Annotated in this window: 60 protein-coding genes, 4 tRNA genes and 1 pseudogene (1 of these 65 cut by a window edge); 43 read left to right on the plus strand and 22 right to left on the minus strand. The window is 62.9% G+C overall.

Annotated features, from left to right (window positions below; genetic code table 11):
- Positions 1-110 precede the first annotated feature (110 nt).
- The 7 genes from I6N89_RS18845 to I6N89_RS18875 form a co-directional block, all read right to left on the minus strand.
- A complete protein-coding gene (locus I6N89_RS18845; RefSeq protein ID WP_236016724.1) occupies positions 111-815 on the minus strand; it encodes an ArdC family protein in 705 nt (234 codons plus the stop codon).
- A gap of 390 nt (positions 816-1,205) precedes the next feature.
- The gene (locus I6N89_RS18850) at positions 1,206-2,495 is read right to left on the minus strand and encodes a 5-methylcytosine restriction system specificity protein McrC (RefSeq protein ID WP_207020060.1); all 1,290 of its coding nucleotides are present in this window, start codon (positions 2,493-2,495) and stop codon (positions 1,206-1,208) included.
- Between the two features lie 5 nt (positions 2,496-2,500).
- Positions 2,501-3,619, minus strand: coding sequence for an AAA family ATPase (locus I6N89_RS18855; protein WP_207020061.1), 1,119 nt, complete (start codon positions 3,617-3,619; stop codon positions 2,501-2,503).
- On the minus strand, positions 3,612-4,157 hold the full coding sequence (locus I6N89_RS18860; protein WP_207020062.1) for a hypothetical protein: 546 nt from the start codon (positions 4,155-4,157) through the stop codon (positions 3,612-3,614). Before I6N89_RS18860 ends, I6N89_RS18855 begins: the two co-directional genes overlap by 8 nt.
- On the minus strand, positions 4,154-6,376 hold the full coding sequence (locus tag I6N89_RS18865; protein ID WP_207020063.1) for an N-6 DNA methylase: 2,223 nt from the start codon (positions 6,374-6,376) through the stop codon (positions 4,154-4,156). The genes I6N89_RS18860 and I6N89_RS18865 overlap by 4 nt, the downstream gene beginning before the upstream one ends.
- Complete coding sequence (locus I6N89_RS18870) at positions 6,373-7,416, minus strand: DNA adenine methylase (protein ID WP_207020064.1); 1,044 nt, start codon at positions 7,414-7,416, stop codon at positions 6,373-6,375. The genes I6N89_RS18865 and I6N89_RS18870 overlap by 4 nt, the downstream gene beginning before the upstream one ends.
- Positions 7,417-8,371: 955 nt before the next feature.
- Positions 8,372-8,623, minus strand: coding sequence for a hypothetical protein (locus I6N89_RS18875; RefSeq protein ID WP_207020065.1), 252 nt, complete (start codon positions 8,621-8,623; stop codon positions 8,372-8,374).
- 93 nt (positions 8,624-8,716) lie between these two features.
- Between I6N89_RS18875 and I6N89_RS18880 the strand changes: the two genes are divergently transcribed.
- From I6N89_RS18880 to I6N89_RS18915, 8 genes are all read left to right on the plus strand, one after another.
- A complete protein-coding gene (locus tag I6N89_RS18880; RefSeq protein ID WP_207020066.1) occupies positions 8,717-10,999 on the plus strand; it encodes a LamG domain-containing protein in 2,283 nt (760 codons plus the stop codon).
- A gap of 148 nt (positions 11,000-11,147) precedes the next feature.
- Positions 11,148-11,426, plus strand: coding sequence for a hypothetical protein (locus I6N89_RS18885; RefSeq protein WP_207020067.1), 279 nt, complete (start codon positions 11,148-11,150; stop codon positions 11,424-11,426).
- A 96-nt stretch (positions 11,427-11,522) separates the two neighbouring features.
- Positions 11,523-12,269, plus strand: a complete 747-nt coding sequence (locus I6N89_RS18890) for a DUF1566 domain-containing protein (RefSeq protein ID WP_207020068.1) — start codon at positions 11,523-11,525, stop codon at positions 12,267-12,269.
- Between the two features lie 267 nt (positions 12,270-12,536).
- Complete coding sequence (locus tag I6N89_RS18895; protein WP_207020069.1) at positions 12,537-13,148, plus strand: hypothetical protein; 612 nt, start codon at positions 12,537-12,539, stop codon at positions 13,146-13,148.
- A 3-nt stretch (positions 13,149-13,151) separates the two neighbouring features.
- Positions 13,152-13,844, plus strand: coding sequence for a hypothetical protein (locus I6N89_RS18900; protein WP_207020070.1), 693 nt, complete (start codon positions 13,152-13,154; stop codon positions 13,842-13,844).
- 3 nt (positions 13,845-13,847) lie between these two features.
- Complete coding sequence (locus I6N89_RS18905; RefSeq protein WP_207020071.1) at positions 13,848-15,026, plus strand: VWA domain-containing protein; 1,179 nt, start codon at positions 13,848-13,850, stop codon at positions 15,024-15,026.
- A complete protein-coding gene (locus I6N89_RS18910) occupies positions 15,023-16,573 on the plus strand; it encodes a type IV secretory system conjugative DNA transfer family protein (RefSeq protein WP_207020072.1) in 1,551 nt (516 codons plus the stop codon). The genes I6N89_RS18905 and I6N89_RS18910 overlap by 4 nt, the downstream gene beginning before the upstream one ends.
- 3 nt (positions 16,574-16,576) lie before the next feature.
- Positions 16,577-16,999 (plus strand): hypothetical protein, encoded by a 423-nt coding sequence (locus I6N89_RS18915; protein ID WP_207020073.1) that lies wholly within the window; start codon positions 16,577-16,579, stop codon positions 16,997-16,999.
- Positions 17,000-17,071: 72 nt separating this feature from the next.
- On the opposite strand, the gene I6N89_RS18920 is transcribed toward I6N89_RS18915, so the two are convergent.
- Positions 17,072-17,461, minus strand: coding sequence for a hypothetical protein (locus I6N89_RS18920; RefSeq protein WP_207020074.1), 390 nt, complete (start codon positions 17,459-17,461; stop codon positions 17,072-17,074).
- 214 nt (positions 17,462-17,675) lie between these two features.
- Here I6N89_RS18920 and I6N89_RS18925 point away from each other — a divergent pair, with 214 nt between their 5' ends.
- From I6N89_RS18925 to I6N89_RS25535, 3 genes and pseudogenes are all read left to right on the plus strand, one after another.
- A complete protein-coding gene (locus I6N89_RS18925) occupies positions 17,676-18,290 on the plus strand; it encodes a hypothetical protein (RefSeq protein ID WP_207020075.1) in 615 nt (204 codons plus the stop codon).
- Between the two features lie 123 nt (positions 18,291-18,413).
- Positions 18,414-18,995 carry a hypothetical protein gene (locus I6N89_RS18930; protein ID WP_207020076.1) on the plus strand — a complete coding sequence of 194 codons (582 nt, stop codon included), beginning with the start codon at positions 18,414-18,416 and terminating at the stop codon, positions 18,993-18,995.
- 23 nt (positions 18,996-19,018) lie between these two features.
- Positions 19,019-19,996 (plus strand): annotated as a pseudogene (locus I6N89_RS25535) (recombinase family protein); the annotation flags it as partial.
- Between the two features lie 559 nt (positions 19,997-20,555).
- Here I6N89_RS25535 and I6N89_RS18940 read toward each other — a convergent pair.
- A tRNA-Tyr gene (locus I6N89_RS18940) sits at positions 20,556-20,639 on the minus strand.
- Between the two features lie 129 nt (positions 20,640-20,768).
- Here I6N89_RS18940 and rlmB point away from each other — a divergent pair.
- The 7 genes from rlmB to I6N89_RS18975 all read left to right on the plus strand — a co-directional run bounded on the left by rlmB (position 20,769) and on the right by I6N89_RS18975 (position 25,571).
- Positions 20,769-21,548: a 23S rRNA (guanosine(2251)-2'-O)-methyltransferase RlmB gene (gene rlmB, locus I6N89_RS18945; protein ID WP_207020077.1), complete on the plus strand. Its 780-nt coding sequence runs from the start codon at positions 20,769-20,771 to the stop codon at positions 21,546-21,548.
- A 90-nt stretch (positions 21,549-21,638) separates the two neighbouring features.
- Entirely contained in the window at positions 21,639-21,935 is a 297-nt protein-coding gene (locus I6N89_RS18950) for a hypothetical protein (RefSeq protein ID WP_207020078.1), read from the plus strand.
- A 135-nt stretch (positions 21,936-22,070) separates the two neighbouring features.
- Positions 22,071-23,195, plus strand: a complete 1,125-nt coding sequence (gene ribB, locus I6N89_RS18955) for a 3,4-dihydroxy-2-butanone-4-phosphate synthase (protein ID WP_207020079.1) — start codon at positions 22,071-22,073, stop codon at positions 23,193-23,195.
- Positions 23,195-23,746: a 6,7-dimethyl-8-ribityllumazine synthase gene (locus I6N89_RS18960; RefSeq protein WP_207020080.1), complete on the plus strand. Its 552-nt coding sequence runs from the start codon at positions 23,195-23,197 to the stop codon at positions 23,744-23,746. Before ribB ends, I6N89_RS18960 begins: the two co-directional genes overlap by 1 nt.
- Positions 23,743-24,234: a transcription antitermination factor NusB gene (gene nusB / locus I6N89_RS18965; protein ID WP_207020081.1), complete on the plus strand. Its 492-nt coding sequence runs from the start codon at positions 23,743-23,745 to the stop codon at positions 24,232-24,234. Before I6N89_RS18960 ends, nusB begins: the two co-directional genes overlap by 4 nt.
- Positions 24,235-24,426: 192 nt before the next feature.
- On the plus strand, positions 24,427-24,756 hold the full coding sequence (locus I6N89_RS18970; protein ID WP_207020082.1) for a hypothetical protein: 330 nt from the start codon (positions 24,427-24,429) through the stop codon (positions 24,754-24,756).
- A 350-nt stretch (positions 24,757-25,106) separates the two neighbouring features.
- A complete protein-coding gene (locus tag I6N89_RS18975) occupies positions 25,107-25,571 on the plus strand; it encodes an MmcB family DNA repair protein (protein WP_076695726.1) in 465 nt (154 codons plus the stop codon).
- A gap of 70 nt (positions 25,572-25,641) precedes the next feature.
- Here the strand turns inward: I6N89_RS18975 and I6N89_RS18980 are convergent, their stop codons facing one another.
- Complete coding sequence (locus I6N89_RS18980) at positions 25,642-25,836, minus strand: DUF6324 family protein (protein WP_076695728.1); 195 nt, start codon at positions 25,834-25,836, stop codon at positions 25,642-25,644.
- A gap of 98 nt (positions 25,837-25,934) precedes the next feature.
- Here I6N89_RS18980 and I6N89_RS18985 point away from each other — a divergent pair, with 98 nt between their 5' ends.
- Together I6N89_RS18985 and I6N89_RS18990 are read left to right on the plus strand one after the other, a co-directional pair.
- Entirely contained in the window at positions 25,935-26,417 is a 483-nt protein-coding gene (locus tag I6N89_RS18985) for a GNAT family N-acetyltransferase (protein ID WP_207020083.1), read from the plus strand.
- 53 nt (positions 26,418-26,470) lie between these two features.
- A tRNA-His gene (locus tag I6N89_RS18990) sits at positions 26,471-26,547 on the plus strand.
- Between the two features lie 51 nt (positions 26,548-26,598).
- Here I6N89_RS18990 and I6N89_RS18995 read toward each other — a convergent pair.
- Genes I6N89_RS18995 through I6N89_RS19005 form a run of 3 tightly spaced genes read right to left on the minus strand, consistent with a single transcriptional unit; the run spans position 26,599 to position 28,632 of the window.
- Positions 26,599-27,387: a metal ABC transporter permease gene (locus I6N89_RS18995; RefSeq protein ID WP_207020084.1), complete on the minus strand. Its 789-nt coding sequence runs from the start codon at positions 27,385-27,387 to the stop codon at positions 26,599-26,601.
- A gap of 1 nt (position 27,388) precedes the next feature.
- The gene (locus I6N89_RS19000; protein WP_207020085.1) at positions 27,389-28,156 is read right to left on the minus strand and encodes a metal ABC transporter ATP-binding protein; all 768 of its coding nucleotides are present in this window, start codon (positions 28,154-28,156) and stop codon (positions 27,389-27,391) included.
- Positions 28,153-28,632: a transcriptional repressor gene (locus tag I6N89_RS19005; protein WP_207020086.1), complete on the minus strand. Its 480-nt coding sequence runs from the start codon at positions 28,630-28,632 to the stop codon at positions 28,153-28,155. The genes I6N89_RS19000 and I6N89_RS19005 overlap by 4 nt, the downstream gene beginning before the upstream one ends.
- Before the next feature lie 89 nt (positions 28,633-28,721).
- Here I6N89_RS19005 and I6N89_RS19010 point away from each other — a divergent pair, with 89 nt between their 5' ends.
- The gene (locus I6N89_RS19010; protein ID WP_207020087.1) at positions 28,722-29,741 is read left to right on the plus strand and encodes a zinc ABC transporter substrate-binding protein; all 1,020 of its coding nucleotides are present in this window, start codon (positions 28,722-28,724) and stop codon (positions 29,739-29,741) included.
- 116 nt (positions 29,742-29,857) lie between these two features.
- On the opposite strand, the gene I6N89_RS19015 is transcribed toward I6N89_RS19010, so the two are convergent.
- The 3 genes from I6N89_RS19015 to I6N89_RS19025 are packed head-to-tail and all read right to left on the minus strand — an operon-like array spanning position 29,858 to position 32,387.
- A complete protein-coding gene (locus tag I6N89_RS19015) occupies positions 29,858-30,625 on the minus strand; it encodes a LamB/YcsF family protein (RefSeq protein WP_207020088.1) in 768 nt (255 codons plus the stop codon).
- 11 nt (positions 30,626-30,636) lie between these two features.
- Positions 30,637-31,650 carry a biotin-dependent carboxyltransferase family protein gene (locus tag I6N89_RS19020; protein WP_207020089.1) on the minus strand — a complete coding sequence of 338 codons (1,014 nt, stop codon included), beginning with the start codon at positions 31,648-31,650 and terminating at the stop codon, positions 30,637-30,639.
- Positions 31,647-32,387 (minus strand): 5-oxoprolinase subunit B family protein, encoded by a 741-nt coding sequence (locus I6N89_RS19025; RefSeq protein ID WP_207020090.1) that lies wholly within the window; start codon positions 32,385-32,387, stop codon positions 31,647-31,649. Before I6N89_RS19025 ends, I6N89_RS19020 begins: the two co-directional genes overlap by 4 nt.
- Positions 32,388-32,554: 167 nt before the next feature.
- Here I6N89_RS19025 and I6N89_RS19030 point away from each other — a divergent pair, with 167 nt between their 5' ends.
- Positions 32,555-32,956 (plus strand): rhodanese-like domain-containing protein, encoded by a 402-nt coding sequence (locus I6N89_RS19030; RefSeq protein WP_207020091.1) that lies wholly within the window; start codon positions 32,555-32,557, stop codon positions 32,954-32,956.
- Between the two features lie 8 nt (positions 32,957-32,964).
- On the opposite strand, the gene I6N89_RS19035 is transcribed toward I6N89_RS19030, so the two are convergent.
- On the minus strand, positions 32,965-33,462 hold the full coding sequence (locus tag I6N89_RS19035; RefSeq protein WP_207020092.1) for a DUF4405 domain-containing protein: 498 nt from the start codon (positions 33,460-33,462) through the stop codon (positions 32,965-32,967).
- Between the two features lie 174 nt (positions 33,463-33,636).
- Here I6N89_RS19035 and I6N89_RS19040 point away from each other — a divergent pair.
- The 7 genes from I6N89_RS19040 (at position 33,637) to I6N89_RS19070 (ending at position 37,036) form a co-directional block, all read left to right on the plus strand.
- Positions 33,637-33,711, plus strand: a tRNA-Gly gene (locus I6N89_RS19040).
- Between the two features lie 37 nt (positions 33,712-33,748).
- A tRNA-Gly gene (locus I6N89_RS19045) sits at positions 33,749-33,823 on the plus strand.
- A 323-nt stretch (positions 33,824-34,146) separates the two neighbouring features.
- Positions 34,147-34,593: a hypothetical protein gene (locus I6N89_RS19050; RefSeq protein WP_328805903.1), complete on the plus strand. Its 447-nt coding sequence runs from the start codon at positions 34,147-34,149 to the stop codon at positions 34,591-34,593.
- The gene (locus tag I6N89_RS19055; RefSeq protein WP_207020093.1) at positions 34,590-35,264 is read left to right on the plus strand and encodes a MotA/TolQ/ExbB proton channel family protein; all 675 of its coding nucleotides are present in this window, start codon (positions 34,590-34,592) and stop codon (positions 35,262-35,264) included. Before I6N89_RS19050 ends, I6N89_RS19055 begins: the two co-directional genes overlap by 4 nt.
- Positions 35,257-35,643, plus strand: a complete 387-nt coding sequence (locus tag I6N89_RS19060; protein ID WP_236016725.1) for a biopolymer transporter ExbD — start codon at positions 35,257-35,259, stop codon at positions 35,641-35,643. The genes I6N89_RS19055 and I6N89_RS19060 overlap by 8 nt, the downstream gene beginning before the upstream one ends.
- Entirely contained in the window at positions 35,643-36,032 is a 390-nt protein-coding gene (locus I6N89_RS19065) for an ExbD/TolR family protein (RefSeq protein WP_207020094.1), read from the plus strand. Before I6N89_RS19060 ends, I6N89_RS19065 begins: the two co-directional genes overlap by 1 nt.
- A complete protein-coding gene (locus I6N89_RS19070; protein ID WP_207020095.1) occupies positions 36,029-37,036 on the plus strand; it encodes an energy transducer TonB family protein in 1,008 nt (335 codons plus the stop codon). Before I6N89_RS19065 ends, I6N89_RS19070 begins: the two co-directional genes overlap by 4 nt.
- Positions 37,037-37,246: 210 nt before the next feature.
- Here the strand turns inward: I6N89_RS19070 and I6N89_RS19075 are convergent, their stop codons facing one another.
- Positions 37,247-39,289 (minus strand): TonB-dependent receptor plug domain-containing protein, encoded by a 2,043-nt coding sequence (locus I6N89_RS19075; protein WP_207020096.1) that lies wholly within the window; start codon positions 39,287-39,289, stop codon positions 37,247-37,249.
- A 226-nt stretch (positions 39,290-39,515) separates the two neighbouring features.
- Between I6N89_RS19075 and I6N89_RS19080 the strand changes: the two genes are divergently transcribed.
- The 5 genes from I6N89_RS19080 to I6N89_RS19100 are packed head-to-tail and all read left to right on the plus strand — an operon-like array spanning position 39,516 to position 43,680.
- Complete coding sequence (locus I6N89_RS19080) at positions 39,516-40,583, plus strand: hemin-degrading factor (protein ID WP_207020097.1); 1,068 nt, start codon at positions 39,516-39,518, stop codon at positions 40,581-40,583.
- Positions 40,580-41,458, plus strand: a complete 879-nt coding sequence (locus I6N89_RS19085) for a heme/hemin ABC transporter substrate-binding protein (RefSeq protein ID WP_207020098.1) — start codon at positions 40,580-40,582, stop codon at positions 41,456-41,458. The genes I6N89_RS19080 and I6N89_RS19085 overlap by 4 nt, the downstream gene beginning before the upstream one ends.
- Positions 41,459-41,461: 3 nt before the next feature.
- The gene (locus tag I6N89_RS19090; protein WP_207020099.1) at positions 41,462-42,547 is read left to right on the plus strand and encodes a FecCD family ABC transporter permease; all 1,086 of its coding nucleotides are present in this window, start codon (positions 41,462-41,464) and stop codon (positions 42,545-42,547) included.
- Position 42,548: 1 nt separating this feature from the next.
- Positions 42,549-43,337, plus strand: a complete 789-nt coding sequence (locus tag I6N89_RS19095) for a heme ABC transporter ATP-binding protein (RefSeq protein ID WP_207020100.1) — start codon at positions 42,549-42,551, stop codon at positions 43,335-43,337.
- A 22-nt stretch (positions 43,338-43,359) separates the two neighbouring features.
- Positions 43,360-43,680 carry an antibiotic biosynthesis monooxygenase family protein gene (locus I6N89_RS19100; RefSeq protein ID WP_076696446.1) on the plus strand — a complete coding sequence of 107 codons (321 nt, stop codon included), beginning with the start codon at positions 43,360-43,362 and terminating at the stop codon, positions 43,678-43,680.
- 173 nt (positions 43,681-43,853) lie between these two features.
- Here the strand turns inward: I6N89_RS19100 and I6N89_RS19105 are convergent, their stop codons facing one another.
- The 4 genes from I6N89_RS19105 to I6N89_RS19120 all read right to left on the minus strand — a co-directional run bounded on the left by I6N89_RS19105 (position 43,854) and on the right by I6N89_RS19120 (position 46,944).
- The gene (locus tag I6N89_RS19105) at positions 43,854-44,813 is read right to left on the minus strand and encodes a glutathione S-transferase family protein (protein WP_207020101.1); all 960 of its coding nucleotides are present in this window, start codon (positions 44,811-44,813) and stop codon (positions 43,854-43,856) included.
- Positions 44,814-44,824: 11 nt separating this feature from the next.
- Positions 44,825-45,646 (minus strand): 4,5-DOPA dioxygenase extradiol, encoded by an 822-nt coding sequence (gene ygiD, locus I6N89_RS19110; protein WP_207020102.1) that lies wholly within the window; start codon positions 45,644-45,646, stop codon positions 44,825-44,827.
- A 78-nt stretch (positions 45,647-45,724) separates the two neighbouring features.
- Positions 45,725-46,129, minus strand: a complete 405-nt coding sequence (locus tag I6N89_RS19115) for a DoxX family protein (RefSeq protein WP_207020103.1) — start codon at positions 46,127-46,129, stop codon at positions 45,725-45,727.
- 29 nt (positions 46,130-46,158) lie between these two features.
- Positions 46,159-46,944 (minus strand): NADPH-dependent F420 reductase, encoded by a 786-nt coding sequence (locus tag I6N89_RS19120; protein WP_328805904.1) that lies wholly within the window; start codon positions 46,942-46,944, stop codon positions 46,159-46,161.
- Here I6N89_RS19120 and I6N89_RS19125 point away from each other — a divergent pair.
- From I6N89_RS19125 to I6N89_RS19165, 9 genes are all read left to right on the plus strand, one after another.
- The gene (locus I6N89_RS19125; protein ID WP_207020105.1) at positions 46,939-47,835 is read left to right on the plus strand and encodes a LysR family transcriptional regulator; all 897 of its coding nucleotides are present in this window, start codon (positions 46,939-46,941) and stop codon (positions 47,833-47,835) included. The genes I6N89_RS19120 and I6N89_RS19125 overlap by 6 nt on opposite strands.
- 161 nt (positions 47,836-47,996) lie before the next feature.
- On the plus strand, positions 47,997-48,782 hold the full coding sequence (locus I6N89_RS19130; RefSeq protein ID WP_207020106.1) for a 23S rRNA (adenine(2030)-N(6))-methyltransferase RlmJ: 786 nt from the start codon (positions 47,997-47,999) through the stop codon (positions 48,780-48,782).
- Between the two features lie 33 nt (positions 48,783-48,815).
- Positions 48,816-49,487 carry a hypothetical protein gene (locus I6N89_RS19135; RefSeq protein ID WP_207020107.1) on the plus strand — a complete coding sequence of 224 codons (672 nt, stop codon included), beginning with the start codon at positions 48,816-48,818 and terminating at the stop codon, positions 49,485-49,487.
- Positions 49,484-50,170, plus strand: a complete 687-nt coding sequence (locus I6N89_RS19140) for a hypothetical protein (protein ID WP_207020108.1) — start codon at positions 49,484-49,486, stop codon at positions 50,168-50,170. The genes I6N89_RS19135 and I6N89_RS19140 overlap by 4 nt, the downstream gene beginning before the upstream one ends.
- Before the next feature lie 67 nt (positions 50,171-50,237).
- Positions 50,238-50,663 (plus strand): TerB family tellurite resistance protein, encoded by a 426-nt coding sequence (locus tag I6N89_RS19145; protein WP_207020109.1) that lies wholly within the window; start codon positions 50,238-50,240, stop codon positions 50,661-50,663.
- Positions 50,664-50,743: 80 nt separating this feature from the next.
- Entirely contained in the window at positions 50,744-51,187 is a 444-nt protein-coding gene (locus I6N89_RS19150; RefSeq protein WP_207020110.1) for a TerB family tellurite resistance protein, read from the plus strand.
- Between the two features lie 62 nt (positions 51,188-51,249).
- Positions 51,250-51,693, plus strand: a complete 444-nt coding sequence (locus I6N89_RS19155) for a TerB family tellurite resistance protein (RefSeq protein ID WP_207020111.1) — start codon at positions 51,250-51,252, stop codon at positions 51,691-51,693.
- A 262-nt stretch (positions 51,694-51,955) separates the two neighbouring features.
- On the plus strand, positions 51,956-52,732 hold the full coding sequence (locus I6N89_RS19160) for an ABC transporter ATP-binding protein (RefSeq protein ID WP_207020112.1): 777 nt from the start codon (positions 51,956-51,958) through the stop codon (positions 52,730-52,732).
- Positions 52,733-52,767: 35 nt separating this feature from the next.
- Positions 52,768-53,443 carry the 5' portion of a transporter substrate-binding domain-containing protein gene (locus I6N89_RS19165; RefSeq protein WP_207020113.1) on the plus strand. It continues 50 nt past the right edge of the window, so only the first 676 of its 726 coding nucleotides appear in the window; the start codon lies at positions 52,768-52,770; its stop codon lies beyond the right edge, outside the window.

Raw genomic sequence — 53,443 nt, forward strand, 5'->3', positions numbered from 1 at the left:
TCAGGCTGGCCGCCGCCAGCTCTTTGGTAAGCGCGGCGGCCAGCCTGAAAACTGCCTACCGTCAACGCCTGTCACCCATCCTACGGCAAGGTGGCATGCGGTGCAGACTGTCAAGATAAGGCAACAAGCTCTTCGCGGGCGTAGCCTTCATCGCCCCAACGCTTCCGGCCAAAGTCACGGTCAAGGCGGGTTTTGTGCTTCGTCCAGTGGGTCAGCTCATGGGCAAGCGTGGCGTAATAGCTCTCAGGGCTGCGGAAGGTCTCGAATGCTGGCATCTGTACATGGTCGCTGCCGTTCGCATAGTGGGCGCTGTTCCCGCCGTGGCGGATGTCCGCGCCAGTGTTTCCGAAAAATCTTTCTGCGTGCTCGATCCGCAAGGCTGGGTCAATGATCGGCTCGGGCTTCAAATAGTAGTGCTCGGGCAAGCCTTCGATCTGCTCGACGTTGAAAACGCTGTAACCCTTCATGAACGGAATTTTCCGCTCTTCCTCGCTGCCGTCGTCCTGTTCTTCGGTTTTGGTGATGGTGTTGGCATAGACCACCAGATTTCCGCGCTCGCCCTTGCGCACATGTGCGCCCAGCTCTTTCGCCTGTTTGAACGTCATCCAATACGGCGAGAGATAACCCGCCTCGACGCTCGCGCCCCAAAGCATCAGCACATTGATTCCGTTATACGGCATGCCGTTGTGCCGTAGCGGCTTGGTGATCTTCCCCTCTAAATTGCCAGCGTTCCAAGGTTGCAGCCAAGACAGCTCGCCCCTTTCCAGATCGGCAATAATCTTGTCGGTTACTTTCTGATATACATCTGTTTTCATGTCCTTTTTCCTCCATTGGATAGTCGGTTGCGCATGCAACCGAACTAGGCCCGCGCCAATGAGCGGGGGGAGGCCGTCAAGATCGAAAGGATCGGAAAGTGGTGCGGGCGCAGTCCCGCCGTAGCCGCAGGCGAAGGAGGACGAGCCACGGCTCCGATCCTTTCTCCCGCAGCCCAGGCAAGGGACTTGGGTCTTGACGGAGGATGGGGCTGGAAGCCCCCCTGAAACGAAGGAGAAACGCGCGGCTGCTATACAGCCGCGCTCAGCCAGAGGGGTGCATCAAGCGCCCCGACACTTGCGCAAGGGATTGATGCCCGAAGGGCCGAGACTACAGGCTCGGCACGCGAAAGCCCGGCCCTGCCCATGCGGGGTGCGCCCAAAGAATAAATATTAAAGGCTTTTCGCAAGAGCATCGGCGAAGCGCTTCAACCCACGCCGACCTGAAATCCCGCAAACACTTAGTTCAATTGCCCTGATATGAACCCCGTCGGCTATGGCAGTTGCAAATTCTGCCGCATGTCCAACTTCGTCACTTGGAGACACAGACCCTTCCACCGGCCTTGGATAGACAAGCGCCACTTCGAAGATTCCGGTGGCGCGTGCAAATGCAAGCGATTCATAGATGTCGGCATTTGAAATTGATGTGGAAGAACGATCTACATGCCCCTTATATTTTGCATCAACGATAATACGGCGTGTGCCTGCCGCACCTGGAATACCAACGATTGCATCTGGAACCACGTTGAGAGTCCTGATTGCGCCATCTTGCGTTCTGGTCCCGAGTTTATTTGGCGACTGGAGCTGGACGTTCTTGGGAGAAAAGGCACTACGCAGCGATAGCGAGATAAGCTGTTCCCATACTTGCCATGTCTGCATGACGTAGCCTGGGGCAAGCGCGTTTTTGGGATCATAAGCGCCTCCGAGACCACGGAGGATATCGAGCGATAGATCGAATGTTGGTTGCCAAGCCCGCGAGCGGCTTGGAAGTCTCCGATCCTGTAGGCGCAAGGGCCTTGGCTGTTGCGGGAGATGCTGCGCAAGTCGCTCAAGGCGCACGCGGGTTTCAACGTCAGGGACAATCGGTGCCAGACCCGCTGCGGCGGCTCTGATAACTGCGTTGTAAGGGTTTTCTCGGGTGAACGATGTGACGGATTGCGGAAACCCCTCTTCGGAGGGCACAGACAAATCTTCTGGGTCGAAATCCCCTTCGATGGCAAATTCACTTTGGTGTAGGCGTCGATACGTGCGCAAAGGTCTGCGCTGGTTTTTCCAGTACATCTCGATAAGGGACCGACCGATCAATGTCGCAAGATCGGAGGTCGCCCGTGAAGATGACTTGAGGCCTTCATTGTCTAGCAAGCGGCCGTGGTGCGAAAGCATAGCCAGCAAAAAGAAATCTTCACGCCATCCGGGTGCGGAACCGAGGAATTTTGGTGCAATTTCAAGCTCCAGCCCGGACGCCAGAACGAGCAAGCCTGCCACGTTCTGAAACTGGAAGCGGTCGGCATTGATCGATAGCGGAACGCTCTCAAGGCCGAGGATACCGCGTACACGGTCCCCGGCGCGGAGCAATAGCTCCCGAGCGTTCGAAGCGCTAACGTCGCTACGCCGGGCAATCTCTTCATGCAGCGCGGATGGCTTTGCGTATTCGATAGCTGTAAAGCGCTGCCACGGGCGCATGACGATCAGACGGCCTTCTGTGATAGAGCGAGGAAAAGCTCATACAGCTGCGAGGCGTCAACGCTGACAGGGCCATTTATCATGGCGCGGGGCGCATCCCCGAAGGATGTTTCTTCAAGAACGTATGGGTTTCCTGCAATACCACGGTCCGCATTCAAGATGATGGCTGTGCCGCGAACATCGCCGAAGAAGGCCTCGTCAATATGGTTTTTGATCGTTCGCCATGCTGTTGCGAAATGCGCAAGTGCGTCTGTAACGCTTGAAGGCTTGGCGTTGTTCGCCATCAGTACCCCGTGACCGATCCTAAATTCAGGCCCCCGGCCAAGCGCAATTCTGCCATTTACGGCATCAAAGGCTTGGATAGCGGCTTCTATCACGTCGGCTGCTGAGCTTGGTGTCGGTGGCAGCGTCGATGCCGGAGTCGTGGCAACGCCGAAATGTGCGCGAAGGACTGAGGACTTGGGCTCCAGGTTGAAGGGAGCCCAGCGGCGCAAGAAAGCTACATCCAGCGGCTCGACTGAGACATCGGCCTGGTTCATGGCCGCGAGGATATAGAGCCTCGGCGGAAATGCGTACTCGATCAGATCACCCGTCGCAGGGTCGATAAGATCAAAGAACTGCGTCGCGGGTGTCGGCTTGCCGTCTGCTGCAAGGCGTTTGTCAGCCTCGATGGCCACGATCGCGCCGCCAAACACTTGAACGGTTGGACCACGGTTGATTTCATCAATAATAAGCAGTGCCGCGCTGTCGGCCTGCTTGGCGTATTCGCTGGCCCTGTAGAGGATACCTTCGGTGATCCTGAACGATCCCGGTGGCTTGCCGCTTCGGACATCAGGCATCATGCCGGTGAGGAAATCCCGATACTTGCTAGATTGATGAAGGACACATCGAAAGACTTTTCGGTTGGAGGACTTACCGATTGCCCCTGGAAGGGTCGTGGTCGGTGTCGGCGGGATGGGCACCGCTGCTCCGCGCTTGTGAACGGGCGTGCTAGCGTGCCCCTTGTTCTCAAACAGAGTTGCTACTTCGCTAAGGAGCATAGACTTTCCAGTACCCGGCGGCCCCGCAAGCAGAACATTGCGGCTGTTTTCTAAAAGATCCAGAATTTCACTAGCGTCAGCCATGGGGGTATTGCTCTTTAGTTACCAAGTCGAGAAATGCTGATTTGCAGCCATCTGCGAACCAATCTCGTGCTAGTTTTTCGATCTTAGGGTCCCAAGTGTTAGGAGAAAGAAGGCTTGTCTCTGTTGTGAAGTACAACCAGACAGCACCATCTGCCTGTTGAAGAATCATAATAACGGAGTGCCCGCCATTAGGGTCCGGCTTTATAAGGTTGTCGACATGTAGACTGGATACCCGCCCGATCTTGCACTCGAATGGGCGAGATGGATATGGCGGCCATACCTCTAGCTCAGCGACTTTGTCAGACGCGCCATCATTCCAATTTAAGTCTCCAAAGTAGATAGTTTTTTTCCGTTTGGTTCTACGCCCGGTAAAAATCTTCCCCAGAAATGGGAAAAATTCATCCTGCGGGTTAAATCTCAGGTCTCTCGCGCCGCCGCCACTCGCTGCATCATTTGACTCTGCTCTGGCTTTTCTTTTGTCGCCTTCATCTACTCGTTGAAGGATTACTCGAACAACCGCTGCTCCATTCCCGCTCATATGCTTCTCTTTCTTTTTATACACTTAAGGCCACTGGCGAACTCGGAGCTAACGTAGGGAACCGCGCCGAGCTTGCGCATGGCCTCTACGCGCTGCGCATATTGCGTGATTTCCCCGCTTGTTTTTTTCAGCCAAGTCAAAAGCAGGAAGTCTTGGGTCACGGTGGACGACATCTCGCCGGGCAATGGTGGTTGGCCACGATCCAACAGTGGAAAGTCGCGGAGCATGAGCCGTACATCATCCTCCGAACACCCATAGGCTCTGGCAACAAGTACGTCCGCTTCACAGCGCAGTTCAGCTATACGCCAAACGTGGTCGAGGCCCGAGTTTTCTGCCTGATCGAGGTCATGCAATTTTTTGGCGATCCCAATGAGGCGCTGCGCAGGAAGTGAGGCAATATCAAGACCTGGCAGGCGTAGCGACAGAAGGACAAAGTAGTTCACGGTGGTTGTCACGACGCGTCGAAGCAGCCAGTCAAAAGGTAGTGAGTTGACCACTGCTAGCCATAGGAACAGCCGGTCCTCTGATGGATCATTGGGGAAGGAGACGGTCGGAACCTTGTTTCCGCAGATGACATCCGGGGGGATCACGGAGGCCATCATGGACCGCTCATTGGTTTGCCCTGTGATATCGCAAAAACCGGCGCGTAGCCGTTGTGAGCGCCGCGTGGCTTCTGCGGATGCCACGCTCATTGGTAGCCAGAATTGTGGGGCGATCCGGCTTTCGCCTGGCGAGAGATTGCGCCAGACGGCGCTTCTTCCTTCACCCGAGACGTAAGACTTACAACCCAAGCGATGCGGTTGCACCATGCGTCCTTCGATAACAGGCAAACAGCCGTCCTTTGGCTGCTTGACGAAGTGGCGACGCCCATGGGTCATATCGATTTCGCGGCAAAACTCAGGATACCAGGGAGAATCCTCAGTAGATGGAAGCACACCGCCGATCTGCATCTTCTTAAATAGTCGCCATTCCTCTGCTGAGCGTATCTCGGGCAGAGTGAGATCGGGGCGTAGCTTTTCGAGGTCCTTGAGCGGCAGCCGGACTGACGGGACGGCGGTGACGCTTTCATTGTCAGCGGAGGCATGGCTAATCTTTATAGACGCAAGCGGTTTGCCGGAATCTGTTTTGCGGCGATAATTCACGACGAGAAATTTGAAGCGCGTATCGATGGCAAAATGCCGGGCGCGGTTCTCCAAAACCGTGAAGGTGAGATCATCGGTGCCGTTTGCCAGTGCGCGCCGCAGGGGTTCTGTATTCAGAGAGCGGATTAGACCTGCCGGAACCAGTAGAGCACCGTGCCCGCCTGCACGTGTGAGCTTATAGAGTAGTTCGGTGAAAGCGACGTAGAGATCAGGTTCACCTTTTGCAAGCAACGGGTATCGCTCAATAAGCGTACCGGCCATAGCAGCCCGTTCGGTCTTGGCCTCTTGATATCCGGCGAGTGATTGCAGGCGGTAGCTGGTTCCGTAATCGCGGGTTTCCCCGCTCGCCTTGATATACTCGTGCCTTGTGAGTTTGACCTTCTCCCAAGGAGGGTTCGCAATCACGATGTCAAAGCCATCGCGGCTCATATCAAGCCACGCAGAATCTGAGGCAAGAAGGCTATCCTGGGCACGCCAACGAGAGTGCATGGTGGCGATAGCGCCCAAGTCATCTGTGAGAGATGCAAGGGAGAGCCGAGTCCCGCGCAAAGCCATGGGCGAAAGATCGGCGGCATAGACCGAATTCCGCAGCCAGTCACTGGCGAGAATTCGATCCGGCCCGCAAGCCACAATGGAAACGGCTGTAAGCAATATTCCAGCGCCGCAGGCTGGATCAATGACCTTGGCACCTTCCTTGAGTTGCTTCTCCACACTGTGAGCCAAATGCAGAGCAAGGCGAAAGTCTGTGTGATACGCACCGCTGCTGCGTTGTTGGCTGTGATCCAATGCTTCGCGGGCAAGTGCACTCAAACAAAGGGAAGGATGGATACCTGTATCGTCCAATAGCTGAACAAGCGTTCTGGCATCATCCAAGAAGCGCTCGGGCGCGGCCAAAGGCTTAATCCCGAATTGCCCACAAAATTCAGCAAAATCGAAGCCGCCTAGACGGGCAGATGCCGCTTCCAATAGCTGAAAGCGCAGCTCATCACTATTCCCATGATGACGCGCAAGGCATTGCGCTATGTAGGCATCGGCCTTCGCCAGACGCTTTCCTTCGACGGTGCTAGACGGTTTCATGCGGCAACGCGCTTTGCTTCCTTCGTTTTTTCAATACAGAAAAGCAGCTCTCCCACATCGGAGGCAGCTTCGCTGGCGGCTCTATTTGGGCGGTAGCGACCGATATTTTGGAGCGAATGGACACTTAGCTGCCCAATCCCTGCAAGAGTATCGGAGAGCGATGTGATCGGCACATGTCCCTCGGTGCTATAGGAAAGAAAGATGCGCCGTGCAGGAAGGCTGGCGACCAGGCGTTCAATAGCCTTGGCGGCTCTTACCTTGTAGCAAAAATCGGATGCCTTTTCCCGCCATGGCCGAATGCCGCAAACCCCTTCGACTTCGGGTTCGTCGCCTAGCGCAATAGTTTCTAGAATGTGATAATAGGCGGCGTATTGGCGTTTCGTGTACGGTGGATCGAGATAGACAGTATCTTCGGGCTTGCATGATACTTGATGCACATCCTGCGTGCCCATAGTCGCGTGCGGAACGCTATTGGGAAAACTGGATCGCTCAACGAACAATGTATCGAGGGATTGCCTCTGCCATTTGGAAAGGAAGCATCCATAGGTTCCGGCGGTGTTTGCAACGCGGTTCGCGGCCCGCATCAAATCAGCGATAAGGACCCGTTCTTCTTGTGTCGTGACAAGCTCACGCTCTCGCCAATCACGAATCTGCCGTCGCATCCCGTCGATTTTTTTGGCGTTCTCTTCGGTAAAATACATCCGAGAGACGGCACCGTGGTCAGAGGAAGCCGGGCTATATTCCCGCCAAATAAAGCCGGGAATGGGTTTCACCTCGTTCAGAGCTGCAACAGCGTTGTCATAGCTGGAAAGCCCCCTGAAAGGTATGTCGGCACTGGACAAGACGCGCGCATAGGACATAATTGCTGATGACAAGAGGTGATCGTTAACATGTACCCTCCAGCCGGCGCGGGACGCAGCTTGAGCAACTGCGCCCGTGCCGGAAAAGGCATCCACGAAAACACCTCCATCAGGTTCACCAATATGATCGATGATAGCCTCCACGATGCGCGCCTTGGAGCCAATGTACCGGAATGACATGTGTGCGGGTCTCCCTGCCTTACTTGCTTTTTGTTGTCATGCCGGTGGTGAGCGGAAGTGGCATGGGTGGTTTCTTAGCCCATACAAACTGCTCGGGCGTTAAGGTCTGGCGCAATGTTTGATCGAATTCAGTGGTGTAGGCCTCTCGGAGGGGTGATCGACTCTTCTGCCAACATGGCACAAGCTACCGGGGGCTAGCAATATCTTGTGGGCAGATGAGGCCGGAATGCTGCTTCTGGTGCCGCCTGAGCGACAACAGGACGGTGTTTGGTTCTGTGCAGGTGGAAAAGTCACACTCTCCAAGCCCTGCGAGCTGGGTTCAGGGGGGCGGCGATAGGCCTCATGATCGGGTTCAGCGCCGACGCGCTGGCGGCATCCAAACCGCGCAGGGTTGGTCAGGGGTCCACGGGGGCAGGAACGCCCCATGGTCGATGGGATGGTTCCAAGGAAGGGCTGCTATGAAATGCTCTTTTCCTGGTCTCGATGAAATCGTCTCCATGAAATGGCGCACATCCAAACTGCGGAAGGTTGGTCTCCATGAAATGGTCATGGGGGTATCGGTGGGAGCAGGAACGCTCCCCTGATTGGTGATGCAACGGCCAAAGGTTGCGAGTGGTTTCAAGGGGCGCGATAGCCCTTTGATCCATGGTTCGGTGCAGGTGGAGAGGGACTTCTCCAAGCCCTGCGAGTGGTTGATCGGCGATACGATCTATGGCTCTGGAATGGGTTCAATGCCCAGGAAGAGCCACTGGCCGGGGGGATGCAACGGGGGCGCGCAGCGGGACCCCTTGCCAAGCTGTTTTGTACTACAAAACACAGCTTGCGGTCCGACTTATCTCAGCCGTCCCTCATCCGGGGCGGGCTTGTAGTACAAGGCTCTAAGCTGCCCTCGGATACCAAAACGGACTCTATCGAACCGCTGACCACGATGCGCTGCAATATCGATGATCTATACTCAGGTCTCTTTCAAGGGGGCTTCGATGATGGCACGGGCGTTGGCGTAGACCTCGCGCAGTTCTTCGTCCGCCACCTTCGCTGCTTCTTCTTCCAGCGACAGTAGCGCCGCGTCGTAGATATCGCGGGTGTCATCATCGGAGATTACGCCCCGTTCGGCCAGATTCCCGATAAGGGCAGAAATCAGAGCCGAACTTACAAAATCCGACGCCGTGACATTGTTAACCCGCTCTCTCAATTCTTCAATGTCCATATTCTGAAATTAACCTCCGCTAAAAAAATATACCGTCAAAACTTTCTTGCTTCTTAATAACTCATAAGCAATTATTATGATACAATTGTTTTCATGGGGACTATGAGATTTTTAGCCTTTGCACTTTTGACATTATATCTTTCGGCGGGTTCTTCCCAGGCGCAGACGGCGCTTGATCTCTCTGGCGCAAATGGTGGTTCTGTGAAGCTAGGATATGATTACCGCAGCTGTGAAGCGGGAGTTGAAGGCGCGATGCGATGCAGTGGGTATATTCCGAATGCGACGAATTGGGACGGCACCACAACCTACCTGTCATCATCCAGCATTTCCGGCCTGAGCGATGGTAAAAAAGGAACATTTAGCGTCTGGTTCAAAACAGATGATTACACAACCGACCACTATGTTTTCGAAGCACAATCTTCACGCTTTTATATCAACTTTAACGACAACAACGGCCGTATGCACTTCGCTGGACGTGACTCCACAGGCACATCAATGCTCTATGCCATGACCGACGACAACTCGATCGTACAAGGCCAGTGGCATCACCTCATGGCTTCATGGGATACAAGCGAAGGCGCAGATGCCAGCACATGCACAACATGCCACATATATCTGGATGGCGTTGATCAAACCGGCAATGGCTTTGTTACATATTCTGATGCCGCCGACATAAATTACGTACGCGCAGCCTACAGAGTCGGCGCACAAGTCTCCGGCGCTAATTTATGGCAAGGCGGCATCGCTGATCTCTGGATCGATTTTGACACAAATATAGACCTCTCTGTTGCATCAAACCGTGAAAAATTCATCGATGCCAGTGGGAACCCGGTTTATCTGGGGCTTGATGGCTCCCTCCCAACCGGAAGCGCACCTGACATTTTCCTCTCCGGCGCGACTGATGACTGGCACACCAATAAGGGCGCAGGCGGTGGCTTCACCGAAAACGGAGCGCTCACCACTGCTGGCTATCCACCAGGTGATGACGGGCACAATAAGAACGGCCTTATCGGATGGTGGAGACTAGACGAAACCAGCGGAACAACGGCAGAAGATAGCAGCGGCTATGGGAATGATGGCGCGATGAGTGGCGGCCTAAGCGGTGCCCAATCCGAAACAGCAAAGGTTGGCACAGGTTTAAGTCTTTCCGGCGGCAATTATGAAATCGAAATTCCGAACAGTACCAGCTTACAGCCAGCGAGCGAAGTCACACTCTCCGTTTGGGCCAAGTCTGATTGGTCCACAGGCGGGCAAGTACTCATCGCCAAGCAGGTCGGTACAGGCAGTACAGATTGGCGCAACAGCTATACGCTTCTGGTGTCTTCCCCTAATCTCCAAGGATATGCAGGTCATGGTGGAAACATGCAGGGCATTTCCTACGATTTTTCACCGGAAACGGATCGTTGGTATCACTTTGCCTATACTTATAGCGATTCAGCCAATACGCATAAGCTTTTCATTGATGGTGTTGAGGTTAACTCAGGAAGCAATAGCGCCTCTCTCGGTTACAATACATCGCCCGTCACATTGGGATTTGATTATGAAGATGAAGCTCTGACCCAGAATCTTTACCATTTTGGCGGCGTGATGGATGATGTTCGCATCTACAACCGCGCCCTGAGCCCAACTGAGATTGCTGAACTCTACAGCGGCGGATGTCCAGGCGGCAGCCCGAAATACATTCAGGCGTGTACTTCTGACGATACATTGACAAACGGGCTTATAAGCCATTGGAAATTCGACGAAGAAACAGGCAGCGCCACAGCATACGATTCAATGACCGGTATTACCGGAACTGTCGAACCCTCAACAACACTAACATCCGCCACGGGCGTTATTCGCGGCGCTGTTGATGTTCAGGATCTATACTACATCGATGCCGGTAGTGACGACGTTTACAGCCTTGATGAAAGCTGGAGCCTATCCGTTTGGGCAAAAACAACAAATGTCGGTGACGGTCAACAAATCGTCATGAAGAACTCCTTCCCCAATCGTACCTATCATCTCTTGTTCGAGACCGCCGGCACGATCATGTTCGGATATGATGCCCCTAGTGGCTTTGCAGGCCGAAGGACAACTGGCACTTTTGATAATGATCAATGGCACCACATCATTGCGACTTTTGACGATACAACAAATTCACTGGCTATCTATGTTGATGGCGTCGCCGTGGCACAATCCTCCTTCGGCGCGGGTTCCGGTGAGGAGCCAAACACACTCTCCGGCGGCACTCTACGCTTATTGGCACATGCCGGCGCAGGCGACGGGTTTTACGGTCTTGTCGATGACTTCCGCATCTATAACCGCGTCATAACTGCCGAAGAAGCCCTGCGGCACTACCAAGGTGCATATTCTTGGAAAAACTGGGGCGAGTAGAATTGGATTGAATGCATCTGTGTCGAAAAAAGTGATCCGCGCGGATTCAGAGTTTTATGGCGCTTGTGCTGGAATTCAATCTTGCCTATTAACCAATTTTAAGAGAAAATAGGTTATTATAGTAAAATGATGAATTTCGGGGTATTGGATGATGAAATTTTTTATTTTTGTATTATTTCTGGCGATTGCGCCACTTCACGCCAATGCGCAAGAGAGCGCAGAGACTCCACCGGCGGATACGCGGATCGAAGTCGATGAGGATAATGATGTTATTCGGTTCTTCATCGACGGCGAGGAAGCGGCCTATCTGTCTAAGGAAGGCTTCATGGTGCGGGACAGCGTTGCCTATGGTGGGACGATTCGCGACCACAACGGAAAGGTTTTTGAATCTAATACCGCTGAGACGCCGCAGGAAGAAGTCGAATAGTGCGCGTTAAGTTGCGCACCTTTCGTGTCCGCTTGTGGGCATTGATTACCGAAGGGCGTGAGGTTAATTGGGGGGATTAAAGTAAGGTAGGTTTTAATGTTTAGAGTTTCTTTATGGATATTCATTCTATCGCTTTTTGTGATTCCCAATGCCGCGCAGGCACAAACTTCGGCAGACTTCTCTGGTGTCGGGGGCGGCTCCATAAGAGTTGGTGCGGATACTGATACTTGCGACAGCAGCAAGGAAGGCGCTATTCGCTACAACAGCTCTTCAAGTTGTGCGGAATATTGTGATGGCAACGACTGGACTTGTCCTAGCAGCGGTGGCTGTGTTGCACCTACATTGTGCCCGAACGTCGGTGATGTTTGTGATGACAGCGATGCCGGGACAACCAATGATCCGATTTTTGCTGGATTTATTTTGTATGGCACATCATGTGAAGCGCTTTATGTGACAGATGACAACCAAAGCGCGGGAACAGAGTGGCGAACCCCGAATCCGGGCCTGGATGATATAGCAACAGACTCCTATACAGATGGGAGAGCCAGTAGTGACCAGATTGCAAATTCTACGACCTTCCCTGCGTTTAAATTATGCAAGGATTTGACGGATGGTGGTTATTCCGATTGGTATCTGCCGTCTATTGACGAAATGTGGCTTCTTGCAAAGAATAGCTCTGACATTGATGTCAATGCGTCAGGCAGTTTCACTTCAAATTCTTACTGGATCTCAAATGAAGCGGGCATTTACAATGCCTTCCAGTTGGATATGTCGGTTCCATATTTCAACAACTTTGCCCCTAAGGACGCAACTCTTGAAGTGCGCTGTGTTCGTCGGGATTAAAAATTGACGTCGAGCTTATTGGTCTCTCGACTGTTTCCAACCTGTTTCTTGCGAAATTATCTTTGGCTCCCATGCACGGCGATCTATGGATTCTTGAAATTCCGCCGGTGGGTCATTCTCGGAATTTAACGTCTCCGATTTCCGGTCCGTTTCAGGTGGGCTTCTGATCCACTGAGTGTCGGCATCCAGTAGCCCAGCCTTTCCATCCTCAAATGCGAGGGGTGCCAAACAGGCACTCAACGCAACTTGATGAGAAAGGCCTACGTTTTGAAACCCGATAAACCCAATCTGCTCTCCCCCGAGGCGTATCTGCCTGGCGGCGGCGTACCCAACTTCAAAGCCGTCGCTGGCTTTGTCCTCGCGGTTCTTCTGGAACTCTCGATGCTGATCCTGCTGGCCTCGACCTATACCGAGACCATGGGGCTGGCTTCGAACCAGTACCTCTGTGATCTGCCCGGCGCGGGCGGTCTGTTCTGCATCATTGATGAGGACATGACCGTTTCGCATCTGCTGGCCTACCTGCTGGCCGTGTTTTCGATTTCGGTGCCGATCATGATTTGGTCGGCGGTGCTGGATGAAGACATCCACGAAGACCCGAGAAGCTGGCTTGCCAGCCCCATGAACCGCGTCAAAGCGGGCGTGGCAGGGCTGGTCTATGCCGCTGTAGTCGCCTTGGAGGCCACCAACCTCTACACGCTGATCGCTCAGCAAAGCGCGCCCGGCCCATGGGCTAAGCCGCAAGACGCCTCGCCAATGATGGATTTCCTAGCCCAAAACCAAGGTTTGGGAATTTTCGTCGCTCTTCTGATCGTCCTCGTGAACGCCGTGCTCGCGCTCTTGACCGTGCGCGCCACCCGTTCCCTGACAAAGAAAGACTGATCCATGCTTGCTAGATTCCTGACAACGACAGTCCTCGCCGGGGTGCTCACCCTTCAATCGTGCATTCCTGTCCATGCGAGGGGAGAGGACGAAGGTCCGACCTTCTTCGTCGTCTTCGAAAACGGCGGGGTCGTCACTGACCCCGAAGTACAGATCGAAACCGCCCGCAGCACTTTGGGTGAACTGGCGGAGCTGCGCCGCAGGCGCGCGATGCGTGATGCTGTGATCCACATCATCACCTCGGCCAACCCGACTGAAATCACCTGGTCGGGCACGCCGGATCAGCTCTACGAGCAAGGGACGGTGGTGATGGAAGCCTTGGCCATCCGTCCGACCTGTTCGGATTTGACGCTGGCCTGGGGTGAGGTGCGCAACAATTTGCGCATCAACCGGCCTGATGATCTGCGCCTGATCGGGATCGGCCCCTTCATTCACGCTGGATATCCTTGCGATGAAGGGGACGGGCTCATCACGCTTCCCCAGGAAGTGCCCGACGAGGTGCAGCTTGGAGCCATGGCCGCAGATGCCAGCTTCGTTCGGCTGCTCAATGTCCATGCCGATCAGGACGAGATGGTGCTGGAGCATCTGGAGGCCGCTGGCGTGCTGGCCCGCGTGACCTCCGGTGAACTCGATTTCGACCTTATGGACAAGGCGCGCACACGCTCCAATCTCGGCAACATTCTGGGGAGGGACTAAGCCATGTTTGCCCGTTCCTTCCTTCTATCCTCGGCGCTTGCCATCATCGGCAGCGCGGCTCTAGCAGAGAACCCTGTGCGCATTGATGATGCGCGCGGCGGCGGCCTGCCTGCCAGCATCGGCATCAAAGAACAGAGTGGAGGCGGCGAAGTTCGCCTCCAACTCGCCCCGCGCGTCGATACATCTGCCACCACCGATCTCAGCCTCCAACGCTGGCAGGATTTCAAAGGTGAAGTGCTGCTCAGCGTGCGCACCGATCCGGCGCTCGTGCCAAGCGCGCGCGTGCTGGAAATGGTCGCCTCCATCCAGATGGTGGATGATTTCGGGGCGGTGATCGCCAGCGGATTTGACATCAATGTCGAGCATGATGTCGTGTTGGCGGTCTCGGGCGGCAAGGCAGAAATCACGCACATCACAAATGATGAGCGCGGCCTCGTCATCACGGCTCTTGTCCGTGATGAGGCCGGAAACGTGATTGATCCGCCCCAAGGCGCTCTGGCGCTCTACCGCACTGGCGGCGAGCGTCTTTGCTTCGAAGAACAGATCGTGCAGGTGAAAAGCGCTTCGTCCGTTCCGCTAACGGCGTCAACTGCTGCCGTGCCAGGTGAGCGTCTTCCCATGAACTTCGTCATCCTGCTGGATCGCTCCGGCTCGATGAAGTCCGTCATGGAGGACGTAAAATCGGCGGCGCGCAGCTTCGTGCATGATCTGCCCGACAATGCCACATGCGCGGTCGGGGCATTCGCAGATAAGGGCGGCAGCTTCGAGCCATCCGAAGGGCTGGGCATAGGCCAATGCATTGCCTCCAACTTCCCGATGGACGGCGTAGTGGCAGGCGGCGGCACCGATCTCTTTCAACCGCTCAAAGTCACCTATGAGTGGCTGGCCGAAGAAAAGGCAGGCCAGCAAAGCGCCGTCATCATCATCACCGATGGTGCGCTCAACAAGCAAACCGATCTGCTGCACGTGGTCCGAGACCTCAAGGGAAGCGCGCTTACCTTCGTCTACTTCCTGGGTGGGCGCGAAGAGCGCTATCTGCGCTCTTTGGCGGATAGCTACCTCACCCATGAAGGCGATCTGGCCGACCAGCTCCCTCGCTACTTCCAAGTGCTGAGCGAGACCTATTCGAGCCAAACGGTGCTGCGTCAGGTCGCCTGCTCGGCAGAAGGCACGCAGCCATGAGGCGTTTCGACTTTCGAGAGAAGGAGGAAGCCCAACGGCGGCTCTGGAGTTATGATCCAGACAGCCACGGCTCAGCCAAATGGGCGGATTCCTTTCATTTGGCCGCGCGGGGCTACGGCCCCGCTGGCCTTCATACGGTTGGCTACTTGCCCGTAAATGATCCCCGGCAAGGCGCGGTGCGGGTGTCTTATGGCGGCGACCGCCATGAGCTGATTGTCGCCCCGACGCGCGGCGGCAAAGGCGTCTCGGGTTCGATCCCGCGACTGCTTGAACATCAGGGCAGCGCCATCGTTCTGGACATCAAAGATGGGGAGTTGGCGTTCATCACCGCAAGGTATCGCCGCGATGTCTTGGGGCAGAATGTTATCCTGATCGATCCCTTTGATGTAGCGGCCACCGAGCTTGGGTTTCCGCGCTCGTCCTTCAATCCATGCGCCCGCATCGAGCCTTTCGGCGACGATGCGTTCGATGATGCCATGCTGGCCGCCGATAGCCTCGTCATCCCCGATGGCGGCTCGGAAAGCCACTGGTCGGGCGAAGCGGCCAGCATGATTGCGGGGGTTTTGCTGCATACTGCCGAGCAAGGGACGGCCAGCTTAAAAGCCATGCGCAAAGCCTTGAACGCCAGCCGCGATGAGTTTCGGGCCATGATCGATCAAATGCTGGACTCGCCCTTTGATCTGGTCAAAGCCGCTGGCGGTCGGATCGACAATAAGGAAGAGCGCGAGCTTTCCAGCGTGATTTCAACCGCGCAGCGCAACACGCATTTTCTTGAAAGCCCGAGGCTGGCGGATGCGCTGAATAGCTCCGACTTTGACCCGGCCACGATTGGTGAAGATACCAGTATCTACATCATTCTGCCCGCCAGAAGGATCGGCACAGCGAGGCGCTTCTTGCGCGTGCTGATCGGGGCGCTGATCTCCAGCATCACCACGCTGCCGGAAAAGCCCTCCATCCCCGTGATGTTTCTCCTGGAAGAGATGGCCACGCTGGAGCGCATGGCGATCATTGAGCAAGCTGTGGGCCTCATGGCGGGGTTCGGCATGCAGTTCGTCATGGTGGTGCAGGACTTCACGCAGCTCAAAGACCTTTATCAGAACCGCTGGGAATCCTTCCTTGCCAATAGCGCGCTGATCCAGTGCTTTGGCACCAATGACCGCTTCACGGCGGATTACCTCTCGGCGCTTTGCGGCCAAACCAGCCTGCACCAGCTCAGCCTTGATAGCGCTATGGAGCGCGGGAAAATTCTGGGCGATCCAAACTTCCGCTCATTCTCGGATTCTAGCCAGGGGCGTGCGCTTATCACCTCTACTGAGCTGATGAGCCTGCATCCATCGGTGCAGGTGGCAGCGCTCGCCGCCGCGCGCCCTGTCATTGGCTACCGGCCTGTCTACTTCCTGGAGAAGCGATTTCGGGACCGCCGGGGCATGCCGCTCTACGATATTCATCCATCCCGCGCTGGCCAGCCCATCAGCCGTGCCGTGGATTTTTCTGCTCCCGGCCTCGCGCTCGGCGCGATGCTTGGCGATTACTTGAGCGTGGGGTGAGCCATGAGAAAATTCATCCTCCTGGCCGCTGCCAACATCATCTTTGGCTATGCCGCGCTCGCCATCTTGCTGAGCGGGATCATCAACCTGCCGCTCTTTCATCCATACTATGCGCAAGGCATCGGGATTGCCGGGCCAATCCCGCTTTTAATCTCTGCGCTTTGGAGCGCCATCCTGCTCTGGCAGGTGCGCCAAGTTTCGAACCTGCGAACGGTCGATCTGCCTGATGTCTCGGACGCGCTGGCGCGGGGCGATCATGATCCGGTGAGAACTCTCAACCACGGCCCCGCCGCGCCGGAATTGCTGGCGCGCGGCCTTGTATGGCTGTCGATCTTTGCCTTTCCGGTCTGGCTCGGCTGGCCGCTGTCGCTTCTATGGCCGGGGATGCTCTACGGCCTCTGGGCGCTGCTGCGCGCCAGTCTTTAAAACTTTCCAAAATAGAAAACCCCGAAGCGCGGGCGCTCGCGCTTCGGGGCGTTTTTTTTTCTTCGGGCGGTGTCAGGCGGCGATGCCGTCATTCGCTCCGTAGATACGGCAATACAGCTCGATCACGCGAACGCGGTCATAGGTGAGCGGGCTGGCATAGCGTTTGGGGAGGGTGCCGCAGGGCGCGGTCTCTAGGAAGAGCCCCATCCAGCGGTTCGAGACATCGGAGAACATCTCGTAGATTTCGTTGTGGCGGAACGGGCGCTGATTGGGGAAGTAGAGCCGACCGTCATAGTCTTCGATTTCGACCAGAACCCTTCGCCATGCGGCGTAGGAGCCGACTTCCTCGTGCATGGCGCGTGCAGGCTTCCAGATGTGTTCGCGGTAGAGACGGCGGTTGGCGATTTGGTGATCGGCCAGGACGGCGATCTTTTCGTCCTTTGTGCAAGATGTGGCAAACATGGCATTCTTTCTTTTCTCTATGGAATCATGGGGTTGCGTCCTTAGGATGTGCTATCGACATTCTAGTTCATCGGTCCTCTTTCACTGGCACGCTTTGTCGTGCTCCGGGGGATATGGGAACAGCGAAAGAACTCGCCAAGCGAATCAGGCGTGCGATCCTCTGAGCTGTGGTAGTTTAGCGTACCGCCTGATTCGTTTGCCTTGGGAGACGCCCGTGCCTCGAAAGGAATGGCTCCCAGCAAACCGCTACTGCCGGAATGCGCGGGTTGATGAAGAACAGTTTGCGTTGCTCGTCTGGTTCTGGCTTGGCGGATACTCGTCGCGCGCAGCCCGTAGCGGTATCATGGAGCTTGAACTGCAGGCTGCTCCCAGCGTCAAAACTATTGCCAATTACTTCTGCCGGTTTGGTTACGTCCTCTCGGAGATGACGATTGAGCGCCAGTTCCTGAGCGATTTTCCTTACTTGAAAAATGTGCGGCTGAATGACCTTGAGCTCTACATCGAAATTGTCGAGCACGTGGCGGAAGAAACAATCCAGCACGCCTTGGATGCCTATGGCTATACCGTCTACCGCGCGCTCTACGGTGACAAGCCCTACATCCAAACCACAACGGCGCTTGAGCTGGAGGTCCGTCACATCAGCGCGCTGCGCAAAGGTATAAAGCCTCCGTACAGAGGTGATCTGGCCTTGGCGGCATACAGGCTGATGACCAAAGAAGCCGTGGGGGAGGATGCGAGCGATGAATACTTCCATCGCGTCATGGCTGAGAATTTTCTGGCTGAGCTAGAAGAGAGGCCGATGGACATCAGCAAGTATCGCTGGCGGTAAAGCGCAGCCACGTTTCTCATCCGTTTCCGGCTCAGTGCTGGGTGAGCACCCCCCGAGCGTCAAACGCATAAGGAGGCAATCGCCAGATTTTCATCATCGAAAACAAGATGATGGAAACCTCTCATGCCCCGCCCAAGGAAGAACCGCAAGGCAAACGCCAGCCCTGCTTTTTGCGAGAGCCGCATAAATTATGCTAAACTGAAAGAGGATGGAGGAAGCAGCACTTCCAACACGGCACCGGAGCCGCATGAAGCTCCGGGCCACCATCAAACCCTCAAGGCCAGCGACAACGGACATCAAGGGCACCGATTAACCGGCGCTCTTGCGCCCCACAGCGCAAAAACGCGCGGATGGGCAGGTGTTTTGATGAGTGAAGATGGTATTGATGACATGCCGGGTCTTGGCGGCACCCTCGGCTTTTCCATCGAAGATGGACCGAGGCCAACCGCCAAGTTGGATTTCCGGAAATACGAGCCCTTCTTTGAGGGTTCAGGTGTCAGCGATGAGCAGAAGCGCCAGATTCTCGAAGGCCTGTTTCTGATCGGCATGGAGTTCTACGACAAGGGGTTTGGTCTGGATTTGACCGACCAAGCCTGTGGAAAACTTGGATTTAGTGAGGATGACTCTGCCCCCGAGTCCCGAGATATGGTAAGCTCTGAGGCAGTATCCTTAAGCGAAAAATTCAACTACTGCGCGGCTGTTTAGCAGCCGCAGGACAAGGAGGAGTCATGCAGCATGCACTAGCAAATACGGAAGGCGCGAACGCCGCGCTCATCTACTGCCGTGTCTCGGACAAGAAGCAGAAGACGCAAGGCCACGGCCTTGAGAGCCAGGAGCACCGCTGCCGTAAATACGCGGAAGAGCGCGGCTTTGATGTCGAGATGGTCTTCACCGATGATATCACCGGTGGCGGCGACTTCATGAAACGCCCCGCCATGCGCGCCTTGCTGGCGTTCTTGGCGTCTGAGCCAGGTCAAAACTACACAGTCATCTTCGATGATTTGAAGCGTTTCGCCCGCGATACTCGCTTCCATTGGGACTTGCGCGAGAAGCTCGCCTCGTTTGGAGCGCGCGTCGAATGCCTGAATTTCCGTTTTGATGATTCCCCCGAAGGCCGGTTTGTCGAAACGATGTTTGCGGCCTCCGGCCAGCTGGAGCGTGAACAAAATGGCCGTCAGGTCGTCCAGAAGATGACCGCCCGCGTTGAGAAAGGCTACTACGTCTTTTTCCGCCCGGTCGGCTACCGCTACGAGAAAGACAAAGTGCACGGCAAGATTCTGGTTCGGGACGAGCCTGTCGCTTCCATCATCGCCGAAGCTCTCGAAGGCTTCGCCAGCGGTCGCTTCCGCTCACAAGCCGAGGTGAAGCGCTTCCTTGAAGCCCAGCCGGATTTCCCGAAAAGCGGCAAGAGCGGCTATGTCCACCCGACGAAGGTGCGCGACATGTTGGAGCGCGCGGTCTACGCAGGCTGCATTGAAGCCCCGAAATGGGGCGTTTCCTTGCGCAAAGGCCATCATGAGCCGTTGATTAGCTTTTCCACCTACGAGCGCATCCAAGCGCGTCTCAAGGGCACGTTGAACGCGCCCGCCCGCAAGGATATCAATCAGGACTTCCCGCTGCGCGGCTTCGTGCTGTGCGATGATTGCGGGGAACCGATGACCTCCTGCTGGTCGAAGGGGCGTAACAAGCTCTATCCCTATTATCTGTGCGATACGCCAAGCTGTGGCTCCAAGCGCAAGTCGATCCGCCGCGCTGATATCGAAGATGGTGCAGAAGCTCTCCTGCGCGGTCTGCAACCGGCCACGCAGCTCATGAACCTCGCCAAGGCCATCTTCACTGATATTTGGGAGATGCGCCGCAAGGAGGCCATTGGCGCGCGCAAGGCACTAGAATCCCAGCTCAAGGATGCAAGCAAGCAGATCGACAACTTGCTGGACCGCATCATGGATGCGACCAGACCGTCTGTGATTGGAGCCTACGAAAAGCGCATCGAAGAGCTGGAGCGCGAGAAGATCAGACTGGCTGAACGGGTCGAGTCAGCAGTGCCGAACGAGGCACGCCTGGCTGATTTTATCGAACCGGCCTTGGAATTTTTAGCAAACCCTTGGAATATTTACAAAAATGGCAACTTTGCCCTCAAGCGCACAGTGCTCAAACTGGCCTTTGCAGAGCCTTTAAGGTATAGCCGAAATGAGGGTTATCGAACCGCTGAAACCACCTTTCCTTTCAAGGTGTTAGCGGATTTTTCATCCCTAAAGTGCGGGATGGTGGGCGACCTTGGAATCGAACCAAGCGTGCGTCTCCGCGAGGGAGTTACAGTCCCCTGCCACACCTTGCGGCCTGTCGCCCACTTTCCCACCGGTGACCCGGCGTGGTGGGCTGATTACAGTCGACCAAAACCATCGTCAACAGGAAAATCCCTTGCGATGCGGACGGCAGAGAGGCAAGGGAACGGCACCGCAGGAAAAGGGGTGTGTCATGGCGAAAAAACCGAAATGGGTGGTGGAAAAGGAGCAGGCGAAAAAGGCCCGCTCCGCGGAAACCGTCTGGCTCTTCGGTCTGCACGCGGTGCGCGACGCGCTGGTGAATCCGCGCCGCGAGAAGCTGCGCCTGATCGTGACGCCCAACGCGCAGATAAAACTCGCCGATGCCATCGAAGCGGCGGGCATCGCGCCCGAGATCCACGACCCGCGCAGGTTCCAGGCGCCGCTCGATCCGCAATCGGTGCATCAGGGCGCCGCATTGGAGGTGAAACCGCTCGACTGGGGGCGGCTGGCGGATGTGGCGCTTGGCGACGGCACGCGCCCGCCCCGGCTGGTACTGCTCGACCGGGTGACCGATCCGCATAACGTCGGCGCCATCCTGCGCTCGGCGGAGGTGTTCGGCGCGCAGGCGGTGATCGGCACGTTGCACCATTCGGCGCCCGAAACCGGCGCGCTGGCCAAGACCGCAAGCGGCGCGCTCGAACGCCAGCCCTATCTGCGCGAACGCAACCTCGCCGATACGATCCGCGCGCTTCAGGAGATGGGCTATCTGGTGTTCGGGCTCGACGGCGAGGCCGAAGGCACCGTCGAAGAGGCGCTCGACGGGCTGCGCGACCGGGCCGTGGCGCTGGTGCTGGGGGCCGAAGGTCCGGGCCTTCGGGAAAAGACGAAAGACACCGTGGACCGGCTGGTGCGCATCGACTTCGCCGGCGGCTTCGGCTCGCTCAATGTCTCGAACGCGGCGGCGGTCGCGCTCTATGCAGCGCGCCCATGAATCCGCGCTTTATGCAGCGCGCCCGTAACCTCGCCTGATCTTCCCGACCGGCGCTTGCAGCCTGCCCCGCGCCGGCCCATATCGGATCCCATGCCGACCACCAAGATCGCCACCTGTTCCTATTGCGGCACCCGCGCCGCGCTGATCCTCGATGCCGGGCGGCACGAGCTGGTCTGCGCCTCCTGCGGCGCGCCGCTGCACGAGCTGAAACAGCTCCGCCCCGAGCGGGTCGAACGCAACGCCACGCGCCACCGCCCTTCGGCATTTCGCGAAGACCCGAAAAAGCGCCACAAGGCACTGCGGAAAGCGAAGAAGAAAAAGAAGAAATCCTTCGGCAAGAAAGCCGCAAAGGGGCTGTTCGACCTTCTCGACGACATCTTCGACTGACCCCGCCCCTTCATCATTCTTCAAATACTCCCAAAGCCGCGGTCACCGCCACGCGCAAAGCGGCTCGACGCAAAACCGCCCTAGCCATTTCCGCCCGTTTCTCTTATCTGGCAGGAACGGTACAGGAGGCGCGAGATGGCCGATTACGAAACCCCGGGGCCCGTCGAGACGGACTGGACAGATGCGATTTCCTCGGTCGAGGAGATCATCGAGGACGCCCGCAACGGGCGCATGTTCATCCTGGTCGATCATGAAGACCGCGAGAACGAGGGCGATCTGGTGATCCCCGCGCAATGGGCGACCCCGGACGCGATCAATTTCATGGCCACTCACGGGCGCGGGCTGATCTGCCTCTCGATGACGGCGGAGCGCTGCGACCAGCTCGGCCTCCAGCTCATGTCCACCAACAATTCCTCGCGCCACGAGACCGCCTTCACCATCTCGATCGAGGCCCGCGAGGGGGTGACCACCGGCATCTCCGCCGCCGACCGCGCCAAGACCGTGGCCGTGGCCATCGACGCCTCCAAGGGCGCGCAGGATATCGCAACCCCCGGCCATGTCTTCCCGCTGCGCGCCAAATCCGGCGGCGTGCTGGTGCGCGCCGGCCATACCGAGGCGGCGGTCGACGTCTCGCGCCTCGCCGGGCTCAACCCCGCGGGCGTGATCTGCGAGATCATGAACGAGGACGGCACCATGTCGCGCCTGCCCGAACTGGTCGCCTTCGCACAGCGCCACGGGCTCAAGATCGGCACCATCTCCGACCTGATCTCCTACCGCCGCCGCAACGACAACCTCGTGCGCGCCGAGAAGGAAGAGACCGTCAGCCTGGAATTCGGCGGCGAATGGCATATGCGCATCTACAGCGACACCACCCATGGCGATGAGCATATCGTGCTCAGCAAGGGCGACATCACCACGCCGGAACCGGTGCTGGTGCGCATGCATGCGATGGATCCGATGATGGATATCGTCGGCACCGGCCACCCCGGCCGCGCCGACGAGTTCCGAGACGCCATGCACACCGTCGCCGAGGAAGGCCGGGGCGTCGTGGTGCTCTTGCGCGACACCGCGATGAAGCTCGACCCGCAGGAAGGCACCTCGCCCAAGACGCTGCGGCAATACGGGCTCGGCGCGCAGATCCTCTCCTCGCTGGGCCTTTCCGAGCTCATCCTGCTGACCAATTCCCCCACCCCGAAGATCGTCGGGCTCGAGGCCTACGGGCTCGAGATCGTGGGCACCCGCAAGATCGGAGGCGCCTGATGGCCTCGAACGAAGAACACTACACCCTGCCGCGCCCGTCCTTCGACAAGCCGGTCAAGATCCTCATCGTCGTGGCGCCCTATTACAAGGATATCGCCAACGAGCTGGTGAAGGGCGCCACTGACGAGATCGAGGCCGCGGGCGGCTTTCACGAGGTGATCGAGGTGCCCGGCGCGCTGGAAGTGCCGACCGCCATCGGCATCGCCGAGCGCATGTCGAATTTCGACGGCTACGTGGCGCTCGGCTGCGTGATCCGGGGCGAGACCACGCATTACGAGACCGTGTGCAACGACAGTTCGCGCGCGCTGGCGCTGCTGGGTCTTCAGGGGCTCTGCATCGGCAACGGCATCCTCACCGTGGAGAACCACGAGCAGGCCCGCGTCCGCGCCGAGGCGGCGGGGCAGAACAAGGGCGGCGGCGCGGCCGCTGCGGCCTTGCATCTGCTCGCGCTGGCCCGTAGGTGGGGCGGCGCCCGCAAGGGGGTGGGATTCGTACCCGCCCGGGACGAGTTCCAGGTGGCGGGCGGCTCGCAAGGAAAAGACAGCGCATGACCACCCCGGACGCACCCCCGGCCCTCTCCGGCAATCAGAAACGGCGGATGAAATCCGCCTCGCGGCTCTATGCCGTGCAGGCCCTCTACCAGATGGAGGCCGCCGGCCAGACCGCCGAGAAGGTGCAGTCCGAATTCCTCGATTACCGCTTCGGCGCCGAGATCGAGGAAGGCGTCGAGATGCTGGAGGGCGATATCGAGCTCTTCGGCAGGATCACCTCTTCGGCGGTGAACTGGCAGGCCAAGATCGACCAGATGACCGACCGGGCGCTGGTGGCGAAATGGCCCATCGCGCGCATCGACCCGACGCTGCGCGCCCTCTTCCGTGCCGCCGGGGCCGAGTTCGTCGACAGCGACGCGCCGCCCCGGGTGGTGATCTCGGAATATGTCGACGTGGCCCGCGCCTTCTTTCCCGAGGGCCGCGAGGCGAAATTCGTCAACGCCGTGCTCGACCACATGGCCCGCGAGGCAAAGCCCGAGGCGTTCTGAGCGCGGCCCGCGCCCGCTCTCCCGCACAATCACGACGGCAGCACCAGGTCGCAGGCCACCCTGCGACCCTGCGACGCTTGCGCTTTGGCCAAAGACATTCCAGATTGGGGATATAGCAGCCAGGGGCGCCGCTTTGCCCTTGCCAAACCGACGCGGCGCGATACCTTCTTTCGCGCAGCAAGGAGATTGCCCATGCCCCGCCTCGTGCGCCTCTACATCCTGCAAGTCTTCGCCGGGTTCGGCCTGTCGACGGTTTTCGTCGGCCTGCTGCTCTGGCTGAACGTTGCAAATCTCTACCATCTCGTGACCCATTCAGAGGCCGGCCTGCTGGCGGTGTTCCTGCTGTGGCTGTTCAACGGGCTGGTCTTTGCCGGGGTGCAGTTCGCGATCACCATCATGCGGATGGAAGACAACGGCACGCCCCCCGCCGGCGGCAAGCGCCAGCGCCTGACCACGCTCACCCCCGCGCCGGTGCCGGCAGAAGCGCCCGGCAACCGCAAGGCACGCCGCCGCCTGCTCTGAGCGCGGCCTCCGCAGAGACCTTGAACGAAAGCGCCCCGAGGGGCGCTTTTTCTTTTCGGATCAATCTATTGGGAAATCTGCGGCGGGAACCACACCAACCGTGAGGTTATCTCATTCCCGAGGACCTGTATATACAGGTGGGCGCCAGGTAACCAGACCACGGTCCGGACAGAGCCAGCTCCCTCGGAATTGCTTAAGGCCACCGGAATGCAACCATGACACGAGAAGGGCAGAACCCGCCTGACCCCGAGATAGGATGCGGATGCGGGCGCGGCAAGAGCCCATCGCGCAAATCGTGACCGCAGCCCGCACGCTTGCATTTGTTCACGTAATGTTCATACTCTTCCGCCATGACACTCGCCCCCGACTCTCCCCTGATGCCCGGCCAATGGCTGGCCCGCGGCGTCTGCCGTCACCTTTCCGCCGGGCATGGATTCTCGGTGATCGAAGAATTCGTGCCCGAACGCGGCAAGCGCGTCGATGTGATGGCGCTGGGGCCAAAGGGCGAGATCTGGGTGGTCGAATGCAAGAGCAGCCGCGCCGATTTCCTCTCGGACGGCAAATGGCAGGGCTATCTCGACTGGTGCGACCGCTATTTCTGGGCGGTGGATTCGGAGTTTCCCACCGAGCTGCTGCCCGAGGGCACCGGGCTGATCATTGCCGACGGTTATGACGCGGAGATCCTGCGCATGGGGCCGGAGACGAAGCTCGCGGGCGCGCGGCGCAATGCGCTGATCCGGCGGTTTGCGGTGCATGCGGCGCGGCGGTTGCAGGCGCTGCGCGATCCCGGCGCCGCGCTCGACGGCTGGGGCTGAACAGCTAGGGTCCGTGGGCAAATTCCTTTCAAGGAATTTGCAACTCTCTTCGAAGAGAGTTGTCCCGGCCTCAGCGCTTCGTCTTGACCTTGCGCGCGGCGGCGGCGGCGGCGCGAAGCTCTTCGGCGATCTCCTCCGCCTCTTCGGGATCGAAATCCATCGGCATCTCCATCTCGCCCGCGCTGACGAACAGCCGGACCATGCCGTGATCGGTCGGTCCGATCTGCAAATTCGCTTCGAGATCGCGTTCGGTGTTGATACCCATGGCCTGTCCCTTCCTGCGGCCGTCCGGCGGCTGCGGCATCTCTGCGCATTATCCCCGGGGCGCTTGATTTGCAAGCCGCCCGGTGGAACCCTGCCCGCATGACCGCGCCCGTGCTGAAACCCTATACCGCCGCCGACCGCCCCTGGCTGGTCGAGGCCCATGGCCGCCTCTATGCCCGCGACGAGGGGTTCGACGAGAGCTTTCCGGCGCTGGTGGACGAGATCCTGCGCGGTTTCGAGACCGGGCACGACCCGGCGCGCGAGGCCGGCTGGATCGCCTGGCAGGACGGGCAGCGCCTCGGCAGCATCTTCTGCGTTCGGCTCGACGACGACACCGCCAAGCTGCGGCTCTTCCTGCTCGACCCCGCCGCGCGCGGCAAGGGACTGGGCCGGCACCTGCTCGACACCTGCATGGCCTTTGCCCGCGCCCGCGGATACCGCCGCATGACCCTCTGGACCCATGAAAGCCACCGCGCCGCCTGTGCGCTTTATGCCCGCAACGGCTTTGCCTGCATCAGCGCGACCCCGGTGCGCAGCTTTGGCGTCGAGCTCGTGGAACAGCATTGGGAACGTGCACTTTAGCTCCGGATTTCGGCTTGCATTCATCCGGAGGCGACGCTATTCCCCGCGAACGTGCCGCCTTAGCTCAGTAGGTTAGAGCGCTTGATTGTGGATCAAGAGGTCCCCCGTTCGAGCCGGGGAGGCGGTACCACCTTCCCCCACTTCGACAATGTTGGTGAGCTGCCCTCTCTCAGGAGGTGTTTCAGCCCCTCAGACGCCGCAACGTGGCGGCTGCGGCAAATAGGATCGCGGCAGCGCAGACCATCGAGGGCCCGGCGGGCGTGTCGAGCATGAAGGCGCCCCAGAGCCCCCCCAGCGCCGACAAGGCCCCCAGCACGGCGGCGCTCAGCGCCATGGCCTCGGGGCTGCGGGCGAAGTGGCGCGCGGCGGCGGCGGGAATCAGCAGCATGGCGCTGACCAGAAGCGCCCCCACCACCTTGATCGCCACCGCGACCGCCAGCGCCAGCGCCAGCGTCAGGATGCGCTGTTCGCGGCGCGGGTCGATGCCGCTGGCCCAGGCCAGATCCGGCGAGACCGTCGCGGTCAGCAGCGCCTGCCAGCGCCAGCCAATCAGCGCGATCACCGCCGCAGCGCCGCCCCAGATCACCGCCAGATCGGTACGGGTCACCGCCAGAATGTCGCCGAAGAGATAGGCGGAGAGATCCAGCCGCGCGCCCGGCACGAAGGTCACCGCCACCAGCCCGAAGGCCAGCGCGCTATGCGCCAGCACGCCCAGCAGCGTGTCCATCGCCAGCCCGCGCTCGGACAGGGTGGCCACCAGCAGCGCCATGACCAGCGCCACCGCCAGCGTACCCGCCACCACCGGCAGCGACAGCGCAAGCGCCAGCGCCACGCCCAGCAGCGCCGCGTGCGCCGTGGCGTCGCCGAAATAGGCCATGCGGCGCCAGGCCACGAAACAGCCCAGCGGTGCCGTGGCCAGCGCCAGGCCGAGCCCGGCCAAAGCCGCGCGGATCAGGAAATCGTCGAGCATCTCAGCCAGCCTCCGCCTGTCGCGGCGCTGTGCCGTGGTCGTGATCGTGGGTGCAGGTCTCGTCATGGCTGTGGCTGTGCTGGTGGCGATAGAGCGCCAGCGCGCCATGGGTGCCGGTGCCGAAGAGCGCCCGGTATTCCGCCGCCTGCGCCACCACCTCCGGGTGCCCCTGACAGCAGACATGCCCGTTGAGGCAGACCACCCGGTCCGAGGCGCTCATCACCACATGCAGCTCGTGGCTGACCATCACCACGGCGCAGCCCAGATGCGCGCGGATCTCTTCGATCTGCCGATAGAACGCCGCCGAGCCGGGCTGGTCGAGCCCCTGCGTCGGTTCGTCGAGCAGCAGCAGCTCGGGCTTGTTGAGCAGCGCGCGCGCCAGCAGCACCCGCTGGAACTGCCCGCCGGAGAGCCCCGCCATGGGCCGCTCGCCCAGGCTCTCCGCCCCGGCCTCTTGCAGCGCCGCCCGGCGCTCGGCAGCCGGCACCCGGCGCGGCAGCGACAGAAAGCGCATGACGGTCATCGGCAGGGTCGGGTCCATCGCGAGCTTTTGCGGCACATAGCCCAGCCGCAGCCCGGGCTTGCGCAGGATGCGCCCCGCCTCGGGCTTCAGCGCACCGATCAGCATGCGCAGCAGCGTCGACTTGCCCGATCCGTTCGGCCCGACAATGGTGACGATCTCGCCCGGGTCGATGTGAAAATCGACCCCCTGCAACACCGGATGGTTGCCCAGCGAGACCGAGAGCCCGGTGGCCTCGATCAGGCTCATGCCCGCGCCTCCCGGCAGGCCGGGCACAGCCCCTCGGCTTCGATCACCATGCGGGCGACCTCGAAATTCAGCTCGCCCGCCGCGGCGCGCACCGCCTGCGCGATCCCGCGCGAGGGCATCTCGGCCACCGCGCCGCAGCCCGAGCAGATGAGAAAGGCCGGGGCGTGGCGTTCGCCGGGATGGGCGCAGGCGACAAAGGCATTCAGCCGCTCGATCTTGTGGGCGAATCCGTGGCTGACGAGGAAATCCAGCGCCCGGTAGACGGTGGGCGGCTGCGCCCCCTGCCCCTCGTCGCGCAGCACGTCGAGCAGCTCATAGGCGCCCATGGCCCGGTGCTCGCGCAGCAGAATCTCCAGCACCCGCCGGCGCTGTGGCGTCAGTTGCAGACCCTGCGCGGTGCAGGTCTCCTCCGCGGCGCCGAGCGCCTGTGAAATGCAGTGACGATGATCGTGCGAGGCAAACCCGAGCGTGTCCATGACAACCTCCGTAATCCAGGGGTTGATATGTTATAGCATCCCGATTATCAACCCTCCCCACAATGTTATATCATAACGGGATTCCCACCATGCTGAAACCGCTGCTCCCCGCCGCGCTGCTGCTGGCCACGCCGCTCTGGGCCGAGGCCCCGCGCACCGTCACCGATATCGGCCCCGTGCAGGGGCTGGTCGCCTCGGTGATGGGCGATCTCGGCTCGCCGGAGCTGCTGGTGCCGCAGGGCGCCTCGCCGCATAGCCACGCGCTGACCCCCTCGCAGGCGCGCGCGCTTCAGCAGGCGGAGCTGGTGTTCTGGATCGGGCCGGACTTGACGCCGGGCATCGGCCGCAAGATCGAGGCGATCGCCGGCGAGGCCACGGTGCTGGAGCTCTCCGAGCAGCCGGGCGTGATGCATCTCGCCGCCCGCGACAATGCGATTTTCGGCACCCGCGCCGAGGCCGATACCGGTCATGAGCACGACGATCACGATCACGACGAAGACACGCACGACGATCATGGTCACGACGACCACGCTGACGACGATCATGACGACCACGCGCATGACACGGCGCATGCGCATGATCACGATCATGGCGACGACGACCCGCATCTCTGGCTCTCGCCCGACAATGCCGCCGCCTGGCTGCCGGTCATCGCCGATGCGCTGGCCGAGGCCGATCCGGAGAATGCCGAAACCTACCGCGCCAACGCCGCCGCCGCACGCACAGCGCTGGAAGAGGCCGTGTCTGAGGCCCGCGATATGTTGGGGGCGGTGCAAGAAGACCGTTTCGTGGTCTTCCACGACGCCTATCAGTATTACGAACAGGCGTTCGGCCTGCATGTGATCGGCGCGATCAAGCTCGCGGATGCCTCCGATCCCAGCCCGGCCCGGCTCGACGCACTGCGCGATGTCATCTCCGACAGCGGCGCCAGCTGCGTCTTCGCCGAGCCGCAATTCGACCCGCGCCTGATCGCCGCCGTCACAGAAGGAACGGAGATTGGGGTTGCGGATCTCGACCCGCTGGGCATGGCGCTGGAACCGGGCGCAGGCTTCTATCCCGCGCTGATCGGAGATCTGGCCAGCCGCATCGCCGCCTGCGCAGAGCGCTAAGGCGTCGCTCGACACGGCATTAAACGCGCGAACGGTGGGCAGATTGCCCACCCTACGGGCTCTGGGTAGGGTGGGCAATCTGTCCACCGCACCGCCGTGACCGCCACCGCGGCCCCCTATCCCCGCCCCGTAAACACCTCCAACGCGATCCCGGCCGCCTCGAGCGCCGACCGCACCGTCCGCGCGATCTCAAGCGCAGTCTTGCCGTCGCCATGCAGACAGATCGTGTCCACCGGCGCCGGGATGCGCTTGCCGCTCTCGGCGATGATTGCCCCCTCGCGCACCATCGCCACCATGCGCTCCGCCGCCAATGCCGGGTCGTGGATCACCGCGCCCGGGAGCGACCGGTCGACAAGCGTGGCATCGTCGTTATAGGCGCGGTCGGCAAAGATCTCGCCCGCCCAGCGACACCCCAGCGCCTCCACCGCCTGCTGCTGCGCCGTGGCCGCCAGCACCATGACTATGATGTCCGGATCGACCGACAATGCGCCCTCATAGGCCGCCCGCGCCAGCGCGGCGTCTTCCGAGCACATGTTCGACAGCGCCCCATGCAGCTTGAGATGCCGCACCGTGCCGCCCGCCGCCCGCGCCATCGCCTGCGCCGCGCCCAGCTGATAAGCCACGAGATTGCGCAGGCTGTCACCGGCGATCGGCATGCGCCGACGTCCAAAGCCCTGAAGATCGGGAAAGCCCGGATGCGCGCCGATGCCGGTGCCGCGCGCGACAGACTGCGTCATGGTCGCGGCCATCACGTCCCAGTCGCCGGCGTGAAAGCCGCAGGCGATATTGGCCGAGGTGATGACGTCGAGCAGCGCGGAATCCTGCCCCATCACCCAGGGGCCGAAGCTCTCCCCCATATCCGCGTTCAGATCGACCGATGCCATGGCATGTCCTTTCAATGATCGTGATGATCGCCGCTCGAAAACCCACTGACCAGCTTGTGGGACAGAAGATCCGGCACATCCGCCGGATCGCGGATCAGCGGCTCGACACGGCGCGGAAGCTCCGCGATCTCTTTGCGATAGGCGGCTTCCGCCTCCAGCGCCGCGTCGAGCGAGATCCAGCGGAAGGACAGCCGCGCCCCCGCCGGCGCCTGCGCGACGCGCGGTAGATCGGCGGGGATCACCGTGGCCAGCCGGGGATAGCCGCCGGTGGTCTGACAATCCGCCATCAGCACGAAGGGCGCGCCGTCACCGGTCACCTGGATATCGCCGGGCGCGATCACCTCCGAGACCACCGACAGCCCGCCCTCGACACCATAGCCCGCCCCCTCGGGGGTGAGCTTCACCCCCATGCGGTTGGCGCGCATGTCGCGCACGAAGGCTTCCTCGCCGAAACGCCTGCGCTGCTCCTCGGGGAAGAGCCCGGTTTGCAGGCTTTCCACCACGCGCAGCACACCGCCGGAGAACCGGTCCGCCACCGGCAGCTTACGCGCGGTCTCGCCGCCCTTGTCGGGGCCGACCGCAAGCCGCGTGCCCGCCGTCACCGGCGCGCCGAGCCCGGCGGTCAGATGAGCCGATTGCGCGCCGAGGATCGCGGGCTCGGCAAAACCGCCGCCCACATGCAGATAGCCGTAGGCGCCGCTGGTGGCCGGGCCGATCTCCAGCTGTGCCCCCGCCGGCAGCAAATGCGCGGCCTGCCAGAGCAGCGGCTGACCGTCGAGCGTGGCGCGCATCGGCGCGCCGGTCAGCGCGATGCGCATCTCCTCGCTCGCCTCGAAGAGCCCGCCGACGCCGGCCATTTCCAGCGCCACACCCCGTTTGCCACCCAAGAGCGCAGCGCCTTCGGCGAGTGCCAGCCGGTCCATGGCGCCGCCGCGCGAGAGGCCATAGGCGATCCAGCCCGGCCGGCCCTCGTCCTGCAAGGTCAGCGCCGGCCCCGCGCGATGCACGATCAGCGCCCGGCTCATGCCAATGCCTCCCAGCTTGCACCGCCCTCGGCATCATCCTGCATCCTGGCAAACACCTCTTCCGAGACCGCGGGGAATTCCACCTCGTCGCCCGGCGCCAGCAGAAAGGGCCGCTCCTCGCCCAGCCGCACCAGCCGCACCGCGGTCTGACCGACATGGCGCCAGCCGGTCTGTGCCTGCACGGTGAAGAGCACGAATTGCCTTATTGCCAGCACCAGAGCGCCGATGGGCACCCTCGGCGTGAGCGCCTGCTGGCGCGGGATATCCCAGCACTCCGGCAGCTCGCCCAGATAGGGCTGCCCCGGCGCAAATCCCAGCGCCGTCACCCGCACCCGCGTGCGGCTGAGCGAGTCCCGCGCCGCCGCCTCGGAGAGCCCCGCCGCCGCCGCTGCCTCGCCGAACTGCGGCGCCAGCGTGCCACCATAGACTGTGGGAATGCGGTGCAGGCGCCGCCCCTGTGGCAGCGCTGCCTGCATCCAGTCACGGCTGTCGATCAGCTCGCGCAGCTTTGCCTCCAGCGCGGCGTGGCGCAGATAGAGCGGGTCGAAGCGCAGATAGCAGGAGACCAGCGACGAGGCGCTCTCCTCGACCCCGTCCCAGCCTTCGCGCTCTACCTCGGCACGAAAGGCCAGCGCGGCGCGGTTCGCGGTCTCGCTCAGCCGGTCGCCAAAGCTGACCAGCATGCCGTCGACCCCGACCGTGCGAATCACCGGAAATCCGGCGGCGTCCAGCGCCATGCAAAATCACTCCCGAAATTGCCCGTGTCGGCAGTGTTAACACTCACTGCCCGGGCCGCAAGCGGCGGAGGGGAATGCCGGCGGGATGCGCGGGCCGGTCCTGCTTGTGCCACGCGCGGCACATCGCGATAGTGCCGGGGATTAGGCATGGACGAGGGAGGACCGGAATGGCCCTGAAAATCAGCGCGGCGCAGATGGTGGCGGAAGCGCGCACCCAGATCCCCGAGGTCGCAACGGAAGAGGCCATCGCTCAGCTTGGCGATCCGGATCTGGTGATCGTCGACATCCGCGATGTACGCGAACGCCAGCGCACGGGCTGCATTCCCGGTTCGGTACACGCGCCGCGCGGCATGATCGAATTCTGGGTCGATCCGGACAGCCCCTATCACAAGGAGGTCTTCGCCCAGGCCGGCAAGCGCTACCTCTTTCACTGCGCCAGCGGCTGGCGCTCGGCACTGACCGTGGCGACGCTTCAGGAGATGGGGTTCGAAGCCGCCCATCTGAAGGACGGCTTCAACGACTGGGTGCAAGCCGGAGGCCCGGTCGAGCCTGTGGCACCCAAAAGCTGAGTCCCTTTTCAGCGTGCCAGCACCGCAAAGAGATCGTTGCGAGCACGGCCGGAGGCGTCGGCCAGCTCGTTCAGGCTCTGGTCGGCATCCGCCACCGCGAATCCCGCCGATCTGAGGGCGGCGCTCAGCGCCTCCGGCGTTTCGCCGATCACCGCGGCGACTTCGGCAACCGAACCGTCCAGCATCTTCTGCGCGACCGCAAAGACCGGCGGCCGCCCGCCGGACTGCTCCCGCCCGAGTGTCGGTACGACGAAGGCGGCGGCGGCCAGCGCGGAGGCTGCTAGCGTTCCGGCAAAGATCGGACGGCGCAGATAGCCCAGCATGGGGCGCCAGTTCTTCCAGATATGCAGCACGAAGGGCAGGATGAGCAGCAGGCTCAGCCATTCATGCATGCTGTGAAACCAGACCGAATTCCAGTGAAAGAACAGGGCCAGCCCCGAGAGCAGCGAGATCAGGAACAGGCCGGTGATGAGCGGCGTGGCGATACGTTTGAGAAAGGCGGTCATGGCGGTCTCTTGGCTTTGACGGAACAAAAAAAGCATCGCGGGCGCTGGCGCGCGGCGGCACATCTTCTTTCACGCGGCCCCCTGCATGCCCCGTCGCGGATTTCCTGCGAGGCGGGCAAATTTCCTCTTGCAGAGCGGCGCGCAAGCCTCTACATCGCCTCCACCATCGGGAACGCGGGCGTAGCTCAGGGGTAGAGCATTACCTTGCCAAGGTAAGGGTCGTGAGTTCGAATCTCATCGCCCGCTCCAGATGGACCCTTCGACAGCAAGACTGTCGTAAACGGATGCGGGCGTAGCTCAGGGGTAGAGCATTACCTTGCCAAGGTAAGGGTCGTGAGTTCGAATCTCATCGCCCGCTCCAATATTTCAGACAATACAAGTCGTTGGACGCTGACAGGTGGCATGCCGGTGGCCCGTCATGGCGCGTCGCATACTTTTTGCGCGCCGTCCCGCCACCTGCTCGTGCCGCTCCGCCGCGCATCTCAGCACCGTCCCAAAACGGCCCCGAACGCGCATGGATGACGGCCCGGACTATCGCCCCGATGAAAAGTTGATAAACTTAATAAGGTATTGAAATTTGCGCTGCGCTGTGGTGACTCTCTGACCAACCACAACAGCCAGCCCCCTGCCGAGACAGGCGACGCCAGCGGACCGTGTACCAGATCACGTTTCAAGGAGTTGCCGGTGTCCCGTGCCGTCCCCCCCGCCTTTCGCCGCGCGCTGATCGCATGCGCCGCCGTGCTGGCCCTGCCCTCTCTGCTCGCAGCCCAAGACGCCGCCCCGACCGGCCTTTCGCTGGAACTCAACGCACAGGAACAGGTCGAAAAGGGCTGCAAACTCAGCTTTCTCGCCCGCAACGGATTTGACGGCGATATCGCCAAGGCGGTGTTCGAAACCGTGCTGTTCGACGGCGACGGCCAGGTCGAGCGCCTGACGCTGTTCGATTTCGGCACATTACCCGCCGGCAAGCCCCGGCTGCGGCAATTCGTTGTGCCCGGGCTGCAATGCGATGCGCTGGGGCAGATTCTGATCAATGGCGCCAGCACCTGCGAGGCGGGCACGCTTGGCGCCGGAGCCTGCGGCGAGGGGCTGACCCTCACCAGCCGCACCGACGTGGAGATGATGGGATGATCGACACGCTTTTCGACACCGTTTCCGACCTGCTGATCCGCGTGGCCGAGCTTGGCGGACCGGTCGTGCTGCTGCTCATCGCGCTGTCGGTGCTGACGCTGACCGTGATTCTCTACAAGCTCTGGCAGTTCCGCGCCGCTGGCGTCGGGCGCCACAAGGCGCTGCGTCTCGCCGTCGCCGCCTGGGACGCGGGCGATACCGCCATCGCGCGCCGCGAACTGGCCCACTCGAAAAGCTATCTCAAGCCGGTGATCGCCATGGCCTTTGCCGGGCGCTGCGACGCGGCGCGGCTGGATGCCGAGGCCGAGACCCGCTTTGCCCGGCTCGAAAGCGGCTTCCGTTTTCTCGATTCGGTGGCGCAGCTCTCGCCGCTGCTGGGGCTGTTCGGCACGGTGCTTGGGATGATCTCAGCGTTTCAGGCACTTCAGGAAGCCGGTGCGCAGGTCGACCCGTCGATCCTCGCCGGCGGCATCTGGGTGGCGCTGCTGACCACCGCCGTGGGGCTCGCCGTGGCGATGCCGACCTCGATCGTACTGAGCTGGTTCGAAACCCGCATGGAGGCCGAGCGCGTGCTGGCCGAAAAGGCGCTGCGCAGCGTGCAGTCCCCCGCAGGCGGCATGCCGAAGGAGGCCGCCGCGCTGGCCCCTTCCGGAGCTTCTGCCCATGCGTAAGATGCGGCGCAGGCGCAAGCTTTCGATGACGTCGCTGATCGACGTCATCTTCCTGCTGCTGCTCTTCTTCATGCTTACCTCGACCTTCACACGGTTTTCCGAAGTCGAACTGACCTCCGGCGGCACCGGTGCCGCGCCCTCCGCCTCCGAGCGCCCGCTCTTCCTCCAGCTCGGCCCGGAGAGCGCGCGGCTCAACAGCGCCGATATCGTGCTGGACAGTTTGGCCGAGGCGCTGGCCGAGCAGCGCGGCGAAGGCAGCGAGGCACGGCGGCTTCTGGTCGCGCTCCAACCCGGCGTTACCGCGCAAAGACTGACCGACCTGCTGGTGATCCTGCGCGGCGTGCCGGGCTTTACGCCCACCGTTCTGGGAGCGTCCTGATGCGTGCGCGCCGACCGAAATCCGAACGCGAACCGACCATCGCCCTGATCAACATCGTCTTTTTGATGCTGATCTTCTTCCTCGTGGCCGGCACGCTGGCACAGCCGCTCGATCCGGCGCTGAAGCTGGTGAGCACTGCCGATCTGGAAGGCAGCCCGCCGCCGCCCGATGCGCTGGTGGTGCATCCAGACGGCGCGCTCAGCCATCGCGGCGAGGTTCAGGAGTCGCCCGAGACCTATCTCGCGGCGCTGGACCCCGAGGCCCGCGCGCTGGTGCGCCTGGTGCCCGACCGCGATCTGCCCGCCGCCGATCTGGTGGAGGTGGCGCGGGCGCTGCGTGCCGGCGGGGCGGAAAAGGTCATGATCGTCAGTGAAAGGGGGCTGCAATGATTGCCAAATCCCGCGTTCTGAAAGGTGTCGCGCTGCTGATGGCATGCAGCGCCCATGGCGCGCTGGCGCTGGCGCTGCTGCCCGGCAGCGAACCGTTCGAGATCGAAGGCTCGGGCGGGGCCGCCGAAGCCCGGCTCGGATCGAGCTTTGCCGATATGGCGGCCGGCACGCTATCCGCGACACCGCCAGAAGAGCCCACCGAGGCCGAACCGGTGGAAGAGGCGGCACTGACCCCGGAGCCGCCCGCCGAGACCGCTCAGCCGACGCCACCCGAGGCCGAGGCGACGCCTCCGGCCGAGCGCGCGCAGACCAGTCCCAGCCTCGCCGAGCCCACGCCGGACGCCATCGCGGCGGAGCCGCTGCCCGCGGCGCCGGCGCCGGATGCGGTCGCCGCGCTGCCCGCGGAAGTGCCGGAACAGACCTCATCCGAAGCCCCTGCCGAACGCATCGAAGCCGAGGAGGACGACACGCCGCCGAACGCGCTGGCCAGTTCGCTGCGCCCGATGGAGCGGCCCGAGGCCCTGCGCAAGCCGGAGCCCGCGCCGAAACCGGCAGCCAAGCCGAAACCCAAGACCCAGAAGCCAAAGACCCAGACCGCCCGCAAGCAGCCGGAGCGGACCCCACAGGCCGCGCCTCAGGGGAACGCGAACCGCAATGCCAATGCCGGTCAGGAACGGGGCAGCGAAACCGCCAAGGCCACACGCAGCGGCGCCGGCGGCAAGAGCAATCAGGCGGGCAACGCTGCCGCCAGCAACTATCCCGGTCAGGTCATGCGCAAGATCGCACGCGTGCCGCGCCCGCGCCTGAACGCGCGCGGCGGTACAGTGGTCGCGTTCCGCATCTCCGGCAATGGCGGGCTGGCCGGTGCCTCGGTGCTGCGCAGCTCCGGATCGTCCGCGCTCGATGCGGCCGCGCTGAGGGTCGTGCATCGCGCCGCCCCCTTCCCGGCTCCCCCCGCAGGCGCGCGGCGCGAATTCTCCTTCGAGATTTCACCCGCAAACTGAGGCGATGGCCTCACCCGGCGCATTCGCTTTGTGATCGCAGCGGAGCGGTGGGCAGATTGCCCACCCTACAGGGCCGGCACCCCGGCACGATCCGCCACAGCTCCGATCCCCGCCTCAAACCGGTTCCAACACCGACGCACAAACGAGAAACGCCCCCCGGATCTCCGGGGGGCGTTTCCACCTTCTGCACCGCGAGGGAAAACGGCGGGATCAGAAGACTTTCGACAGACCCAGCTTGTAGGTCCGGCCCGGCGCGTCACGCGAGGACAGGTTGCCGGTGTAGTCGAGATCGAAGGCGTTCTCGATGCCGAAGCGAATCTCCGTGCCCTCGAAAGCACCGCTCTGCGGTTTGTAGGTCGCCCGCAGGTTATGGACGGTGTAGTCCGGCAGATCCTCCTGCAACGCGTCACGTGCATCGGTGGTGTGGCGCACCTCCCAGCTCATATCCAGCCAGTCGCCCCATTTGCGGCCCAGCGTCAGGCCGACCGCGTCGCCCGGCTTGTTGCGCCAGTCGGTATCGCTCAGCCCGTCGGCATATTCCGTGCCCTCGGTCCAGCTGCCCTGGAAATCGACATAGGTGCCGTTGGCGAAGCCGTAGGAGGCTTCGAGCTCGAACCCTTCGGTTTCCACCCGATCGAGATTGGGGCTGGTCGAGCCGGTCGCGGAATAGCTGGTGATGTCCCAGAGTTCGGTCTGGTAGTAGCTGCCGCGCAGCGAGAGATTGTCGCCCGGCGAGAACACATCCACCGCGGCATAGGAGGCGCCGAGCTCCCAGGTGTCGGACTTCTCGGACGTGGTCATGCGCCATTCATTGACATCGGCCGGCCCGAGATCGTCGATGATCGGCAGACCCTCGGTATAGGCGTAGCTGCCGAAGACCGACAGGCCGTTGCCGAACTCATAGGCCAGCGCCACGCCGCCCATCAGCGCGTCATTCTCGAAATCGCCGTAGGTGGTCGCGCTCTCGACCTCGGATTTCTCCCAGCGCAGCGCCGGCGTCAGGGTGAAGCCGTTGAACCGCATCTCGTCGATCACGAAGACCGCGACACGGTTGTCCTCGCCGCCCGGCGCGCTGGCGGCATCGTTGTCTTCGCGCTCGCGCCGCGACAGCTCGACACCGGCACGCAGGGTGTGATCCACGATCCCGGTCTGGAACAGCGCGGCGTTCTTCACGGTCAGCTTGGTGGTCTCATAGCGCTGATCGGCGTTCACCGTATCGCGCAGGAACGGCCAGGTCGGCGTGAATTCCAGCGGCGACGAGCCGGGCACATAGCTGTATTCGATCTGCTGATCGGCATAGGAAAGCGTCGCGGTCAGGTCGATGAGATCGCTGAGCGGATTGTAACGGTATTCCAGAGTCGTCTGGCTGGTTTCGGTCACCCGGTCGACATTGCCGAAGCTGCCGCCGGTGGTGCCGAACGTGTCATAGGGCACGTCCTTTTCATCCGCCGTGGTGCGCGAGTAGGACAACGTCACGCTGTGCGCATCGTCCTGCCCGAAGGTGAACTTGCCCTTGAGCAGCCCCGACGGCGTTTCGAACCCGCTGTTGCCGATCACATGGCCATCGCCATCGACCTGATCGTCCTGCTGGCGCCAGGTGTAGTTGAGCAGGAATTCCGCGCGCTCGGTCGGCTGCCAGGCCAGCGTCGTCGAGCTGACCGCGCTGGCAGTGTTCGAACCGAACTCGAAACTCTGACCGACACGGAAGCCCGGCACGCCGCCGGTGAAATCCGAGGCGTCCTTGGTTTCCAGCTTCACCACACCGCCGACAATGCCCGAGCCGTATTCAAAACTGCCGATGGTGCCGCGCAGCACCTCGACCTGACGATAGAGCAGCGGGTCGGTGAAGAGCTGCGTGCCGATCCGGTAGAGCTCTTCCGACCCAACCGAGGCGCCATCGACAAGAATCGCGATCTTCTGGTCGTTGCCATAGGTGCCGTTGGCACCGTATCCGCGAATGTTGATGCCCGACCCCTGCGGCGTCGAACCGTTGATCAGGGTCACACCGGGCACCGAGTCGATCAGCTCGGCGATGGTGCCGGCCTGACGGTCCTCGATCTCCTCAGAATCCACGGTGGTCACCGGCACGGCGCCACCGAGGCTCAGGTCGCGCTTGCCCGGTGTCATGTAGAGGGTGCCGAGAAACCCGGGAACGGTGGTCAGATCTCTTTCGGCCTGCTGCGCCGCGCCTTGCGTGGCGCAAAGAGAAAGGAGGATGAGCGCGGTCGTGCCGCGCAATCTGCTGCGTGTCATGAATTCAGCCTTGATCAGCGAGGGTGTGGTGAGGGTCGCTGGCACGAGGCTGGCTGGGAGGATCCGTGCAAATTTCGGTCACAAATCCGTTTGTTCCTTGCAGCGGGTAGCGTATCCAACTAAAACAGTCAACTAAGGACTTGCCAGCATTCAGCCGCTTTGTCGCGTCGCGCCAGCCGAGTTGTTCCCTTTCTCGCACCCGCAACGAACCGGACAAGGACCAAGGATGGCCGATTCCCCGACTGCCTCGCAGCACCCGCCCAGCGCGCAAACGATTCGCGACGCGCTCGCCGACGCCCCCAAGACCCGCTCCCGCGATCTCGCCACCCAGCTCGGCATCACCGAGGCGCAGCTGCTGGCGGCGCAGACCGGCCATGGCGTGACCCGGATCGCCGCCCATCCCGACAAGGTGATCCCGGCGGTCGAGGCTCTGGGCGAGGTCATGGCGCTGACCCGTGTCGAGGCGGCGGTGCATGAAAAGGTGGGCACCTACGCCAACTATCACACCGGTCCGCATGCGGCGATGGTGCTGGCCGACGAGATTGACCTGCGGATCTTTCCCAAGCACTGGTGCCACGGCTTTCTCGTCGAACAGGAGAGCGACGCCGGCGTGAAGCGCAGCCTTCAGATCTTCGACGCGGCGGGCGACGCCATCCACAAGGTGCATCTGCGCGCCGGCTCCGACCTTGCCGGCTGGGAGGCCGCGAAAGCCGCCCTCGCCAGCGGCGAGACCGGCGACACGCTGGATCTGGAACCGCGCCAGCCCACCGAGGCGGCGAAATCCGATCCCGCCAAGCTCGACGTGCTGCGCAAGGAATGGGCGCGGCTCACCGACACGCATCAGTTCCTGCGGCTCTGCTCGAAACTCAAGATGAACCGGCTCGGCGCCTATCGCATCGCCGGCGCGCCCTTTGTGCGCCAGCTCGAGCCCGCCGCCGTCGATGCGATGCTCGAGGCGGTGCGCGACCGCGAGACCGAGATCATGCTCTTTGTCGGCAATCGTGGCTGCATTCAGATCCATTCCGGCCCGGTGCGTACCCTGCGCCCGATGGGACCGTGGCAGAACATCATGGATCCGGGCTTCAACCTGCATCTGCGCCGCGACAAGGTGGCCGAGCTCTGGGCGGTGGAGAAACCCACCCAGCGCGGCCCGGCGATCTCTGTCGAGGCCTTCGATGCCGAGGGCGGACTGATCTTCCAGTGTTTCGGCGTCGGCAAGGACGGTAACGACCACCGCCCCGCCTGGAAAGAAATCGTCGAGGCGCTGCCCAGCCGCGAGGAGGTCTCCGCATGAAGCGCCGCTCCTTCCACGCGCTCGCACTGTCCACTGCCGCCTATCTCGCGCTCGGCGGGCTCGGCGCCGCGCTCCTGCCCGCGGAAGCGGCGCGGGGCGAGGCCGATACGCTGGTGATCGGCGGCTCGGTCACCGAAATCGTCTATGCGCTCGGGCAGGAGCACCGGCTTCTCGCCCGCGACACCACCTCCACCTACCCGCCGCAGGCCGAAGCGTTGCCTGATGTGGGCTATATGCGCGCGCTCTCGCCCGAAGGTGTGCTGTCGGTGAACCCCGACCTGATCCTGTCGGAAGAGGGCGCCGGCCCGCCGGAAACGCTCGATGTGCTGGAAGAGGCGGCGATCCCTTTCATCACCGTGCCGGGCGGCTTCGATGCCGACGCCGTCGCCGCCAAGATCCGCGCGGTGGGCGAGGCGCTCGACGTGCCCGAGGCCGCCTCCGCGCTGGCCGAGGAGGTCAGCACCCAGATCGAAACCGCCAGCAAGGATGCGCAGGCAGCGGCGGGCACGCCCAAGCGCGTGCTCTTCGTGCTGTCGGCCCAGGGCGGCCGGCTGATGGGCGGTGGCGACAATACCGGCGCGGCGGCGATCATCGAGATGGCGGGCGGCGTCAACGCGCTGGCAGGCGTCGAGGGCTACAAGCCGCTCTCGGACGAGGCGGTCACCGCCGCTGCGCCCGATGTGATCCTGATGATGGACCGCGACGGCGATCACGCCGCCAGCGCCGAAGAGCTCTTCGCTCTGCCCGCGCTGGCCGTCACCCCCGCCGCCGAGACCGGCGCGCTGATCAAGATGGACGGGCTGAAACTGCTGGGCTTCGGCCCGCGCACCGGCGCGGCGGTGGCCGAGCTGGCGCAGGCGCTTTACGGGGGCTGAACCATGGTCGCGCTCACCGACCCCGCAGGCGAGCTGACCGAGGCCGAGGCGCCGCGCAGCCGCCTCGCCCGCGCCCGGCGGCTGCATCTGTGGCTGGCGCTGCTGCTGATCGCGGTGGCGCTGGCCAGCCTCACCGTCGGCGCGACGGGCGTACAGCTCTGGGATGTGGCGAGGAGCCTCGCAAGAGGCGAGGAGCTCTCGCGCATGGAACGCGTGGTGCTGATGGATATCCGCCTGCCGCGCCTCGTCATGGGGCTGGCGGTGGGCGCGGCGCTTGCCGTCTCCGGCGCGGTGATGCAGGGGCTGTTCCGCAACCCGCTGGCCGATCCCGGCATCGTCGGCGTCAGCGCCGGCGCCGGCCTTGGCGCCATCCTCGCCATCGTTCTGGGCGCGCTGCTGCCGCCAGCGCTGCTGGGCTTCGCCGGCGCGCATCTGGTGCCGCTCGCCGCCTTCTTCGGCGGCTGGGTCAGCACGATCCTGCTCTACCGCGTCGCCACGCGCCGCGGCCACACCTCGGTCGCCACCATGCTGCTCGCCGGCATCGCACTCGGCGCGCTTGCGGGTGCGGTCTCGGGCGTGCTGGTCTACATGGCCGATGACAGCCAGCTGCGCGACCTGACCTTCTGGGGGCTGGGCTCGCTCGCCGGCGCCAGCTGGACGAAGCTCGCCGCGGCGCTGCCGATCATCCTCGTTACCGTGGCCGGTGCGAGCTTTCTGGGCCGCAGCCTCAACGCGCTGGCGCTCGGAGAGGCGACCGCCGCGCATATCGGCATTCCCGTGCAGCGCATGAAGCGCCTCGCCATCCTCTGCGTCGCGGGTGCCACCGGCGCTGCCGTCGCGGTCTCGGGCGGCATCGGCTTTGTCGGCATCGTGGTGCCGCATCTGCTGCGCCTCGCCTCCGGCCCCGATCACCGGGCGCTGCTGATCAATTCCGCGCTGCTGGGCGCCGCTCTTCTGGTGGTGGCCGACATGATCAGCCGGGTGATCGTCGCCCCCGCAGAGCTGCCCATCGGCATCGTCACCGCCGTGCTCGGCGCGCCGGTCTTCCTGTGGATCCTGCTGCGGCAGCGTGGCGTGGTGGATCTCTGACATGGTCACCGCAACCGATCTCACTGTCACGCTGGGCCGCAACACCGTGCTGGAGGGCGTCGATTTCCACGCCGCCCCCGGCCAGCTCACCGCGATCTGCGGCCCCAACGGCTCCGGCAAGACCACGCTGCTGCGCGCGCTCACCGGCGATCTGCCCTATCGCGGCACGGTCGAGCTCAACGGGCAGGATATCGCCACGCTGCCCGCTTGGGCGCTGGCCTCGATCCGGGGCGTGCTGCCGCAGGCCAGCGCGCTGGCCTTTCCCTTCACCGCGCTGGAGGTGGTCGAGATCGGCCTCGCCCGGGGCCGCGCCGGCGGCGACACGCGCGCCGCGCTTCAGGCGCTGGCGCGGGTCGATCTGGGGCATTACGCCAGCCGCCCCTACCAGTCGCTCTCGGGCGGCGAACAGCAGCGCGTGCAGCTCGCCCGCGTGCTGGCGCAGGTCGCCGAGCCGGTCGCCCAGGATGGCCCGCGCTGGCTGTTTCTCGACGAGCCGGTCTCGGCGCTCGACATCGCGCATCAGCTCGAAGTCATGCAGATCGCCCGCGATTTCGCGGATGCGGGCGGCGGCGTGGTGGCGGTGATGCACGATCTCAACCTCACCGCCATGTTTGCCGACCGCATCGCCCTGCTGAGCCGGGGCCATGTGCTGGCGGCGGGGCCGGTCGCAGAGGTGATGACGACGGACACGCTGTCACGCGCCTATGGCTGCCGCCTGCGTGTCGGTGCCGCACCCGCGCCCGGCACGCCCTTTATCCTTCCCCATGCCGCCACGCTTGCGGCAGAATGATCCCGACAGGAGGACTGATCCCATGTATCTCGCCATGAACCGCTTTACCGTGCCGCTGGAGAACGCGGCGGATTTCGAGGAGCTCTGGCTCTCGCGCGAAAGCAAACTGCACGAAAACCCGGGCTTCGTGGAATTCCACATGCTGAAAGGGCCGGAGGAGGACGGGCATATCCTCTACGCTTCGCACACGGTCTGGGAGACCGAGGAAGCGTTCCGCGACTGGACCCGCAGCGACAGCTTCCGCGCCGCCCATGCGCGCGCCGGCGACAGCCGCAAGCTGCATTCCGGCGCGCCGAAATTCGAGGGCTTCAAGACGATCCAGCACATCGCGCAGCCGGCCTGAGCGGCGCGCTTCTACCCAAGCCACATCGCCCGCCGAGCGCGCAGGACGCCTTCGGCGGGCGTATTTTTCAAAGAGAAGAAGACCAGGGGCGCGCAAACCCCTGGTCTTCTTCTCTTTCCAAATACGCAAAACTGTCGGGCCATCGCCGCCCGCACAAGCGCCGGCCAGAGCGCTCAGCCCGCCAGCAGCGCCGCCACATGCGCCGGTCCGGTGGGGCGGATGCCCGTCGGGTTCAGCGCCTTGATCGAATAATACCCCCGCGTAATGTGATCCATATTCACCGTCTCGCGCACGCCAGGCAGCTTCAGGATCCGTTCCATATAGGCCGAGAGCCGCGGGTAATCGGCGATCTGGCGGCGGTTGGTCTTGAAGATCCCGTGATAGGCCGCGTCGAACCGGATGAGCGTCACGAAGGTGCGGATATCGGTCTCGGTGAACCGCTCGCCAAAGAGAAAGTCGCCGGTCAGCCGCGCCTCCAGCTCGTCGAGCACCGCAAAGACACCCTCCACCGCCTCGTCATAGGCCTCCTGCGTCGAGGCAAAGCCCGCCTTGTAGACGCCGTTGTTGAGCAGATCGTAGATGCGCGGGTTGAGCGCGTCGATCTCGGCGGCCAGATCCCCGGGGTAGAGGCGCAGGTCTGAGGGCACGAGATGTTCGAAGGCGGTGTCGAACATGCGCACGATATCAGCGCTTTCGTTGTTCACCATCACATTGCGCTTCATGTCCCAGAGCACCGGCACCGTGGCGCGCCCGGTAAAGCGGTCATCCGCCCGCGTGTAGAGCTCGTGCATATAGCCCGAGGCAAAGAGCGGATCCTCGTCGGCGCCGGGATAGCCGCCGAAGCGCCAGCCCTGATCGGTCATCACCGGGTTCACCACCGTGACCGGGATGAGATCCGATAGCCCCTTGAGGCTGCGCGCCATCAGCGCGCGCGAGGCCCAGGGGCAGATATAGGCGACATAGAGCCGGTAGCGCCCGGTCTCCGCCTCGAACCCGCCCTCGCCGGTCGGGCCGGCGGAGCCGTCCGCGGTGATCCAGTTGCGGAAGGAGGAGACCTGCCGCACGAAGCGGCCCTTCTCGTCGGCCTTCTGCACCGGCTGCCAGTCGCTGGTCCATTTTCCGTTCACAAGCATGGCGACAATCCTCAGTAATAGATGAAGCTGCGCATCGAGATCGAGCCGAGGTCGATGGAATCGTTCATGAAGAGCAGCGTGTCCTTTTCGTCCGCCGCCCCCGCGACGCTCAGCGCCGGCAGGTAGTGGTCGATGGAGGGGTGGGCGACGCTCAGCAGCTTGCCGAGCTTGGCGCGGTCGGCCAGCGTGGCGATGTCGCCGGCGCCGAGCCGCTCGGCAAAGAGCGTGTCGAACTCCTCGGCCCAGTCATGCGCCCCGCCGCCGCCCCAACGCACGGCGCGCAGATTGTGCACCACATTGCCCGAGCCCAGGATCAGCACGCCGCGATGGCGCAGCTCGGCCAGTGCCCGACCGATCTCCACATGCTGCGGCAGGTCCGCCGCCATGTCGATGGAGAGCTGGAACACCGGCACGTCGGCGCCGGGATAGAGGAATTTCAGCACCGACCAGGCGCCGTGATCGAGCCCCCAGGTCTCGTCGCCCTCGGCGTGGTGGCTGGCCAGCAGCGTGACCACCTCGCTCGCCAGTTCCGGCGCGCCGGGTGCGGGGTATTGCTGTTCGAAGAGCTCCTGCGGGAAGCCGTAGAAATCGTGAATGGTGCCGGGCCGGGCCTGCACGTTCACAAGCGTCGAGCCGCGCGTCATCCAATGCGCCGAGACCACCAGAATGGCCTGCGGGCGCGGCAGGGTGCGGCCCAGCGCCGCCCAGCTGCGGGAATAGGCGTTGTCCTCGATGGCGTTCATCGGGCTGCCATGGCCAAGGAAAACGACCGGCATCCGGTCGGAGGCCTTGAGCCCGTCTTTCAGCTTTTGCAGTTGTTGCGAGATGCTCATGGCACTCTCCCTTGGATTATGCAGGTTTCGGGGGACCGCCGCGCCAAACGTAGCAGCGCGGCGGCGCGATGTCGGAAGTCAGCGGCGCTTCAGCGGCCAGAGCGCATAGGCACCGTCGCCGAGCAACGCGAGGGCGGCCATCACGGCGGCCCACATCACCGGGTATTCCCAGCCGCCGCCCTGATTGGTCCAGCCGAAACCGTTGCCCCAATGTGCGGTGAAGGCCGCGCCCAGCAGCACCGGCACGGAAAGCGCCGCGACGCCCCGCGTGGCCACGCCGAGGATCAGCGCCGCGCCGCCGACGATCTCGAAGACCATGGTGGCGAGGCCGAGCCAGCCGGGCAGGCCGAGCGACTCGAAGAAGCCGGCGGTGCCCGCGGGGGTGAAGACCAGCAGCTTGGTCAGCCCGTGCGCCAAAAAGAGCGCGCCGGTGGTGAGCCGCAGCAGCAGCGCGGCGTGGGGGGCGGTTTTCAGGTCGATCATCGGTGAAGTCTCCTCTGTGTGTCTTGCGATCAGGCCGCGAGCCAGGCCGGTGCGATCCCGGTGCCCTGCCCCAGAATGTAACCGAAGGCGATGTTCAGATAGCCCAGCGGTTCGAGATAGCGGGCATTCGACAGCCCGCCGGCGTCGCGCGCCTCAAAGCCTGCGTCCTCGGCCAGAGCGATGACCTTGGCCTTGGCCTCGGCATCGTCGCCGGCGACGAAGGTCTGGATCTTGCGGCCGCCGAGCGTCAGGTCGCCGGCGTAATGCTCGGCAAAGACGGTGTTGAAGGCCTTAACCACCGGCGCACCCACCAGCTTGGCGATCTCTTCTGCGGCAGAGCTGTCATGGCCCAGTTGCAGCCCCGAGAAATCCTCGGTCACCGGGTTGGACAGATCGACGACGATCTTGCCGGAGAAGTCGTTTGCGCCGGCGATCTGGGTGCTGGCGCCATAGGGCGTGGCGAGAATGACGATCTCGGCCTGAGCGATGGCGGTGGCGGTATCGGCTGCCTGCACCCGTACGCCCTCGGCGGCGAGTTTCGCGGCGGCCTCGGTGCCGCCCTGCTGGTCAGAGACCACAACGCCGTGGGAGGTGCGGCCGATGACGCGGGCGAGGCCCGAGCCGATGTTTCCGGTGCCGATGATTGCGATATTCATGGATCTGGTCCTCTTCTCTGTCTCTGGCGTCGGGCCCCTTGGGTCTCGCCGGCGCTGGTGTTCGTTTCGATGAGGGGAAGATGCACCTTGCAGATGCGGAATGAAATGACGATGATATGGAATAACTTTCCACGATTTGTTCGGAATTGAGCGATGGATCTGATCGACGGGCTGCGGGCCTTTGTCGCCACCGCCGAAAGCGGCTCTTTCACCGGCGCGGCGGAACGGCTGGGCATCTCGAACCGGCTGACCTCGAAATACGTGGCCGAGCTGGAGGAGCGGCTTGGCGTGCGGCTCTTGCAGCGCACCACGCGGCGCGTTGGCATCACCGCCTCGGGCGAGGCGCTGCTGGCGCGCGCGCCGGCGCTGCTCGATGAGCTCGACGAGATGCTGGCGGAGGTGAAAGAGGATGGCAGCGGCTTTTCCGGCACGCTGCGGATCTCGGCGCCGGTCACCTTCGGCGAGATCTATGTGAAGGATCTGCTCAGCCGCTTCGCCGCGCCGCATCCGGGGCTCACCATCGACCTGCGGCTGAGCGATGCCTATGTGGATCTCGCCGCCGAGGGGATCGACCTGGCGTTCCGCATCGGCGAGGCGTCGGTTTCCTCGCTGAAGCGGCGCAAACTGGGCGCGATCCGCAGCACACTGGTGGCGAGCCAGGAGTACCTGGCCACGCATCCCGCACCCGCGACGCCCGAGGATCTGGCCGCGCATGCCTGCATCGTCGACACCAACCGTGCCGATCCGGCGCGCTGGGTGTTCCTGAAGGACGCCAGCCCCGTCTCGGTGCGGGTGCCGACGCGCTTCATGGTGAACAGCGCGCAGGTGGCGCGGGATCTGGCGGAGGCCGGCGACGGCATCGCCTTCTGCCCGGTCTTCGTGCTGGGCGACAGCCTGGAGAGCGGGCGGCTGGTGCCGCTGCTCGAAGATTACGACAACCCCGCCCATCCGATCACCGCCGTCTGGCTGGAGGGGCGCACCCTGCCCCGCAAGGTGCGCGCGCTGATCGACTTTGCCGTCGCGGATATGCGCCGCAGCGGCATGGGGTGACGCCTTAGGCACGGCGGTGGGCAGATTGCCCACCCTACGCGCCATGGCATTGCGGCGCGCGATCCGTTATGCACCCGACTGGACGGCACAAGCGCCTGTCCGACCCGTCCTTTCCCCTGCCGATGCGCCTGCCCGCATCGGCCCCTCAGCGAGGCCCCGCGATGCTGTCCTACCAGCACGGTTATCACGCCGGAAATCTCGCCGATGTGCAGAAACACGCACTGCTGGCGTGGATGCTCGCCTACCTAACGCGCAAGGACAAACCGGTCAGCTATATCGAAACCCATGCCGGGCGCGGGCTCTACGATCTGGGCAGCGCCGAGGCGCTCAGGACCGGCGAGGCGGAACAGGGCATCGGCGCGCTGGCGAACACCTTGCCCGTCGGGCATCCCTATGCCGAGGCGCTGGCCGAGATCCGCGCCGCCCACGGCCCCGCCGCCTATCCCGGTTCGCCGCTCATCGCCGCAACGCTGCTACGCCCGCAGGACAGCCTGCACCTGGCCGAGTTGCATCCGCAGGAACACGCGGCGCTGAAAGCCGCGTTGCGCGCGCCCAATATCGCGATCCACCGGCAGGACGGGTTCGAACTGGCGCAAAGCCTCTGCCCGCCGGAACCGCGCCGGGGCCTGCTGCTGGTCGATCCCTCCTATGAGGTGAAGCAGGATTATGCCCGCATCCCGAAATTCCTCGGCGGCATCGCCCATAAATGGAATGTCGGCGTGCTGGCGCTCTGGTATCCGATCCTGACCTCGGGGCTGCATACGCCGATGCTGCGGGCGCTGGAGCGCGACCACCCGGAGGCGCTGAAACACGAGATTCGCTTTCCGCCGATCCGCGACGGACACCGCATGATCGGCTCCGGGTTTTTCGTGATCAATCCTCCCTGGGGGCTGGCGGAAGAGGCCAAACGCCTCGATTCCCTCTTCGACAAAGTCAAAAAGCGCTGAGCCGTCGCGTCAAAGCGGTGTATTCTGCCCGCCATGCGCTGGCTTGTCTTCCTGCTCTGCGCCGCTCCGGCGCTGGCCTGCGAGGACCCGATCTGCGAGGTTCCCGCGGACAGCCTGCGTTTCACCCAAATCATCGATTTCTCCAACCTGCCTTCGGGCTACGGCATCGGCCGCGCGCTATCGGGGATCGTCGACGAGCCGGGTGCGCATTTCGGCGAACGCTTCGATGGCCAGAGCCTCGATACTGCCAGCGGCCATGACCGCCTGAGCGGCCAGCCGCTGCCGCCGCTGCGGCTGATCGCCGGCGAGGAGGGCCGCAATCTCGGCACAATCAGCCTCTGGGGGAACAATGTGCTCAAGGGCCACGGTCCACGCGGCTTTCCCGATGCGGGCGCGGTGGGTGAAGGCGCCATTGCGGTGCTGTTCGACCGCGACCAGCCGGCTCTGGCGCTCGACATTCGCGGCGGCGAGGGCGGTACGGTGAGCCTGGTCTTTTTCGATCGCGCCGGGCGGGTGATCCAGCGGCTGACCCGCGTGGTGGATCGCGACACCGGCACGCTGACCCTGCTCCGTGCGGGCGGCCTCCCCGACATCGCCGGGTTCACGGTCGAGAACGAAGACCCCGAGGGGCTGGGAATCGACAATCTGCGCTTTGAGTTCCGCGAGCTGATGGGCGCCCTGCCCGCCCCGGAGCGCGCGGCATGAGGGCGCTTGCGGTCCTGCTCGCCCTGATGACGCCGCCGGCGCTGGCCGATGGGCTGACCGAGATTCCCTATGCGGCGCTGCTCGATATGCCGCATCTGAGGGTGAGCTTCGACACTCTGCCGCCCGCCGCCGAGCCCGGCCATGTCTTTGACGCGCCGCTGCGCTTCGAGGGGGTGCGCATCGGCGAGGATCTCGCAGGCCAGACCCTGGCCGAAGCGGTGACGGCGGAGGGCCGGTTCGACGCGCTGCACGGCGTGCCGCTGCTGCCGTTCCGCGTCGAAGCCGGCGCGCACGGGTGCAGCCTTGCCGTCGCGCTGCATCGCGGCTTCGGCTCCAACGCGCTGTTCCCGCTGGGTCCGGCCGGTGCCGGCCTGCGCGAAGGGCGTGGCGAGGGCGCGGTGGCGATCCTTTTCGACAGGGCGCAATGGCGGCTGGGGCTCAAGCTGCATGCGGATTACCCCGACCCGCTGGGCACGCGCCCGCCGCGCGGCACGGTCACGCTGCGCTTCTGGGACGAGGCCGGACGGATGATCGCCGAGCAGGTGCTGCACCCGGGCACCGGCGTGCTGCCGCTCGCCTGGCAGAGCGATCAGCCGATACGGGCGCTCACCATCACCAATACCGACGCCGGCGGGATTGCCCTGGACGACATCCTGCATCAGACTGACCCTGCGACAGGCTAGAAAGGACCGCGATGCATCGACCGCCATCCGCGCTGTGCCGCACAGCGCCGCGACAGGATTGCCCGGCTTGGGCCGCAATCTGAGATTCTGGCTCACCGCGCCGGATGCGGCGCCCTTCGATCCGGGCGATGCCCCGGTGGCGCTTGGGGCGCTGCTGGTGCGGCTTTCACGTTCGCATCTCACCTGCGCGCTGGCCGCGCCGCCGGTGATCGACGCGATCCTGGCGCGGCGCTACGACCTGACCGCGCAGGAGGCCGCCGAGATGCGCGAGACCTGCGAACGCGTCGAACGTGCCGCCCCCGACACAAGCCGCTTTGCCGCGATCCTGCGCGCGGCGGTGGATTACCACGAACGGCGCGCCCTGGCGCTCAGCCTCTGGGAAGAGCTCGCCGGCGACGCGCGCGCGCCCGACCCCGAGCGCGTGGCACTGCTGGCCGAGGCCGTGCTGGGCGTGCATCCTGCCGACCTCGCCCCGCCGCGCCGGGCCGGTTGAGCGCTCCGCCGCCGCCGTAACCCTCTTTCAAAAAAGCAAAAACCCGAAAAGACTTCCAACAGGCAAAAGGACCGAAGGTCATGTTCGAGCGTCTGAAAGCTTTCTTCCACCGCCCCGCTCCAGCCCCGCGCCCGCTGCCCGAAATGGACGCGGCGCATGCCCTGGGCGCGCTGCTGGTCAAGGTGGCGGTGGCCGACCGCGCCTATCTCTTCGAGGAGATCGAGCAGATAGACCGCATCCTCGCCGAGGCCTTTGATCTGAAGCCGCTCGCCGCCGCCCGGATGCGCGCAGAATGCGAACGGCTGGCCTTCGAGACGCCCGGCATCGAAGAGATGGCCGAGCGCATCCGCGACGGGGTGGACTACGCCCACCGCCGCGCCGCCGCCGAGGCGCTGTGGAAAGTTGCCCGGGCGGATGGCATCGGCGACGATGTCGAGGCCGCACTGGTCACACTGATCGAGGAACGGCTTGGGCTCGACCGCGCAGACTCCGAGGCCGCGCAAGCCGCCGCAACGATTCCCTGAGCCGCTCACGGCTGTGCGACGGGCGCTTTCCCCGCCTGCATCCTGGCGCTATATGAGTTCGCATGTTCGCAGATTTCCTCCAACGGCTGGTACAGCCGGACCCCGCCCCTCTTCCCGATGCCGATGCGCGGCTGGCGCTGACCGCGCTGCTGGTGCGGGTGGCACGGGCCGACGAGACCTATGACGACAGCGAGCGCGCGCGCATCGACAAGATCGCCGCGGCGCGCTATGGGCTATCGCCCTTCGAGGCGGCCAAGCTGCGCGGCGAGGCCGAGGCGCTGGAGGCCGAGGCGCCCGACACGGTGCGCTTTACCCGCGCCATCAAGGATGCGGTGGATTACGAGCACCGCATCGGCGTGATCGAAGCGCTCTGGCAGGTGGTTCTGGCCGACGGGGTGCGCGAGGCCGAGGAGGATGCTCTGCTGCGGCTGGTTTCGAACCTGCTCGGCATCAACGACCGCGATTCGGCCCTGGCCCGCCAGCGGGTCGAGGGCAAGGCGAGCTGAGATTCGGTGCGGGCGGTGGGTTGGAAACCCACCCTACGGATTGTGGAGAGGCCCGAACGCAGGGCTGGTGTCCAAGCACACCGTCCCATTAATCCCCAACACCTTCACGCAAAGCCAACCATCCCGGCAAACGCCGCCTTTTTCCCGTGCAAATGCTGCATGACGCGGCGAAACCCGCGCCCGTGACGGCGCTTTGCGCATTGCCAAGCCCGCGCCTTTCCGCCCATCCTCGGCACGTCTGTCACCCGTACCGAGGTCGCGCTTGCCCGATCCCACGCCCGTCATCGAGATCCGCAATCTCCACAAGGCTTATGGCTCGCTGGAGGTTCTGAAAGGCGTGCATGTCACCGCCCATCGCGGCGATGTGGTGTCGCTCATCGGCTCCTCGGGCTCCGGCAAATCCACACTGCTGCGCTGCTGCAACCTGCTCGAAGACAGCCAGCAGGGGGAAATCCTCTTCAAGGGCGAACCGGTGCAGTGGAAGGGCGAGAACCATGCCCGCCGCCCCGCCGATCCGAAACAGGTGCTGCGCATCCGCACCAACCTGTCTATGGTGTTCCAGCAGTTCAATCTCTGGGCGCATATGACCATCCTCCAGAACGTCATGGAGGCGCCGCTCACCGTGCTCGGCCGCGACCGGGCCGAGGTCGAGAAAGCCGCGCGCGGCTATCTTGACAAGGTCGGCATCGGCGACAAATGCGATGCCTTCCCGGCGCAGCTCTCGGGCGGCCAGCAGCAGCGCGCCGCCATCGCGCGCGGGCTCTGCATGGAGCCCGAGGCGCTGCTCTTCGACGAGCCGACCTCGGCGCTCGACCCGGAGCTGGAGCAGGAGGTGGTCAAGGTGATCAAGGATCTGGCCGCCGAAGGCCGCACCATGATCATCGTCACTCATGACATGAAAATGGCCCATGACGTCAGCGACCACGTTGTGTTCCTGCATCAGGGGCTGATCGAGGAAGAGGGCCCGCCGGAAACGCTGTTCGGCGCGCCGAAATCGGAACGCCTGCAAGGGTTCCTGAAATCCACGACCCACGCATAAAGCGGGGCAAAAAGACCAACCAAGGGAGCAATCACATGAAACAGATCCTTCTCGGCACCGCCGTTCTGGCCTTCAGCGCCGGCATGGCGCTCGCGCAGGATGTCGTCCGCATGGGCACAGAGGGCGCCTACCCTCCGTATAACTTCATCAATGACGACGGCGAGGTCGACGGCTTCGAGCGCGATCTCGGCGACGAGCTTTGCGCGCGCGCCGAACTGACCTGCGAATGGGTCACCAACGAGTGGGATTCGATCATCCCCAACCTGGTCTCGGGCAACTACGACACGATCATCGCCGGCATGTCGATCAATGACGAGCGCGAGGAGGTGATCGACTTCACCCAGGATTACATCCCGCCCGCGACCTCCTCCTATGTGGCGCTGAGCGAGGACGCGCCGCTCGACGGTGTCGTCGCCGCGCAGACCTCGACCCTGCAATCGGGCTATATCTCGGAATCCGGCGCCACCCTTCTGGAATTCGCCACCGCCGACGAGATTGTCGCGGCGCTGCGCAACGGCGAGGCCGACGCGGTGTTCTTCGACACCGATTACCTGACGCCGATTGTCGAGGAATCCGCCGGCGAGCTGATCTTCGTGGGCGAGCCGGTGGTGCTGGGCCGCGGCACCGGCATGGGTATCCGCGAGAGCGATACCGAACTCAAGGACACGTTCGACGCAGCCATCACCTCAATGAAGGAAGACGGCTCGCTGA

The organism is Salipiger abyssi (assembly GCF_017311415.1).
Lineage (GTDB): Bacteria > Pseudomonadota > Alphaproteobacteria > Rhodobacterales > Rhodobacteraceae > Salipiger > Salipiger abyssi_A.

Bases quoted from the DNA above. Each gene is read 5' to 3' on its own strand.
- I6N89_RS18845 (WP_236016724.1), bottom strand. From the start codon at position 815: ATGAAAACAGATGTATATCAGAAAGTAACCGACAAGATTATTGCCGAT.
- I6N89_RS18850 (WP_207020060.1), bottom strand. From the start codon at position 2,495: ATGCGCCCGTGGCAGCGCTTTACAGCTATCGAATACGCAAAGCCATCC.
- I6N89_RS18855 (WP_207020061.1), bottom strand. From the start codon at position 3,619: ATGGCTGACGCTAGTGAAATTCTGGATCTTTTAGAAAACAGCCGCAAT.
- I6N89_RS18860 (WP_207020062.1), bottom strand. From the start codon at position 4,157: ATGAGCGGGAATGGAGCAGCGGTTGTTCGAGTAATCCTTCAACGAGTA.
- I6N89_RS18865 (WP_207020063.1), bottom strand. From the start codon at position 6,376: ATGAAACCGTCTAGCACCGTCGAAGGAAAGCGTCTGGCGAAGGCCGAT.
- I6N89_RS18870 (WP_207020064.1), bottom strand. From the start codon at position 7,416: ATGTCATTCCGGTACATTGGCTCCAAGGCGCGCATCGTGGAGGCTATC.
- I6N89_RS18875 (WP_207020065.1), bottom strand. From the start codon at position 8,623: ATGGACATTGAAGAATTGAGAGAGCGGGTTAACAATGTCACGGCGTCG.
- I6N89_RS18880 (WP_207020066.1), top strand. From the start codon at position 8,717: ATGGGGACTATGAGATTTTTAGCCTTTGCACTTTTGACATTATATCTT.
- I6N89_RS18885 (WP_207020067.1), top strand. From the start codon at position 11,148: ATGATGAAATTTTTTATTTTTGTATTATTTCTGGCGATTGCGCCACTT.
- I6N89_RS18890 (WP_207020068.1), top strand. From the start codon at position 11,523: ATGTTTAGAGTTTCTTTATGGATATTCATTCTATCGCTTTTTGTGATT.
- I6N89_RS18900 (WP_207020070.1), top strand. From the start codon at position 13,152: ATGCTTGCTAGATTCCTGACAACGACAGTCCTCGCCGGGGTGCTCACC.
- I6N89_RS18905 (WP_207020071.1), top strand. From the start codon at position 13,848: ATGTTTGCCCGTTCCTTCCTTCTATCCTCGGCGCTTGCCATCATCGGC.
- I6N89_RS18910 (WP_207020072.1), top strand. From the start codon at position 15,023: ATGAGGCGTTTCGACTTTCGAGAGAAGGAGGAAGCCCAACGGCGGCTC.
- I6N89_RS18915 (WP_207020073.1), top strand. From the start codon at position 16,577: ATGAGAAAATTCATCCTCCTGGCCGCTGCCAACATCATCTTTGGCTAT.
- I6N89_RS18920 (WP_207020074.1), bottom strand. From the start codon at position 17,461: ATGTTTGCCACATCTTGCACAAAGGACGAAAAGATCGCCGTCCTGGCC.
- I6N89_RS18930 (WP_207020076.1), top strand. From the start codon at position 18,414: ATGCCCCGCCCAAGGAAGAACCGCAAGGCAAACGCCAGCCCTGCTTTT.
- rlmB (WP_207020077.1), top strand. From the start codon at position 20,769: ATGGCGAAAAAACCGAAATGGGTGGTGGAAAAGGAGCAGGCGAAAAAG.
- I6N89_RS18950 (WP_207020078.1), top strand. From the start codon at position 21,639: ATGCCGACCACCAAGATCGCCACCTGTTCCTATTGCGGCACCCGCGCC.
- ribB (WP_207020079.1), top strand. From the start codon at position 22,071: ATGGCCGATTACGAAACCCCGGGGCCCGTCGAGACGGACTGGACAGAT.
- I6N89_RS18960 (WP_207020080.1), top strand. From the start codon at position 23,195: ATGGCCTCGAACGAAGAACACTACACCCTGCCGCGCCCGTCCTTCGAC.
- nusB (WP_207020081.1), top strand. From the start codon at position 23,743: ATGACCACCCCGGACGCACCCCCGGCCCTCTCCGGCAATCAGAAACGG.
- I6N89_RS18970 (WP_207020082.1), top strand. From the start codon at position 24,427: ATGCCCCGCCTCGTGCGCCTCTACATCCTGCAAGTCTTCGCCGGGTTC.
- I6N89_RS18975 (WP_076695726.1), top strand. From the start codon at position 25,107: ATGACACTCGCCCCCGACTCTCCCCTGATGCCCGGCCAATGGCTGGCC.
- I6N89_RS18980 (WP_076695728.1), bottom strand. From the start codon at position 25,836: ATGGGTATCAACACCGAACGCGATCTCGAAGCGAATTTGCAGATCGGA.
- I6N89_RS18985 (WP_207020083.1), top strand. From the start codon at position 25,935: ATGACCGCGCCCGTGCTGAAACCCTATACCGCCGCCGACCGCCCCTGG.
- I6N89_RS18995 (WP_207020084.1), bottom strand. From the start codon at position 27,387: ATGCTCGACGATTTCCTGATCCGCGCGGCTTTGGCCGGGCTCGGCCTG.
- I6N89_RS19000 (WP_207020085.1), bottom strand. From the start codon at position 28,156: ATGAGCCTGATCGAGGCCACCGGGCTCTCGGTCTCGCTGGGCAACCAT.
- I6N89_RS19005 (WP_207020086.1), bottom strand. From the start codon at position 28,632: ATGGACACGCTCGGGTTTGCCTCGCACGATCATCGTCACTGCATTTCA.
- I6N89_RS19010 (WP_207020087.1), top strand. From the start codon at position 28,722: ATGCTGAAACCGCTGCTCCCCGCCGCGCTGCTGCTGGCCACGCCGCTC.
- I6N89_RS19015 (WP_207020088.1), bottom strand. From the start codon at position 30,625: ATGGCATCGGTCGATCTGAACGCGGATATGGGGGAGAGCTTCGGCCCC.
- I6N89_RS19020 (WP_207020089.1), bottom strand. From the start codon at position 31,650: ATGAGCCGGGCGCTGATCGTGCATCGCGCGGGGCCGGCGCTGACCTTG.
- I6N89_RS19025 (WP_207020090.1), bottom strand. From the start codon at position 32,387: ATGGCGCTGGACGCCGCCGGATTTCCGGTGATTCGCACGGTCGGGGTC.
- I6N89_RS19030 (WP_207020091.1), top strand. From the start codon at position 32,555: ATGGCCCTGAAAATCAGCGCGGCGCAGATGGTGGCGGAAGCGCGCACC.
- I6N89_RS19035 (WP_207020092.1), bottom strand. From the start codon at position 33,462: ATGACCGCCTTTCTCAAACGTATCGCCACGCCGCTCATCACCGGCCTG.
- I6N89_RS19055 (WP_207020093.1), top strand. From the start codon at position 34,590: ATGATCGACACGCTTTTCGACACCGTTTCCGACCTGCTGATCCGCGTG.
- I6N89_RS19060 (WP_236016725.1), top strand. From the start codon at position 35,257: ATGCGTAAGATGCGGCGCAGGCGCAAGCTTTCGATGACGTCGCTGATC.
- I6N89_RS19065 (WP_207020094.1), top strand. From the start codon at position 35,643: ATGCGTGCGCGCCGACCGAAATCCGAACGCGAACCGACCATCGCCCTG.
- I6N89_RS19070 (WP_207020095.1), top strand. From the start codon at position 36,029: ATGATTGCCAAATCCCGCGTTCTGAAAGGTGTCGCGCTGCTGATGGCA.
- I6N89_RS19075 (WP_207020096.1), bottom strand. From the start codon at position 39,289: ATGACACGCAGCAGATTGCGCGGCACGACCGCGCTCATCCTCCTTTCT.
- I6N89_RS19080 (WP_207020097.1), top strand. From the start codon at position 39,516: ATGGCCGATTCCCCGACTGCCTCGCAGCACCCGCCCAGCGCGCAAACG.
- I6N89_RS19085 (WP_207020098.1), top strand. From the start codon at position 40,580: ATGAAGCGCCGCTCCTTCCACGCGCTCGCACTGTCCACTGCCGCCTAT.
- I6N89_RS19090 (WP_207020099.1), top strand. From the start codon at position 41,462: ATGGTCGCGCTCACCGACCCCGCAGGCGAGCTGACCGAGGCCGAGGCG.
- I6N89_RS19095 (WP_207020100.1), top strand. From the start codon at position 42,549: ATGGTCACCGCAACCGATCTCACTGTCACGCTGGGCCGCAACACCGTG.
- I6N89_RS19100 (WP_076696446.1), top strand. From the start codon at position 43,360: ATGTATCTCGCCATGAACCGCTTTACCGTGCCGCTGGAGAACGCGGCG.
- I6N89_RS19105 (WP_207020101.1), bottom strand. From the start codon at position 44,813: ATGCTTGTGAACGGAAAATGGACCAGCGACTGGCAGCCGGTGCAGAAG.
- ygiD (WP_207020102.1), bottom strand. From the start codon at position 45,646: ATGAGCATCTCGCAACAACTGCAAAAGCTGAAAGACGGGCTCAAGGCC.
- I6N89_RS19115 (WP_207020103.1), bottom strand. From the start codon at position 46,129: ATGATCGACCTGAAAACCGCCCCCCACGCCGCGCTGCTGCTGCGGCTC.
- I6N89_RS19125 (WP_207020105.1), top strand. From the start codon at position 46,939: ATGGATCTGATCGACGGGCTGCGGGCCTTTGTCGCCACCGCCGAAAGC.
- I6N89_RS19130 (WP_207020106.1), top strand. From the start codon at position 47,997: ATGCTGTCCTACCAGCACGGTTATCACGCCGGAAATCTCGCCGATGTG.
- I6N89_RS19135 (WP_207020107.1), top strand. From the start codon at position 48,816: ATGCGCTGGCTTGTCTTCCTGCTCTGCGCCGCTCCGGCGCTGGCCTGC.
- I6N89_RS19140 (WP_207020108.1), top strand. From the start codon at position 49,484: ATGAGGGCGCTTGCGGTCCTGCTCGCCCTGATGACGCCGCCGGCGCTG.
- I6N89_RS19150 (WP_207020110.1), top strand. From the start codon at position 50,744: ATGTTCGAGCGTCTGAAAGCTTTCTTCCACCGCCCCGCTCCAGCCCCG.
- I6N89_RS19155 (WP_207020111.1), top strand. From the start codon at position 51,250: ATGTTCGCAGATTTCCTCCAACGGCTGGTACAGCCGGACCCCGCCCCT.